Source organism: Bradyrhizobium sp. CCBAU 53421 (genome assembly GCF_015291625.1).
Classification (GTDB): Bacteria; Pseudomonadota; Alphaproteobacteria; order Rhizobiales; family Xanthobacteraceae; genus Bradyrhizobium.
Genome location: NZ_CP030047.1, coordinates 1,699,661 through 1,757,331 on the forward strand (window position 1 = coordinate 1,699,661; position 57,671 = coordinate 1,757,331).

47 protein-coding genes, 1 pseudogene and 1 riboswitch (2 of these 49 running past the window's edge) are annotated in these 57,671 nt (G+C 60.4%); of the genes and pseudogenes, 36 read left to right on the top strand and 12 right to left on the bottom strand.

Annotation, left to right across the window (positions count from 1 at the left end; translation table 11 throughout):
* From XH92_RS08015 to XH92_RS08105, 19 genes are all read left to right on the top strand, one after another.
* Positions 1 to 582 carry the 3' portion of a Xaa-Pro peptidase family protein gene (locus XH92_RS08015; protein ID WP_194458739.1) on the top strand. The gene continues 597 nt to the left of window position 1, outside the view, so the window shows 582 of its 1,179 coding nt (coding positions 598–1,179); its start codon lies beyond the left edge, outside the window; the stop codon is at positions 580 to 582.
* Positions 583 to 692: 110 nt separating this feature from the next.
* A complete protein-coding gene (locus XH92_RS08020) occupies positions 693 to 2,132 on the top strand; it encodes an amidohydrolase family protein (RefSeq protein WP_194458740.1) in 1,440 nt (479 codons plus the stop codon).
* A 46-nt stretch (positions 2,133 to 2,178) separates the two neighbouring features.
* Positions 2,179 to 2,281: riboswitch (glycine riboswitch) on the top strand.
* Between the two features lie 146 nt (positions 2,282 to 2,427).
* Entirely contained in the window at positions 2,428 to 3,705 is a 1,278-nt protein-coding gene (locus XH92_RS08025) for a D-amino acid dehydrogenase (RefSeq protein WP_194458741.1), read from the top strand.
* A 200-nt stretch (positions 3,706 to 3,905) separates the two neighbouring features.
* Complete coding sequence (locus tag XH92_RS08030; protein WP_194458742.1) at positions 3,906 to 4,994, top strand: NAD/NADP octopine/nopaline dehydrogenase family protein; 1,089 nt, start codon at positions 3,906 to 3,908, stop codon at positions 4,992 to 4,994.
* Positions 4,991 to 5,881 (top strand): dipicolinate synthase subunit DpsA, encoded by an 891-nt coding sequence (locus tag XH92_RS08035; protein WP_194458743.1) that lies wholly within the window; start codon positions 4,991 to 4,993, stop codon positions 5,879 to 5,881. Before XH92_RS08030 ends, XH92_RS08035 begins: the two co-directional genes overlap by 4 nt.
* Positions 5,878 to 7,224: a dihydroorotase family protein gene (locus XH92_RS08040; protein ID WP_194458744.1), complete on the top strand. Its 1,347-nt coding sequence runs from the start codon at positions 5,878 to 5,880 to the stop codon at positions 7,222 to 7,224. The genes XH92_RS08035 and XH92_RS08040 overlap by 4 nt, the downstream gene beginning before the upstream one ends.
* The gene (locus tag XH92_RS08045) at positions 7,203 to 7,904 is read left to right on the top strand and encodes a resolvase (protein WP_246788314.1); all 702 of its coding nucleotides are present in this window, start codon (positions 7,203 to 7,205) and stop codon (positions 7,902 to 7,904) included. The genes XH92_RS08040 and XH92_RS08045 overlap by 22 nt, the downstream gene beginning before the upstream one ends.
* Positions 7,904 to 8,104, top strand: coding sequence for a 2-hydroxymuconate tautomerase (locus tag XH92_RS08050; RefSeq protein ID WP_194458745.1), 201 nt, complete (start codon positions 7,904 to 7,906; stop codon positions 8,102 to 8,104). The genes XH92_RS08045 and XH92_RS08050 overlap by 1 nt, the downstream gene beginning before the upstream one ends.
* Positions 8,101 to 9,090, top strand: a complete 990-nt coding sequence (locus XH92_RS08055; RefSeq protein ID WP_194458746.1) for an isochorismatase family protein — start codon at positions 8,101 to 8,103, stop codon at positions 9,088 to 9,090. The genes XH92_RS08050 and XH92_RS08055 overlap by 4 nt, the downstream gene beginning before the upstream one ends.
* A 217-nt stretch (positions 9,091 to 9,307) precedes the next feature.
* Positions 9,308 to 10,048 carry a GntR family transcriptional regulator gene (locus XH92_RS08060; protein ID WP_194458747.1) on the top strand — a complete coding sequence of 247 codons (741 nt, stop codon included), beginning with the start codon at positions 9,308 to 9,310 and terminating at the stop codon, positions 10,046 to 10,048.
* Positions 10,049 to 10,074: 26 nt separating this feature from the next.
* Entirely contained in the window at positions 10,075 to 10,542 is a 468-nt protein-coding gene (locus XH92_RS08065) for a RidA family protein (protein ID WP_194458748.1), read from the top strand.
* A gap of 4 nt (positions 10,543 to 10,546) precedes the next feature.
* Positions 10,547 to 11,545 carry a GTP-binding protein gene (locus XH92_RS08070; RefSeq protein WP_194458749.1) on the top strand — a complete coding sequence of 333 codons (999 nt, stop codon included), beginning with the start codon at positions 10,547 to 10,549 and terminating at the stop codon, positions 11,543 to 11,545.
* A gap of 1,207 nt (positions 11,546 to 12,752) precedes the next feature.
* A complete protein-coding gene (locus XH92_RS08075; RefSeq protein WP_246788316.1) occupies positions 12,753 to 13,586 on the top strand; it encodes an ABC transporter permease in 834 nt (277 codons plus the stop codon).
* 49 nt (positions 13,587 to 13,635) lie between these two features.
* Positions 13,636 to 14,439, top strand: a complete 804-nt coding sequence (locus XH92_RS08080) for an ABC transporter ATP-binding protein (protein ID WP_194458750.1) — start codon at positions 13,636 to 13,638, stop codon at positions 14,437 to 14,439.
* 235 nt (positions 14,440 to 14,674) lie between these two features.
* On the top strand, positions 14,675 to 15,793 hold the full coding sequence (locus XH92_RS08085) for a hypothetical protein (RefSeq protein WP_194458751.1): 1,119 nt from the start codon (positions 14,675 to 14,677) through the stop codon (positions 15,791 to 15,793).
* A gap of 278 nt (positions 15,794 to 16,071) precedes the next feature.
* Positions 16,072 to 16,248: a hypothetical protein gene (locus tag XH92_RS08090; RefSeq protein ID WP_194458752.1), complete on the top strand. Its 177-nt coding sequence runs from the start codon at positions 16,072 to 16,074 to the stop codon at positions 16,246 to 16,248.
* Positions 16,249 to 16,367: 119 nt separating this feature from the next.
* The gene (locus XH92_RS08095) at positions 16,368 to 17,492 is read left to right on the top strand and encodes a Re/Si-specific NAD(P)(+) transhydrogenase subunit alpha (RefSeq protein ID WP_194458753.1); all 1,125 of its coding nucleotides are present in this window, start codon (positions 16,368 to 16,370) and stop codon (positions 17,490 to 17,492) included.
* 11 nt (positions 17,493 to 17,503) lie between these two features.
* Entirely contained in the window at positions 17,504 to 17,821 is a 318-nt protein-coding gene (locus XH92_RS08100) for a proton-translocating transhydrogenase family protein (RefSeq protein ID WP_050403072.1), read from the top strand.
* A 46-nt stretch (positions 17,822 to 17,867) separates the two neighbouring features.
* A complete protein-coding gene (locus XH92_RS08105) occupies positions 17,868 to 19,265 on the top strand; it encodes an NAD(P)(+) transhydrogenase (Re/Si-specific) subunit beta (protein WP_194456623.1) in 1,398 nt (465 codons plus the stop codon).
* Positions 19,266 to 19,651: 386 nt separating this feature from the next.
* Here the strand turns inward: XH92_RS08105 and XH92_RS08110 are convergent, their stop codons facing one another.
* From XH92_RS08110 to XH92_RS08125, 4 genes are all read right to left on the bottom strand, one after another.
* Complete coding sequence (locus tag XH92_RS08110) at positions 19,652 to 20,395, bottom strand: IS4 family transposase (RefSeq protein WP_246788317.1); 744 nt, start codon at positions 20,393 to 20,395, stop codon at positions 19,652 to 19,654.
* A gap of 40 nt (positions 20,396 to 20,435) precedes the next feature.
* Positions 20,436 to 21,800: a recombinase family protein gene (locus XH92_RS08115; protein WP_246788320.1), complete on the bottom strand. Its 1,365-nt coding sequence runs from the start codon at positions 21,798 to 21,800 to the stop codon at positions 20,436 to 20,438.
* Positions 21,801 to 22,641: 841 nt separating this feature from the next.
* On the bottom strand, positions 22,642 to 23,952 hold the full coding sequence (locus XH92_RS08120) for a type II toxin-antitoxin system HipA family toxin (RefSeq protein WP_194458754.1): 1,311 nt from the start codon (positions 23,950 to 23,952) through the stop codon (positions 22,642 to 22,644).
* Complete coding sequence (locus XH92_RS08125) at positions 23,952 to 24,206, bottom strand: helix-turn-helix domain-containing protein (protein ID WP_194458755.1); 255 nt, start codon at positions 24,204 to 24,206, stop codon at positions 23,952 to 23,954. Before XH92_RS08125 ends, XH92_RS08120 begins: the two co-directional genes overlap by 1 nt.
* A 274-nt stretch (positions 24,207 to 24,480) precedes the next feature.
* Here XH92_RS08125 and XH92_RS08130 point away from each other — a divergent pair, with 274 nt between their 5' ends.
* Positions 24,481 to 27,591, top strand: coding sequence for a class I SAM-dependent DNA methyltransferase (locus XH92_RS08130; protein WP_210345543.1), 3,111 nt, complete (start codon positions 24,481 to 24,483; stop codon positions 27,589 to 27,591).
* Between the two features lie 118 nt (positions 27,592 to 27,709).
* Positions 27,710 to 27,855: pseudogene (locus tag XH92_RS42920) on the top strand (transposase); the annotation flags it as partial.
* 501 nt (positions 27,856 to 28,356) lie between these two features.
* Here XH92_RS42920 and XH92_RS08140 read toward each other — a convergent pair.
* Positions 28,357 to 28,911, bottom strand: a complete 555-nt coding sequence (locus tag XH92_RS08140; RefSeq protein ID WP_194458756.1) for a hypothetical protein — start codon at positions 28,909 to 28,911, stop codon at positions 28,357 to 28,359.
* Between the two features lie 1,939 nt (positions 28,912 to 30,850).
* On the opposite strand from XH92_RS08140, the gene XH92_RS08145 reads away from it, so the two are divergent.
* From XH92_RS08145 to XH92_RS08160, 5 genes are all read left to right on the top strand, one after another.
* Positions 30,851 to 33,949, top strand: coding sequence for an efflux RND transporter permease subunit (locus XH92_RS08145; protein WP_194458757.1), 3,099 nt, complete (start codon positions 30,851 to 30,853; stop codon positions 33,947 to 33,949).
* A 45-nt stretch (positions 33,950 to 33,994) separates the two neighbouring features.
* On the top strand, positions 33,995 to 34,381 hold the full coding sequence (locus XH92_RS08150) for a hypothetical protein (protein ID WP_194458758.1): 387 nt from the start codon (positions 33,995 to 33,997) through the stop codon (positions 34,379 to 34,381).
* A gap of 348 nt (positions 34,382 to 34,729) precedes the next feature.
* Positions 34,730 to 35,200 carry a hypothetical protein gene (locus XH92_RS42925; RefSeq protein WP_246788322.1) on the top strand — a complete coding sequence of 157 codons (471 nt, stop codon included), beginning with the start codon at positions 34,730 to 34,732 and terminating at the stop codon, positions 35,198 to 35,200.
* A gap of 54 nt (positions 35,201 to 35,254) precedes the next feature.
* The gene (locus XH92_RS42930) at positions 35,255 to 35,758 is read left to right on the top strand and encodes a hypothetical protein (protein WP_246788325.1); all 504 of its coding nucleotides are present in this window, start codon (positions 35,255 to 35,257) and stop codon (positions 35,756 to 35,758) included.
* A 603-nt stretch (positions 35,759 to 36,361) separates the two neighbouring features.
* Complete coding sequence (locus tag XH92_RS08160) at positions 36,362 to 37,504, top strand: MFS transporter (RefSeq protein WP_210345544.1); 1,143 nt, start codon at positions 36,362 to 36,364, stop codon at positions 37,502 to 37,504.
* Positions 37,505 to 37,754: 250 nt separating this feature from the next.
* Here the strand turns inward: XH92_RS08160 and XH92_RS08165 are convergent, their stop codons facing one another.
* The gene (locus XH92_RS08165) at positions 37,755 to 38,798 is read right to left on the bottom strand and encodes a GDP-L-fucose synthase (protein ID WP_194458759.1); all 1,044 of its coding nucleotides are present in this window, start codon (positions 38,796 to 38,798) and stop codon (positions 37,755 to 37,757) included.
* A complete protein-coding gene (gene gmd / locus XH92_RS08170) occupies positions 38,779 to 39,864 on the bottom strand; it encodes a GDP-mannose 4,6-dehydratase (RefSeq protein ID WP_194458760.1) in 1,086 nt (361 codons plus the stop codon). The genes XH92_RS08165 and gmd overlap by 20 nt, the downstream gene beginning before the upstream one ends.
* A 1,457-nt stretch (positions 39,865 to 41,321) precedes the next feature.
* Here gmd and glmS point away from each other — a divergent pair.
* From glmS to XH92_RS08185, 3 genes are all read left to right on the top strand, one after another.
* Positions 41,322 to 43,148: a glutamine--fructose-6-phosphate transaminase (isomerizing) gene (gene glmS, locus XH92_RS08175; protein WP_194461170.1), complete on the top strand. Its 1,827-nt coding sequence runs from the start codon at positions 41,322 to 41,324 to the stop codon at positions 43,146 to 43,148.
* 585 nt (positions 43,149 to 43,733) lie between these two features.
* Entirely contained in the window at positions 43,734 to 44,159 is a 426-nt protein-coding gene (locus XH92_RS43800; protein WP_371817974.1) for a transposase, read from the top strand.
* Positions 44,160 to 44,209: 50 nt separating this feature from the next.
* Complete coding sequence (locus tag XH92_RS08185) at positions 44,210 to 44,374, top strand: hypothetical protein (protein WP_194458761.1); 165 nt, start codon at positions 44,210 to 44,212, stop codon at positions 44,372 to 44,374.
* 729 nt (positions 44,375 to 45,103) lie between these two features.
* Here the strand turns inward: XH92_RS08185 and XH92_RS08190 are convergent.
* Positions 45,104 to 46,120 carry a tetratricopeptide repeat protein gene (locus XH92_RS08190; protein WP_246788327.1) on the bottom strand — a complete coding sequence of 339 codons (1,017 nt, stop codon included), beginning with the start codon at positions 46,118 to 46,120 and terminating at the stop codon, positions 45,104 to 45,106.
* 215 nt (positions 46,121 to 46,335) lie between these two features.
* Between XH92_RS08190 and XH92_RS08195 the strand changes: the two genes are divergently transcribed.
* The 3 genes from XH92_RS08195 to XH92_RS08205 are packed head-to-tail and all read left to right on the top strand — an operon-like array spanning position 46,336 to position 49,162.
* Positions 46,336 to 47,436, top strand: a complete 1,101-nt coding sequence (locus XH92_RS08195) for an ABC transporter ATP-binding protein (RefSeq protein ID WP_246788533.1) — start codon at positions 46,336 to 46,338, stop codon at positions 47,434 to 47,436.
* Entirely contained in the window at positions 47,433 to 48,347 is a 915-nt protein-coding gene (locus XH92_RS08200) for an ABC transporter permease (RefSeq protein ID WP_194458762.1), read from the top strand. The genes XH92_RS08195 and XH92_RS08200 overlap by 4 nt, the downstream gene beginning before the upstream one ends.
* Positions 48,347 to 49,162: an ABC transporter permease gene (locus XH92_RS08205; protein WP_194458763.1), complete on the top strand. Its 816-nt coding sequence runs from the start codon at positions 48,347 to 48,349 to the stop codon at positions 49,160 to 49,162. Before XH92_RS08200 ends, XH92_RS08205 begins: the two co-directional genes overlap by 1 nt.
* A 457-nt stretch (positions 49,163 to 49,619) precedes the next feature.
* Here XH92_RS08205 and XH92_RS08210 read toward each other — a convergent pair whose 3' ends face one another.
* From XH92_RS08210 to XH92_RS08225, 4 genes are all read right to left on the bottom strand, one after another.
* Positions 49,620 to 50,471, bottom strand: a complete 852-nt coding sequence (locus XH92_RS08210) for a carbohydrate ABC transporter permease (protein ID WP_194458764.1) — start codon at positions 50,469 to 50,471, stop codon at positions 49,620 to 49,622.
* Positions 50,468 to 51,337, bottom strand: a complete 870-nt coding sequence (locus XH92_RS08215) for a carbohydrate ABC transporter permease (protein WP_194458765.1) — start codon at positions 51,335 to 51,337, stop codon at positions 50,468 to 50,470. The genes XH92_RS08210 and XH92_RS08215 overlap by 4 nt, the downstream gene beginning before the upstream one ends.
* 179 nt (positions 51,338 to 51,516) lie before the next feature.
* Entirely contained in the window at positions 51,517 to 52,902 is a 1,386-nt protein-coding gene (locus tag XH92_RS08220) for an ABC transporter substrate-binding protein (RefSeq protein WP_163151802.1), read from the bottom strand.
* Between the two features lie 175 nt (positions 52,903 to 53,077).
* Positions 53,078 to 55,042 carry an AsmA family protein gene (locus tag XH92_RS08225; protein WP_194458766.1) on the bottom strand — a complete coding sequence of 655 codons (1,965 nt, stop codon included), beginning with the start codon at positions 55,040 to 55,042 and terminating at the stop codon, positions 53,078 to 53,080.
* Positions 55,043 to 55,286: 244 nt separating this feature from the next.
* On the opposite strand from XH92_RS08225, the gene XH92_RS08230 reads away from it, so the two are divergent.
* From XH92_RS08230 to XH92_RS08245, 4 genes are all read left to right on the top strand, one after another.
* Positions 55,287 to 55,994 carry a CoA transferase subunit A gene (locus tag XH92_RS08230; protein ID WP_194458767.1) on the top strand — a complete coding sequence of 236 codons (708 nt, stop codon included), beginning with the start codon at positions 55,287 to 55,289 and terminating at the stop codon, positions 55,992 to 55,994.
* 24 nt (positions 55,995 to 56,018) lie between these two features.
* The gene (locus XH92_RS08235; protein WP_018268725.1) at positions 56,019 to 56,669 is read left to right on the top strand and encodes a 3-oxoacid CoA-transferase subunit B; all 651 of its coding nucleotides are present in this window, start codon (positions 56,019 to 56,021) and stop codon (positions 56,667 to 56,669) included.
* 1 nt (position 56,670) lies between these two features.
* A complete protein-coding gene (locus XH92_RS08240; RefSeq protein ID WP_194458768.1) occupies positions 56,671 to 57,312 on the top strand; it encodes a GNAT family N-acetyltransferase in 642 nt (213 codons plus the stop codon).
* Between the two features lie 176 nt (positions 57,313 to 57,488).
* Positions 57,489 to 57,671 carry the beginning of an IS5 family transposase gene (locus tag XH92_RS08245; RefSeq protein ID WP_194455643.1) on the top strand. Its footprint extends 825 nt past the window's final position, so the window shows 183 of its 1,008 coding nt (coding positions 1–183); it begins with the start codon at positions 57,489 to 57,491; the stop codon falls past the right edge of the window.

The following is a 57,671-nucleotide window of genomic DNA, read 5'->3' on the forward strand; positions in this document are numbered from 1 at the left end:
ATCGTCGCGACCGGCGAACGCAGCGTGTTGCCAAATGTCGGTCCATCGGAGCGCATCCTGAAGCGGGGGGACGTCTGCCGCGTCGAGATCTTCTCCGTCATCGACGGGTATCAGGCCGGCGTCTGCCGTACCGCGATTGTCGGCGAGGCGCCGCCCATGGCCGAGAAGATCTGGGCCCATCTGGTCGAATGCAAATACGAGATCATGCAGGAAGTGAAGCCGGGCGCGAGCTGCCGCAAGATCTACGACGCATTCATCGCCAAGCTCGCCAAGCTCAATCTGCCGCCGATCTCCTTCGTCGGCCACGGTATCGGCCTGCATCTGCACGAAGATCCCTACCTTGGACTGACGCCGGTGCTCGGCAAGCCCGGCACCGATGCGCTGCTGGAAGAGAACATGGTGCTCGGTTTCGAGCCGCTTTGCTATGACACCGGCCATGGCTTCGGAATGCAGAACAAGGATATGCTGCTGGTGACCGCCAACGGGTCGGAGTTGCTTTCTGACTATGCCGACACCGACCGGTTGATTCCAGTAGGTACGGCCAGGAAAGGCGGGACCGTGCGCAAGGCCGCCGTCGCCTGACGGCGGCTCCCGGCGCGGGACGATCTGTTCGGTGGGGCGAAGGCCGCTTGAAGTGGCCCGCGGCGGGCCGGGCAGGCCATTCGTGACGGCAAAATATTGGGTGAAGAGGCATGCGCACGCTCATCAAGAACTTGAACTTCGCTTTCACGGTCGACAAGAACGACACGGTCGTGCGCAACGCCAGTCTCGTGGTTGAAAACGACCGCATCTCGGATATCGGTCCGGCCGATGACGTGGCCACACGACAAAAGGGCGTCAGCTTCGACAAGGTGATCGATGGCGGCATGCTTGGCGTCTGCCCGGGGTTCGTCGACAGCCACGTTCACCTGTCGGAGACGCTGTCGCGCGCGGTATTTCCGGACAACCTCAATACCCGCGCCTGGGTGTTCCACTGGGCCAAGCCGTTTTACGCCCACATCACCGAGGAGGACGAATACTGGGGCGCGCTGCTGGGCATCACTGAGATGCTGCGTTGTGGCACGACCTGCTTTCTTGACATGGGCTCGCAATACGATCCAGGCATCGTTATTCGCGCGATGGAAAAAGTCGGCATTCGCGGCATCACCGGCCGGCATGCAGCGGACAATCCTCCGCCTGAGCTGCCCCGCGGCTGGACCAAGGAAATGGTGGAGCATCATTTCTTTCCGAATGCCGAAGCTGCGCTCAAGGTGCTGGAGGATTGCGTCGTCCGTTACAACGGCGCCCTCGACGGCCGTGCCCGTTGCTGGGTCAATATCGAAGGCAAGGAGCCATGTAGTCTCGAGCTCCACGTTGGAGCGGTGAAACTGGCCGAGAGGTTGGGTGTCGGTACTACCTATCATCTCGCCACCTCGATCGAGGAGGCGAAGGTCTGCGAGAAGAAATATGGCTGCTGGCCCATCACTCGCATCGACCGGGCCGGTGGCATCGGAAAGAACCTGGTCATCGCACATGGCGCGGCCGTATCCGATGAAGAGGTTCGCCTGCTTGCCGAACGTGGTGCCAGCGTCGCGTTCTGTCCGTGCTCCTCGTTCAAACTTGGCAAGGGCGCGACTGCCATTGGCAAGTATCCGGAGATGGTAAAGGCTGGCGTGAAGGTCGGCCTCGGCACTGACGGCGTATCGGCCGCTGGCAATATGAATCTGATGCGGCAGATGCTGATCGTCGCCGGGATGTTCAAGGACGCGCGCTTGCAGCCGGATATCTTCACCGCACGGCAAGCCCTGCGTGCGGCGACCATCGAGGGCGCAAGGGCGCTGATGTGGGACGACGAGATCGGCTCGCTGGAGGTCGGCAAGAAAGCTGATTTCATTCTTTTCGACCTGGACCACGTCGAATGGACTCCGTTCTACGATCCGCTGCAAGCGTTGGTATTCTCCGCGTCAACCGCTTCGATCACGCAGACCTGGGTAGATGGCAAGGTGTCATTTGCCGACGGCAAGGTGCTGGGCGTCGACGAGTCGGAGATTCGGCGCAAGGCTCGACAACTTGCTGCTACTGCGGTCGAACGCGCTGGTTTGCATGACGAGGCGGTCGAGACGACCACGACCCTTTACGACGTCGGTAATTGACGTGCCTGGACTGGTTGCGGAGGCGTAAGAAGAACTATCGCGTTCAACAGGCTGCATGGGAGAGATCGGCCGCCGTCGCGACGGTGTTGGCCGGCGCCGAAGGAGCAACCCCCAGGAAACTCTCGGGCAAAAGTGACCATGCAGCTGAACGATCTGGAGAGCGGCACTCCGAGTGCCCACCGAAGGGGACCGCCGTACCGGCCGAGCCGTCGCGGTTAATCTCTCAGGTACAGTGACAGATTGGGGACAACCCGCGGGCCGCGGCCCGCTCCCAACTTTGATCGCGGAGAGTGAAATGCCACATGTTGTCGTCATCGGCGCCGGTATCACCGGCGTCACCACCGCCTATGCCCTTCTCAATCGCGGCTATTCCGTCACGGTGATCGAGCGTCAGCGTTACGCGGGCATGGAGACATCGTTCGCCAATGGGGGCCAACTTTCCGCGAGCAATGCGGAGGTCTGGAACTCCTGGTCGACGATTCTCAAGGGCATGAAGTGGATGTTGAAGCGTGATGCACCGCTCCTCATGAGCCCAACTCCGACCTGGCACAAGTGCCTCTGGCTTGGCGAATTCATCTTCAACATCAAGAACTACCGTGACAACACGCTGGAGATCACACGGCTCGCTATCGCCGCGCGCAAGCATCTCTTCGCCATCGCCGAACGCGAGAGCATTGAATTTGACCACGAGCGTCGTGGCATTCTCCACATCTATCGAGACAAGCAGAGTTTCGAACACGCGCTGAAGGTCAATGCCATTCTGGTGGAGGGAGGACTGGACCGTCGTCCAGTGACGGCCGCAGAGGTGAAGTCGATCGAGCCGACGCTGCATGGTGACTTCTTCGGAGGCTTCTTCACCCCGTCGGATTCCACCGGTGACATCCACAAGTTCGTTTCCGGTCTCGCCAGGGCGTGCGAGAGGCGAGGCGCGCGCTTCGTTCTTGACGCCACGGTGAGGCGGATCGCTCGGGATGGAGCCTGCCGCATCCAATATTCGCGTGAGACGCCTTCAGGGGTAACTCATGTCGATGAGATCGATGCCGACAGCGTCGTTGTATGCGCCGGCTCCGCGAGCCGCGACCTCGCGGCGATGCTCGGCGACCGCCTCAACGTCTATCCCGTAAAGGGCTATTCGATCACCGTGCACCTCGACGACGAGCGGAGTCAGAAAGCGGCGCCTTGGGTCAGTCTGCTCGATGACGCCGCCAAGATCGTCACCAGCCGATTGGGCGCCGGGCGCTTTCGCGTCGCGGGAACGGCAGAGTTCAACGGCATGAACCGCGACATACGCCAGGATCGCATTCGGCCGTTGGTCGACTGGACGCGAACGCTGTTTCCCTCCGTCGACACCAGCCGGGTCGTGCCTTGGGCCGGGTTGCGTCCGATGATGCCGAACATGATGCCGCGGGTTGGTAGGGGCAGGATGCCGGGCGTCTTCTACAACACCGGCCACGGCCACCTGGGCTGGACACTTTCGGCGGCAACCGCGGAGATGGTTGCCGAGTGCCTTGCCAGTGAATTCGGGACCGGCAGCAATGAAAGGCTCCGGCTGGAAACGAAGCGAGCGACCTAACACGGATCTCGGTTTTGTCGTGCAAAATGGCCGACCCCTTCGTGGATCGGTCGTAACCGATGCATAGCTCAATCTGACCGTGAAGTGGCCGCATACGGGGTGACCAATTCTCACGCTTGACAATCGCAATTGTGATCATAAGCTGTGATCAAAATAGCCTTCGACGGATGCGGGTCGCGCTCCGATTTGCGGAGAACAGAATGAAGGTCGCAGTACTTGGAGGAGGAGCGGGGGGCGCTGCTTCGGTCGCAGAATTGGTTCTTGCCGGCCATTCCGTTCATTTCTGGGCGCGTTCGGCCGAAACGCTCGAGCCGCACATCAAGCTCGGCGGCGTAGCCTTCGACGGCAAGCTTGGCGAGGGAGTCGCGAAGCCCGCTCTTATGACGACAGATCTCAAGTCGGCGATCTCCGGCGTCGACGTGGCGGCCGTCGCGCTGCCGACCTTCTCGCACGCGTCCATAGCCAAGGCGCTCGCCGCGGCCGGCTGGTCGTCGGACAAGCCGGTCGTGCTTAATCCCGGCCACACCGGAGGGGCGCTGGAATTCGCCGAGGCCTATTCGCGCACCGGCCGGGCGGTGCCTCCGGTCGTCGAGTTCTCGACCCTTACATACGTCGCGCGCAAATATCGCCCTGACGGCGTCACCATCAGCGGTCGGGCAAAGCGACTGAAAGCCGCCGCCCTCAACGGGGGAGCGGAGGCGCTGGAGGTCGCGGCCAGATTGTATCCGGGCGTCACGCCCGTTCGAGACGTTATCGCCTCCGACCTCTCCAACGTGAACATGGTCCTGCATCCACCAGGCGCGGTGCTGGGAGCCGCCTGGGTTGAAGCGACTGGCGGAAACTTCACGTTCTATGTCGATGCCATGACGCCCGGCGTCGCCCGCGTCATGCGGCAATTGGACGACGAGCGCTTGGCAGTCGCTCGGGCATTCGGGCACGACTTGCCGAACTTGATTGAAGAGATGAAGCTGCTCGGCACGGTGGAGGCCGATGTGGTTGACGTTACCGATTACCGCGCGGCAATCGCGGGCGGCGAAGCCAACCGCCGCATCAAGGGACCCGACTCGCTCGAATATCGCTACTACAAAGAGGATTTCGGTCACGGCCTGCTGCCCTTCCTTGAGTTTGCACAGATCGCGGACGTCAACGTTCCCGTCGCGACGTCACTCTATCGTCTTGCGCAGGCCGCGGTCGGAACCGACTATAGGATCGGTGGACGGAGCGCAGAAGCAATGGGGATTGCCGGCATGTCCAAACATCAGCTCATTGAGAAAGTAAGGGCATCATGAGTTGGCAGAACACAGTCATCGCAATCGTGGCTGGCGACGCACGCGAACAGGAGATCGCTCGCTGTGCAGTGAGAGCCGGAGCCGCGGTTCGAGCCTACGGCTTTCCCTGGCCCGACGAGGGTATCGAGGGCGTCTATCATGCCGCGGACGCAGCTGACGCATTGAAGGGGGCGGACATCGCGCTGTTTCCGATTCCGGGCATCAGCGCAGAAGGCGCACTTTTCGCACCAAAATGTCCGCAGAAGATCATCCCGACGAGCGAGATGTTGGCAGGCATGAGACGGCCCGGCCACATCATCCTCGGTTGGGCGGACGATAATCTAAAAGCGCACTGCAAGGCGCTCGAGATCGCACTGCACGAGTACGAATGGGACGTCGACCTCATGCTGCTGCGGGGGCCGGCGATCGTCGAGGGCGTACTGAAGGTGATCATCGAGAACACGCAGATCACGATCCACAAGTCCAACGTCTGCCTGGTCGGCCAGGGCACCATCGGCTCGCTTCTGACGAAGACGCTGGTCGGCCTGGGGGCTCATGTCCAGGTCGCAGCGCGCAACCCGGTTCAGCGCGCAGCCGCCTACGCGACGGGCGCCGAAGCGCTGACGCTCGAACAATTGCCCACGGTTCTGCCTCGCATGGACATCGTTATCGGCAGTGTTCCAAAGCGGCTGCTCGAGCGCACCCAGCTGGCTCTGCTGCCGAAACATGCGTTGCTGATCGACGTCGCGGCGCCTCCCGGAACCATCGATCGGGACGCTGCCGCCGAACTTGGGCTGAAGGCCGTCTGGGCGCGTGGCATGGGCGCGCGTGCACCGATCACCGTCGGCCGCAGCCAGTGGACTGGTATCAGCCGGCGTATTGAGGGACTACTGGAGCAAAAACAATGAAAGCGGATCTGGTCATAAAGAACGCGCGAGTGGTTCGCCACGACGGCGAATTCCACGGCGGTGTTGCGGTGAAGGACGGCAAGATCGTCCTGACTGGGGCCGACGAAGTCCTCCCGGACGCCAAGCGCACGATCGACGCCGAGGGGCGCGTGTTGATGCCGGGCCTGATCGACCCGCACTGCCATCTGGGCGTGAAGTTTCCCTTCGCTGAAGATATGCGCACCGAGACGGCGGCTGCGGCCTCCGGCGGTGTGACGACGGCGCTTCTCTATATCCGCAATCTGAAGGAGTCGTATCTCCCGTTCTACGAGGAACGCAAAGCAATCGGCGAAGAGAACTCGCTCATCGACTTCGGCTTTCATTTTGGCATCCAGCGTGAGGAGCATATCGCCGAGATACCCGAGGTCATTGCCAAGACCGGCGTCAAATCCTTCAAATGCTATTTCGGCTACGAGCCGGACAACCCGATCGGCATCGTTCCGGCAACGGATGGTTGGGTCTATGCCGCAATGCGCATCCTGGCGAAGGTTCCTGGCGGGGTGATCAACGTTCACTGCGAGAACACCCAGATCGCCTCCTGGATCAAGAAAGAGATCGCGGCCACCGGGCGTCACGATCTCGGTGCATACACGGAATCCCGCCCCGCATTCTGCGAAGTGGAGACCATCCGTCGCATGATCTTCCTTGCCGAGAAGACCGGCTGTTCGCTGCATCTGGTCCACACCTCCGTCGGCATGGGCCCCGTGCTCGCCGCTGAGGCGCAGGCACGTGGTGTCCGCGTGACGGTTGAGACCTGCCCACACTATCTCACCCGTACGTGCTACGACGAAGATCTCGACATGCGTGCGAAGATATCGCCACCGTTGCGCGACCGGAACGAACTCGAGGGTCTTTGGCAAGGCATGTTGAACGGCTCGGTCTACAGCCTTGGGACAGACCACGTGCCGTTCCTGCCCAAGAAGCTGGAGAATCTCTGGACCGAATTCCCGGGTGTGGTGAGCTTTCCCTGGGAGCTGTCGCTGATGCTTCATTTCGGCGTCCATCAGCGCGGTTTGCCGTTGACCCGGCTTGTCGAGCTCAATTCCTTCAACCCTGCTAGGCGTTTCGGGCTCTGGCCGCGCAAGGGCCATATCGATGTCGGCTTCGACGCCGACCTTGTACTGGTCGACCTGGACGAGCAGCGTACGGTCAAGCACACCGGGAAGGGCACGTGCATCTATGAAGGCTGGACGCTGAAGGGGTGGCCGGTGATGACCGTTGCTCGCGGTGACGTCATCTATGAAAACGGTGCCGTCACCGACAAGCACTTTGGTCGCGGTCGATGCGTGACCTTGCCGTCATGAGTGGTGGAGGCCTCGATCAGCTGGAACTGGCGGGCCGGGATTCGCTCATGCCGCGCCCGATGTCGGTAAGCGACGCGGTCGCCAATATCGTGGCGAGAAAGGACACGCTGCGCCAGGAGAGGTTGTCGGGAATCCACAATCCATGGGGGCATGCGATCGGCGTGACCGATCCATGGGTTTTTCTCGGCCTGTGCGAGAGCCAAGCTGTCGTCGATGCAGCGCGCGACGTCCTGGGGCCGGACATCATCCTGTGGGACAGCGAGCTGTTTGCGGAAATGCGCAGCTATGCCGAATTTCTGCGCGAAGGGCGGGAGGGGCGGTATTGGCCGGTGACGCCACTTGAGGGGGTCATCGTCCTGCTGCCCGTCGGCCAAGCCGACCTGCGACCAAGGGCAATCGGCCTGAACGAGATCGGCACGAATGTGCTCGAAATGCTCGATCCGTCGCAGCCGCTTTATGTAATCCGGCTGATGTCGGCCAGCAGTCACTTCGATCGGGACTCGCAGCATTCCGCCCATCGTGCATGCATGGAGGAGCAGGTCTTGATCAACTATGCCAATCGCCCGCTGTGGCTGCTCAGCGGTGTCGATCGGGCAGGGAACGATCTGGTTACGGGTTTCGCGGCCGCCGCGCCCACTTGGGCATCCGGCGCTCTGCCCATCAAAAAGGGAGGTCTCTAATGCCGTTTGTCGTCGTCGAAATGTGGGAGGGCCGTACGGTCGAGCAGAAGCGCCGACTCGTAAAGGCCATCACCAATGCAATGGTCGAAGAGGCCGCCTGCAAGCCGGATCACCTGCATGTGGTGATCCATGAAACGCCCAAAGACAGCTGGGGCCGCGGCGGCGTACTCGGCATCGACATGGTGGAGGACAAGAAATGAGCCTTGAAGCCCTCGACTATCGCAAGTCGGCCCTGCTGGTCATCGATCTGCAGAATGCCTTCATCCACGAGAAGGGAACGCTGGGTATTTCCGGTGTCGATACCAAGCGCCTGTCCTCGATCGTTCCGCCGCTGGCAAGGCTCATCAAGCGCTGCCAAGCCGTCGACATCCCCGTGATTTGGACAATGCAGGAGCATTTTGCCGTCGACCGGAATCGCGCAAAGAAGAAACTGCTCGGCCATACCGCCCGGCGCAAGCAGGTATCCGCACTCGCCGGCAGCTGGGACGAGGAGATCATTGACGAGCTCAAGCCGCTGGCCGAGTTCAATCCGTCCTTCGTGATCCGCAAGCATCGCTTCGGCGCGTTCTACGAGACCCGGCTTGAGATGATGTTGAAGATGCTGGGGACGCAGCACCTGTTCATTACCGGAGCGACCACCAATGCTTGCGTCGAGACAAGCATCCGCGAAGCCTATCTCCGCGATCTCGACGTGATCGCCGTCGAGGACTGCGTGTCGGGCGTCAATGAAGCCTGGGAAGCCACCGCCAAGCAGGTGTGGAAGCAGTACTTCTGCGAGCTCGCGCCTTCATCCGACGTTCTCGACTGGATCGCCGAGCAGGTGAAGCCAAGGGTTACCAACTACGGTCATCAGTTGATCATGGTCAATGACATCGACAAGTCGGTCGACTTCTACACCAAACAGCTGGGATTCACCGTCCGGCCGGCCAAGCCGCTCGCCGACGGACGGCCCTTCGTTGCTTTCCATCAGGGCATAGCCTTGATCAACGGCAAGGCTGCAGATCATCGTCAGCTTGATCATATTGCTTTTGAGGTCAACGACGTGCGAGCGCTCGATGCGAAGCTGAAAAAGGCCGGCGTGCACTACTACAATGAACTGCACGACGGCCCTTATGGTCTCACGATCTACATCGCCGATCCGGATGGAACCAAGGTCGAGCTTTACCAAGTTGGAGCCACCGCTTGACCCCGCTAGGCCACTCGGCATGTCCAACCAACCTGGACGTGCCGTTTCGTGGTATCGCTGCTGCACGGTGCGGTTGCCGCCTGCGTTCAAATCCGCTACTGATCACGATATGAGATCACAGGCGTGCGCCGGCCGTCTAGGTCCTCGAAAGATGGTCTCGACGTCCGCAGGCATACGGGGTCGCGTGAAGCGGCCTCCTGAAAAAGAGGGACGGGAAATGCGGGTCGAGAAAGCGGAAGTTGCCGGCAACGGCAACGAAGAAGGCAAGCGGCAGCGGGGGCACATCTACGAGCGGGTGCTGAACTACATGCGCAGGGGCTTGATGGTCGGGGCCTTCGTTCCAGGCCAGGTCATGAGCTTGCGCAAGCTGGCGGTGGGGCTTGGCACCAGCCCAATGCCGGTTCGCGAAGTGCTGAGCCAGCTCGTCGCAGCGAACGCCTTGGAGGAGACAAAGGGGGGCTCGGTGCGCGTGCCGAGGCTGAGTCCCGAGAAGCTGAGTGATATCTTTTCAGTGCGCGAACTGCTCGAAGGTACGGCAGCCGAGCTCGCCGCCAAGAAGGCTTCACCTGCGCTGCTTGGTGAGCTGACTTCCATCAACAAGCAGCTGCTTCATGCGATCGCCAAGCGGGACATCCTGAACTGCCTCTCCTTCAATCAGAAGTTTCATTTCACGCTCTACCAGGCCAGCGAATCGGAGACGCTTACCCTACTGATCGAGTCGCTTTGGCTGCAGTTCGGGCCGACGATGTACATGTCGTTGCTGATCCCCTCGAAGCCTTGGAGCGCGTCTCATCACGAGACCATTCTGGCGGGGCTTAAGGATGACAACGCAACCGCGGTCAAACGCGGGACGATCCAGGACATCCGTACCACCCGCCGGGCTTTGCTCAGCATCTCCGGCCCGCAGGGTGCTGAGCTGCCGTTCGCTCAAGGAATGGAACTGCAGTTCGACGACTGACGACAAGTGATCCGGAGTACCGCACCATGACTGAAAAAATTGAGCAAAGGCTGTCCGAACTGGGCATTAGCCTGCCGGCAACAACATCTCCAAGCGCCAACTACGTTTCCGCCCGCAGACTGGGCAACCAGATCTACATATCCGGGCAGGTACCCAGCGCGGGCGGCAAAGATACCTACACAGGCAAGCTCGGCTCGGACTTCTCCGTGGAGGAGGGGCAAATGGCTGCGCGTCTATGCGCAATCAACATCCTCGCCCAGCTCAAGCAGGCACTGGACGGCAATCTCGACCGGGTGGTGGGGGTCATTCGGCTGGGCGGGTTTGTCAATGCTGAGCCGGATTTCAGAGATCATCCCAAGGTGATCAATGGGGCGTCTGATCTGATGGTGGAAGTGTTCGGCGAGGCGGGGCGCCACGCCCGCGCGGCCGTCGGCTGCAGTTCGTTGCCACGCAACGTTCCGGTCGAGGTCGATGCCATATTCGAGGTGAACTAGGCTCATGCAGCCTGCCGGTTCCTCCCTCGATGCGCGGATCCCGGTTCATGTGCTGACCGGGTTCCTCGGAAGCGGCAAGACGACCTTTCTGCGCCACCTGCTCGAAGAACCGAACCTCGCGGACACCGCGGTGATCATCAATGAATTCGGTGAAATCGGACTGGACCACCTTCTGGTGCTGGAGGTCTCCGAAGATGTCGTGCTGCTGTCGTCGGGATGTCTGTGCTGCGCCGTGCGCGACGACCTTGTGTCGACCTTGGCCGATCTTTCGGCGATGGTCAGCTCCGGCGCGGTGACGCCGTTTCGCCGGGTTGTGGTCGAAACCACCGGTCTCGCCGATCCGGTGCCGATCGTACATGCAGTGATGGGGGCGCCCGAACTGCAGCATCGTTATCGGGCCGGCAGCATCATCACCACCGTCGACGGCATCAATGGGCTCGACAGCATCCGGAATTTCTCAGAAGCGAGCCAGCAGGTAGCGCTGGCGGATTGTGTCGTCATCACCAAGTCGGATCTCGTCGAGAGTTGGCAATTGGATGCGCTCAAACTCGATGTAGCCAGGATCAATCCCTCGGTGCGTTCGCTGACCTCGAGCAAGCACGCGATGCCTTCGGCAGCCGATGTCCTGGATCATGGGGATGACTGGAAGCCCCACTATCTCAGGGCGCCTGGCAGGCTCGGGCGAGGCGTGCACAGCTACGGCATAGAGACCTTTACAGTCGACGTGACGAGCGAAGTCGAGTGGCCGGCCTTTGTCGATTGGCTCGAGCTGTTGCTCGCCGCGCGAGGTCAATCCATTCTTCGTGTTAAGGGCTTGTTGCCGGTCAGAGGAGAAGAGCGGCCGGTTGTGATCCACGGTGTGCAACACGTCGTCTATCCGCCGGAATACCTGCCGCGGTGGTCCGAAGGTTCGCCACGCGGTTGGCTTGTGTTCATCGCGCGCAACCTGACGAGCAGTGCGATCGAGAATTCCCTGCCGAGCATCTTTGCCGCCAGGCACTAGCGCGCTTCGCGCGACGGCCGGTGGGCCATGGTCCGTCCACCTGCAATCGCTTCAATCGCAGGAGCGGTCAGGGGGTAGCCCAACATCTTCCATGCCCTGACAGCGTTCCGAAGCTCGTGCGGAGCAGCCGCCGTCGATTCCGCCGGCGTCAACGCCTAGCGCGGGGCAGCCGTCTCGAGAGGTGGCTCCCAACTATGCGCAGCGGCCGCCCGCGCAGGCGAGGGACCAAAATTCTCGCGCCAAGCGATCGCGCGATCATGCCCCGCTGAGCACGGCCGGCAACGTCTACGATTTCCCGGTGCCCAAGGCCTGCTGCCGCGGACGTTCGACTTAAGAGCATCATCGACAAGTGAGCCTATGATGCCAAGAAGCTTGCGCGAGCGACTCGCGCGGCGGTGAGCCAAAGCGGTCATCCCGCCGAATCCGACCTCAAGTATCGGGGCCAGCGTGATCAGCACATGTCCGGCTGCCCTCAAAGACTTCAGCGCACCGCGCCCCACCACGAAACGCGAACAGAAAACGTCTTGTCCACAATCCTTTTGGCAGCAGCGCGCTCCTGGTGGATCAATTGAGTCCAGGGCCCAGCTCGTCTCATCGTGATCTTATCAGAGAACCTGTTTCCACTTTACAGAATTGTGCGTAGCGACGCGAAAGCGCCACTGCGCCGACCAATGGCGATTGCAATCCGCTCAATTGATATGCTCTCCGAGGTTGCCGCGTTGTTCAATCGCAATTCGTGAGCGCTTGGATTTGGCGGCGCGAAAGCCGGCAGGTTGCATGGAAAATGGTCGCACAAAGCTCACATAACGCGCTTGACAAGGATCAACTGTGATCACATCATGAGATCAAATATAAGATGGTTTCGGGAAGTGGACGCTATTGGCACCGCAGGGGAAGGGCCACCAGAGCCGTGCTCGAGTGATTCAGCTCCAGATTGACAGGGTTGAATGGGATGCCTCGGATGAATCTTACAGCAGCAGTGCCGGCGCCGAGGGTGCGCCGGCGAACCGGGGCCTTTCGACGAAGCCGTCAGATGGTCGCCACGTCCATGCGACCAGTCCTTGAATGGTTCATTGGGGAAGTCCGGCTGTCTCTCGCGAGTGCGCTTGTCGGCGAAGTCTTCGTCGACGCTGTCGTGCCGACGAGGGCCCCAACGGCTGATTCTGTTCAGAAGGCATCGGCAATCTACTAACGCGGTGAGGCTACGGTGGCGAGTGCGGATATTGTAAGTGCCGGCGAGGCGCGGCGGAAGCAAGGCAAGAGCATGAGCGGCAAGAAACGGGCTCGCGGAAGCTGGCTGGATCGCTATTCGGCGCTCATCGTCGCCGTGGTGCTGATTGGTGCTTGGCAAATTCTCGTCCCCTTGTCCGGAATCTCGGCATTCGTCCTGCCGACACCACTCGCCATCGCAGAGCGCATCGTTAAAGACTTGCCGCTCCTCTCGACGCACATCTATGTGACGCTGTTCGAGGTGATCTTCGGCTTCACGTTCGGGGTTTTGATCGGGGTTCCGCTGGCCCTGGCGATCTTCTATTCCAAGGCCTTCGAACGAGCAATTTATCCAATCCTCGTCGGCTTGCAGACCGTCCCTAAAGTGTCACTGGCGCCGATCTTGGTGCTTTATCTCGGTTACGGATGGGCGCCGAAGATTGTCCTTGCCTTCCTGATCTCGTTTTTCCCGATCGTTATCTCGACGGTCGTTGGCCTGCAGTCGCTTGACAAGAATCTCGTCAATCTCGTCCGATCCATGGGCGCAAACGAATGGCAGACCTTCTTCAAGCTGCGCCTGCCGGCCGCGCTACCCAACATTTTCGGTGGCTTCAAGGTGGCGATCTCTCTCGCAGTCATCGGCGCAGTCATCGGCGAGTATGTCGCTGCCGAGCGTGGCCTCGGATATCTGCAGCTCCAGGCAAATTCGATGTTCGATACCACGCTCAATTTCGCCACCGTGGTGACGATCTCGGCACTCGGCGTGATGCTCTACTTCATCATCGATGTGATCGAATCGCGCGTTTCCCACAAGCGGGACGTCGCCAAATGAATAGCAGGAAGCAAGTACTCACGAGACATACCCATAGCGAGGCAGCGCAATGAGCACCCTTGTCCAGCCCACCGGCGCGGCCATAGAGATTTCCCGACTTTCGAAAGTCTACGAGACGCACGACGACGAAGACGTCGTCGCGCTCGAAAAGATCGATCTCCGGTTTGAGCCAGGTAGTTTCGTTGCCGTTGTAGGGCCGAGTGGATGCGGCAAGAGCACCTTGCTTTCGCTGCTCGCGGGTCTCACCTCCGCCTCGACTGGCAGGATCGCAATTGACGGTCAGGAAATCAGTAGGCCGCATCCGAAGATCGGCGTCGTCTTTCAATCGGATCTGCTACTCTATTGGCGCACTGTGCTCGACAACATCTTGCTGCCGATCGAGATCAAGAAGCTCGATCTGTCGAGATTTCGCGGGCGCGCCGAGGAGCTGCTCGCGCAGGTCGGGCTCGAGGGTTTCGGCAGCAAGTATCCATCGGAGCTCTCGGGCGGCATGCGGCAGCGCGTCGCAATCTGCCGTGCACTGATCCAGGAGCCGGGTCTGCTGCTGATGGACGAGCCTTTCGGTGCGCTTGATGCGCTGACTCGCGAGCAGATGATCATGGACCTGCAGTCGATGTGGCTGAGGGTGCGAAACACCGTGCTGTTTATCACGCATGGTATCGATGAAGCGGTCTTCCTTGCCGACCGCGTGCTTGTGATGTCGCCGCGGCCTGGCCGCATCGACCTCGACCTCAAGATCGACATGCCGCGTCCGCGTCAGTGGAGCAAGGTCCACGAAGACAAGGCATACCACGGTCACGTTCGTCAGATCCGCGATATCTTTGAGGCGAAAGGTATTCTCGTCGCGCACTGATCAGAAGCAGGCGGCGTCCGTTTAATAGAACCGGGCATGAGTGCCGAAGGGATGATTTCCCTGCGGGGGGATCACTTGTGTCCGAAATCAGGCGTGCGATGGCCCGCCGATGGACTTGGAGCGGGTCTGGATTCGATCCGCATGGATGCGGTCGCCACTGCCAGAGGCCGCGTCTTTTCAAGCGCGTTGAGTATGCCCCGACGGGCAGCTCGTTTCTAGAAGAGGGGGACTAAAAATGCATTTTGCCAAACTTGTAAGTCGAACAGTGCTTGCGATCGGCTTGATCGCTCTTTCATGTGCCGCCAAGGCGGCAGATGAACCGGCTCCGGCGCCGGTCAAGGTAAAGGCGCCACCGGTCGCGGACGCTCCATTTTTCATCGTGAATGATAACCGGCTGACCTACTCCTACCAATTTACGGCCACGGACCCCGGTGCCTTCAGCACCCGGCCGGATGGGACCATCAATGGCACCACGGCCAAACAGGTGTACTCGTTCACGCATTTCGACATATGGGCTTACGGCACGAACTTCTTCAACGTCGACATGTTGAAATCGGGTCATAACGATCCCGCGTCACCATGCTCGCCGGCTGGTGTTCTGCCATTTGGCCCGCAAGGCACTTGCGCAGGCCAGACAGAGTTCTACGCAATCGAGCGCAGTACGCTCGGCTGGAACGAGCTATTCAACACGACGGCTTTCAAGGCCGGGCCGCTGCGGAATATTTCGTTCGAGGCTGGCGTCGATCTCGGTGCTGGTAACAGCTATTACGCGCCCACGACGAACAACGTCGTTGCCGGTCTGCAATTCGCGTTCGATCTTCCCTACAAGGGCTATTTCAACGTAGCGCCCCTGGCTGTCTTCGGCCTCGCAAGCCACAAATCGTTTCTCCAGTGCGGTCTCTTCAGCCCCGGTACCCCAGGAGTAACCTGCATCGCGGACGGAAACAGGGTGTTTCCGGCCACCTGGAGGATTGAGACCAACTACTACATGGATCTCGGCTTCCTGCCTGAAAGCGTAAGATACTTTGCGATCAGCGGCCGCGTTTCCCTGACGGGAGAAAAGGGAGATATCAACACGCTCCCGGCGCTGTCCGGCGTTGGACGTTTCAGCAATGCCAGCAAGATGGAATTGAACAGCGAGCCGATCCGCTTGACGTTTGATGCCGGCAAGGCATTCATGGGTGCGAAGTACAGCCACTTCGTGGACGTCTGGGTTGCCTATCGCTATTGGCACAACAAGTATGGCCTCGATAGCAACGCCACTCCCGGCACTTGCACCGTCGCTGCAACGGGCGTCAGCACGAACAGCTGCACGGAGAAATCAGCCAGTGCGGGCATCTCGGTGAAATTTTAGCACCTGGCCAGGCGAGACAAATGATGGTGCCGCGATCAAACTCAGCGGCACCATTAATACGATTCCGACGCTGCTAACCATCCGGCTCGGAAGAAGGGCCCGCCTCCAAAGCCGCTGACCATCCGGCTGGAGGCGGGCCTGGCATCGGTCTGCTTCAGTGGAACCAACCCTGATTGTAACATCTGGGGCTCCGATAGACTTTCGGTGCACACGTGAGGAGCCGGAACGAGAGTGCCACAAGCCGATCAAATAGTCCCGAATCGCCGATGAGATAGATGATGGGTAAGCTCGAGCAGCGAGATGATGTCTACACAGATGAGTGCCTCCTCCTTCTGGCGACCTTCATCAAGGTAAAGGATCGCAAGTCACGTGCCGAGATCATCAGATTTGCCGAGCGCTTTGCTTTCTTTGATCACGGCATCGTCGCATTCGATGTGAACTCTCATGGCCGTTAGTTGGGCTTCGAGAACGTCGTTGCTCACTCGGTCCGTCTCTGCAAGCTCGATAAAGCCGGTCATCAGGCGAGGTGCTTGTGACCGTGACTTTGACCAAACCTCAATAATGGTGCTGAGAAGTGAAGATTGCCGTTGCCAAGGAAATTGATCCGTCCGAGCCGCGGGTTGCGGCCTCGCCCGATACCGTGAAGAAGTTCAAGGCACTCGGCGCTGAGGTCGCGGTCGAGCCGGGCGCGGGCATCAAGTCGGGCCTTCCCGATTCGGAGTTCACCGCGGTGGGCGCCACCGTCAGCGCGGACGCGCTCAAGGACGCCGACATCATCATCAAGGTGAAGCGGCCGGAAGCCTCCGAACTCTCCAAATACAAGCGCGGCGCGCTGGTCATCGCGATCATGGATCCCTACGGCAACGAGGCCGCCCTGAAGGCGATAGCCGATGCCGGCGTGTCCGCCTTCGCGATGGAGTTGATGCCGCGCATCACCCGCGCGCAGATGATGGACGTCTTGTCCTCGCAGGCCAATCTGGCCGGCTACCGCGCCGTGATCGAGGGCGCCGAGGCCTTTGGCCGCGCCTTCCCGATGATGATGACCGCCGCCGGCACCGTTCCGGCCGCGAAGGTGTTCGTGATGGGCGTCGGCGTCGCCGGCTTGCAGGCGATCGCGACCGCGCGGCGGCTCGGGGCTGTCGTCACCGCGACCGACGTGCGCCCGGCCACCAAGGAACAGGTCGAATCGCTCGGCGCGAAATTCCTCGCCGTCGAGGACGAGGAATTCAAGAACGCGCAGACCGCCGGCGGCTACGCCAAGGAAATGTCCAAGGAGTACCAGGCCAAGCAGGCCCAGCTGACCGCCGAGCACATCAAGAAGCAGGACATCGTGATCACCACCGCGCTGATCCCGGGCCGTCCGGCGCCGAAGCTGGTGTCGGGCGAGATGGTGAAATCGATGAAGCCCGGCTCGGTGCTGGTCGATCTCGCGGTCGAGCGCGGCGGCAATGTCGAGGGCGCCCGGCCCGGCGAGGTGGTCGAGGCCGACGGCATCAAGATCGTCGGCTACACCAATGTCGCCGGCCGCGTCGCGGCATCGGCCTCGGGGCTCTACGCGCGCAATTTGTTCTCGTTCATCGAGACGATGATCGACAAGGCCAACAAGGCGCTCGCGGTCAATTGGGACGACGAGCTGGTGAAGGCCACCGCGCTGACCAAGGACGGCGCCGTCATCCATCCCAACTTCCAGCCGAAGTAAGGAGAGAAGCCATGGAGCATCTCGCGCAGGCCGTCGATCCGTTCGTGTTCCGGCTGTCGATCTTCGTTCTCGCCGTGTTCGTCGGCTACTTCGTGGTGTGGTCGGTGACCCCCGCGCTGCACACGCCGCTGATGAGCGTGACCAACGCGATCTCCTCGGTGATCGTGGTCGGCGCACTGCTCGCGGTCGGCGTCGGCATGGTGTCGAGCGGCTCGGGCTGGGCCCGCGGCTTCGGCTTCATCGCGCTGATCTTCGCCTGCGTGAACATCTTCGGCGGCTTCCTGGTCACCCAGCGCATGCTGGCGATGTACAAGAAGAAAGCCAAGTAAAACGGCAACCACCTCGGGGTGAGTCAAGAATTTGGGGGGACCTGAGATGAGCGCCAATCTCTCTGCACTGTTGTATCTCGTGGCGGGGGTGCTGTTCATCCTGTCGCTGCGCGGCCTGTCGAGCCCGGCATCGTCGCGCCAGGGCAACATGTTCGGCATGATCGGCATGGCGATCGCGGTCGGCACCACGCTGGCGAGCCATCCGCCGGCCGACGGCGTCGCCTGGCTCTTGGTGATCCTCGCGGTCGCGATCGGCGGCGGCATCGGCGCCGTGATCGCGCGCCGGGTGCCGATGACCTCGATGCCGGAACTGGTCGCCGCGTTCCATTCGCTGGTCGGCATGGCCGCGGTGCTGGTCGCCGCCGGCGCGTTCTATGCGCCGGAAGCCTTCGACATCGGCACGCCGGGCAACATCCATCCGCAGAGCCTGGTCGAGATGTCGCTCGGCGTTGCGATCGGCGCCTTGACCTTCACCGGCTCGGTGATCGCGTTCCTGAAGCTGTCGGCGCGGATGAGCGGCGCGCCGATCATCCTGCCGTTCCGCCACGTCATCAACATCGTGCTGGCGCTGGCGCTGGTGTTCTTCATCGTCGGGCTCGTGCTGAGTGGCAGCGCGTTCGACTTCTGGATGATCACGATCCTGGCGCTGGCGCTCGGCGTCTTGATGATCATCCCGATCGGCGGCGCCGACATGCCGGTCGTGATCTCGATGCTGAACTCGTATTCGGGCTGGGCCGCGGCCGGCATCGGCTTCACGCTCGGCAACTCGGCGCTGATCATCACCGGCGCGCTGGTCGGCTCGTCGGGTGCGATCCTGTCCTACATCATGTGCCACGCGATGAACCGCTCGTTCATCTCGGTGATCCTCGGCGGGTTCGGCGGCGAGACCGCGGCGGCCGGCGGCGGCTCGGGCGAGCAGAAACCGGCAAAACTCGGCTCGGCGGACGATGCCGCCTTCATCATGAAGAACGCCTCCAAGGTCATCATCGTGCCCGGCTACGGCATGGCGGTGGCGCAGGCCCAGCACGCGCTGCGCGAGATGGCCGACCTCCTCAAGAAGGAAGGCGTCGAGGTGAAGTACGCCATTCATCCGGTGGCCGGCCGCATGCCCGGCCACATGAACGTGCTGCTGGCCGAGGCCAACGTGCCCTATGACGAGGTGTTCGAGCTCGAGGACATCAACTCGGAGTTCGCCCAGGCCGACATCGCCTTCGTGATCGGCGCCAACGACGTCACCAACCCGGCGGCGGAAGAGGACAAGACCTCGCCGATCTACGGCATGCCGGTGCTGCAGGTCTGGAAGGCCGGCACCGTGATGTTCATCAAGCGCTCGCTGGCGTCGGGCTATGCCGGCATCGACAATCCGCTGTTCTACCGGGACAACACCATGATGCTGCTCGGCGACGCCAAGAAGGTCACCGAGAACATCGTCAAGGCGATGTAAGGCTAGGGTGGCCCTGAACCTAGTTCTCGCGACGATCGGCGCCAATTTTAGTGCCGGTGTAGTGGAGTTGGCAAAAGTGGCGCACCTGACACGATTCGAACGTGTGGCCTTTGCCTTCGGAAGGCAAAGGTCGGTTTACGCAGCCAGGCAAGGGACGACCCTCTCGATCAATCGCAACAATCGGGTGTTGCGTGTCCGGGCTTTGAACCTATTCGAGCACCATTGTGGGTAGCGAGGATGCGCGCTCAAGCGGCGGCTTTTGACGGGCTATCGGGAGGTCAGCTTGGGAGTTAGGCTGCTCGCCGATAAGAAAACAGGGCTTCAAAAAGAGTGGGTTAGCGATGTAGCGGTCTCCCGCTACCACGTGTAACCCACTATTATGGCTTTCAATTACCCATAATTGTTGCCTCGATTGCGGCTCCAAGTTCGATGTCGTTCAGCCGCGATAGTCCGCGCCAGATCACGGTGTTTCCTGGAGGTGGATCGTTGGCTCGGGCCAAGTATCCTCCGAGCCGCGCGATCCTGACGACATAGTGCGAGAGCGTGCTTCGTCGAGAGCAATCACCACGCCTGTCTTTCACCAAATGATCAAGAACCCTGATTTCGGGATCTGTCAGAGCCATTTGCGGTACGGCATTCGGCGAGCAGCGATTGAGCATCGTCATCCAGAAGACGCGCCAACTCACAATGCAGAAGACCGCGATCAGATTGACCAGACGCTCAGCCGTTCGCAATTTTGAGTCCTCTGCTTTGCAGCCCGATTTGAGGATCTTATGGAAGACTTCGATCTTCCACCTCAAGGCGTACCATTCGATCTTATTGATGGCGTCCTTGCGCGATTGGACCGGGAGATCGGTGAGGAGCTTCCACTCGATTTTCTTTCGCCGTTTCGGCCTTCCCCGCTCTTGAGCATGGATCACGGTCAGAGTGAGTGCGGGATATTTCGTCTGTTTGCCAATCGGCGGCAGGACTCGTATCTTGCGGTACCTGATCTCAAGAACGGCGTCGTCGGGATCGCCTTTGTCGTCCTTGACCTTGATCCGATGTAGACCCTTGATCGTAACCTCGTCCATTTCGTCGGCAATTGTATGATTGCCGTCCCCGGCAAGCCGATCAACACAGGTTCGCACCAGGAAATGCGTTCCAGCCTCCTCGGCCAGGCAAAACAGCTCATAGATGCCGCTCTCGCGATTCCGCCTCGACGCGCAGCCGCTCTTGCTTCAGCTCCGCGATCCGTTGCTTGGCATCTTCCTCCGAGATCACGTACCTGATCACAAGATCAATGTTGCGCTGACGCTCGCCTTCGATCCGGTCACGTTTGGCCTCTAGCCGCAGGCGCTCCGCGGAAGCGTTCCCCGCAAGCCGCTCTCGCTCACTGTTGTAGTTGCGGACGTAGGTCTCGATCAACCGTGGGTCCTTCAACTCCTCAACCATCCCGCTGAGCACAAGTCTTTCGATGTCGCGCAGGTAGATGATCCTGCGATTCGAGCAACTGCCACTCTCGCGCACAGCTGAGCAACGAATCCTGGTCTTTCCGGTCTTATCACGGTCGTGAACTGACATGCCAGATCCGCAACAACTGCACCGAAGCAGACCCGACAGGAGATGCGGCGCCCGTCGCTTCATGTGGCTGGCCAAATGCCCCTTCTCAGTCTTCAAAGCCTGCGCCTGCTCCCAAACGGACTGTTCGACGATCCTCAGTTGGGGCACATCAATGCTCTGCCACTCCTCACGAGGGTTTGGGCGAGACAATCGTTTGCCTGTATCGGGATCCTTCACCATCCGGACCTTGTTCCAGACAATACGGCCAGCATAGAGCTCATTGAAGATGAGTCCCGTCCCGCGCTTTGCGTTGCCGTTGATTGTCGACGCATTCCATCGCCGACCTCGCGGTGGATGGATATTTTCCCGATTGAGATCCTGCGCGATCTCTCGCGGCCCCCGTCCCGCTGCGTATCCTGCAAAAATCCGCCGGATGATTGTAGCTTCGTCTTCGACGATTTCGAGCTCGCCGGGTTTGCCGGGTACTGCTCGATATCCGTAAGCACGCCCTCCCGCATGTCGGCCATCGCGTACCACGCCGGCCATGCCGCGGCGAACCTTCTTCGCGCCGTCCTCGCGCTGCATCTGTCCGACGAGGCCGCGGATCCCAATCAAGATTGAGTCCGCAGTGCCATCATGAACTGCCTGGATCTCGATCCCCTGGAAAGACAACCTTTTGTGGATGCCGGCCAGATCCTCCATGTCACGTGAAAGCCGGTCCAATGCCTCGACGATCACAACTGTGAAACGATGCTGACGCGCAGCGTCCATAAGCTGCACCAAACCATCGCGGCCGAATACCGAGGCTCCAGAACGCGCCTTGTCTTCAAAGGTAGCAACGACATCGAGCTGATGACGAGCCGCATAAGCGCGGCATAGGGCAATCTGATCTTCAGTCGATTTTTCGTTTTGAAGCTCGGTCGAGAACCGGGCATAGATCGCTGCGGGTTTCATCTCGAATACCAGTGATGATGCGCTTGCCGCCAGCGGCATCAAAATGATTCTTCATCAGGTGCTCGCTATCGAAGAGATGATCGCGTCTTGCGTCGGCAATTGCAAGTGCTTCAACAAACTTGATCAGAGCAGGATCAATTTGCGCTGAGGCCGCGGACTGTGGTCCACGACTGTGCTCCTCTCTCGTCCTCGTGCGCTTCATCTTGGCAAGATGCTGCGCGCTAGTGAGAGAAAGCAGGGCGCTTATGCGCCGATCGTGGAATTGGATATGATAGGTAATAGAACGGACAAACTCTCAGCAGATGATATTCGGTGTAGAGAGTGTTGTTCTATTGCAGGACCCTCCTCACGATGATCATCAAGCGGATTAACTTTACCCTCTCAAGCTGAAACAGGGGTTCGATTCCCCGAGCGCCATAAAATTCAACAACTTAGAGCGACGATGGAGAAGTCGTCGACTATCCGTTGAATAAGCGTCGGCGGACGTTGGCGAACCCTGACACTGTTTCAGTGATCGGACACCCAGGTTCGCGCGCATCGATCCGACAGCTCCGTGGCAATTCGAGCAGCAGTGATAGCCACAACGATATGCAATCAGCTCGAAGCACGCGAAGTGCTCGCATCTGTCTGGGCGCGCTCCATGCGTTGAGTGAGCGATGTTTCGCCTCACCGTTTATGTCGGTGTCGAAATTCACTTCCGAACGGGGAACAAGAACTCTGCCGCATTGCAGCTCGATGGGGCCGTCTTCGATGACCCTGCCTGGGTAGAGCATTCCAATTCGTATTGGGATACTCGGAAGTCCTCTGACCTCGAGTGGCTGAACCTGACAAAGCAGCTCATGAGTCGCACGTGATTTGCGTCGCATGATCCGATGGCGGCCTAGTTTGTCTCGCTGATGAGCTTTATGCGGTGCAAAGCTGCGACTCGGATCGACTCCATTAGGTTTTTCGGGAAGCCTTTGGGCAAGGCTTTTGTCACACTTTCAAAATTTGTCTCAAAAGTCTTGGTTAGCTCATTAAAGATCGCGCGCACGACAGGGACGCCGACGCCCGACATTTCGGCCGTCTGGATGAAATGCCGCGGCAGGATCTCGTTCATTGTGTAGTGGCGGCTCTTGCCGACGGACATTGCGAGCTTGAATGCTTTGGGCTGAATTTGCTTTGCGTCCAGACTGGGTTGCGCGCTTAGCACGTCGTAGAGGGGCGTTAGGCGGAAACGTCCCCCAGGGCTGAGAAAGATGCTGAAGTTCTTGGCATGGCCGTCCGTCGCACCAATCAGCCAAAACACGATACCCGCACGCATGAAGATCGCGGTATCTTCAGCGGGAGCGTCGCTGCCCTTGAGCAACTCCAGAATTTCCTTCATGCCGGGACCGCCATCGGACTGATACTTTCGCGTCGGCGGAATCGATAGGGCTTGGCAGCAATCCTCCTGGGGCAACCTTAGGAGACGCTTGTCTTGCGTCCAGCGCCGGTCAAAACGCTCAACAACGAGCGTCCGTCGCCCACCGAAATCAGCGATCACGGCATTGGCGGCCGGTACGCCAAGAGCCGCCACCAGCTTCAGGCAGAAATACTCATTCTCGACACTGTCTGAGAGGTCGACCCCATTGGGTAAGCGTCCGATTTGTGGTTTCAGAATATGGGTGGTTGCCGTTGTGCCCGACGGTTTGTACCATTTGCTGTCTCGGCACAGGAGAGCCGTCTTTTCCTGAGCGCCGGCAAGTGAGATGCGAAAATCATCGTCTTCACCGAGGCCAAGTGGCGCAGCGGCGAGGTTTTGGATGATGTCTGTAATCTGCTTGTCGCTGACCAATTTCCCGTCGATTTTTCCTGTCGGCCCTGGATCGACGCCTTCCGGTAAGAATTGAAGCGCGCCGACGCAATCGTGGCCGACAGCCGAAAGCATGCTGTAGGCGTCGGTGCCGTTGGCTCCAACGCGCTCGGCGACGCGCCTGCGTATCGGCTCACTGTCGGGCAGAAGATTATCGAAGACATTGATCACCGGCGCGCCAATGTACCGGTCCTCCCGTAGCGGCAAGGAAAGCGAGATCGGGAATGTGGATTCCCAGGCAAGCCAGTCGGCATCGTAACGGAAATCGATCGCACCGCTGGACTCGCGCTTGAGCACCCCTGCGTGACGGCCATTCACGAACACGTTCAGCGGTGCGTTGGCTCGCGGGCGGCCCATCAGAAGATATCCTCAATATCGGCCGCGTTTGCTTTGCTCCGTGGACGAACAACGAGCTCGAGATCAAGCGCAGCCAAGGCCTCCATCACAGTGTGAAGCTGCATGGCTGGTGCGCCCCCCTCCAGCCGTGATATCGTCCCTTGCCGAAGGCGGATGTTCTTCCCGAGATCGGATTGCGTCAGTCCTGCCTTCTTGCGGGCTCGGCGCAGGATGGCACCGAGCTGTTTTTCTGTTCGCGCGATTTGCTGGGTCATGGCCCACCTCCGAAACTGAATATACGTGACCGCGTATAAAAGATCAATATCCGCGATCGCGTCTAAATCCTAAGTATACGGAATCGCGTATAAATCAACCGCATACGCGATCGCGGATAAGACTTTGGGGCCGCGTGCAAACTGCAAAAACAGCCTCGTTAAGTATTTCGAAAGGTCTCATCCCGCGGCGACCTACTTCTGGTTGACTGCGAGCCAGGCAAAAGGAAGGGTTGAAACCGGCAGACCTGAACACAGGCGGCTGGGGAGTTGCGTCATGAGTATCAGTGCTGGCGCCACCGCGCCGATAACGCCTGCTGCGTTCATAAAGAAATGGAAGAAGGCGTCTTTAACCGAGCGGCAAACCGCTCACGAGCATTTCCTCGACCTTTGTGCGCTCTTCGGACATCCAACGCCAACCGAAGACGATCCGACCGGTGAGCGTTTCGCCTTCGAGAAAGGCGCCACAAAAGTTGGCGGAGGCCGCGGCTTTGCCGATGTGTGGAAGAGAGACCACTTTGCCTGGGAATACAAACGTAAGAACGGAAACTTGGACGCGGCTCTTCTTCAACTCATTCGCTATGCACCCGCTCTTGAAAGCCCCCCGCTTCAGGTCGTTTGTGACGTCGACCGCTTTCGCATTCACACTGCCTGGACAAATACAGTCCCAACGACCTACGAAATCGTGCTCGAGGATCTGGCCGAGCCCGCCAAACGCGAAATCCTCCGCAACGTCTTCCATGCGCCCGAGAAGCTGAAGCCGACCAAGACGCGGGCTGCTGTGACGGCCGAAGCCGCCGACAAATTCTCCAGGATCGCCTCACGCTTGCGCGGCAAAGGCACAGCAGACCAGATCGCGCATTTCGTCAATCAGCTCGTGTTTTGTTTTTTTGCTCAAAGCGTAAAGCTTCTGCCCGATGGATTGTTCCCGAAGCTCCTCCAGCGGTCTTTGCAGAATCCCGACCGCGCCAAGAACTATCTCAACAAGCTCTTCGAGGCCATGGAAAGCGGTGGCGAGTTCGATCTCAACGACATTGCATGGTTCAATGGCGGTCTATTCGATGGCAGGCGCGCGCTACCGTTGGATGCCAGCGACATCGGCCTTCTCGTCGCCGCGGGAAGCCTAGACTGGAGCCTGATTGATCCGACTATATTTGGCACATTGTTCGAGCGCTTTCTTGATCCGGATAAGAGAGCGCAGATCGGCGCTCACTACACGGATCAGGACAAGATCGCCAAGATCATTGATCCCGTCATTCTTCGTCCGCTAAGGGCGGAGTGGGAACTTGCCAAGCAAGAGATCACAGCGTTCCTACGCGGTGAGCGTACGCCGCCCATGCGCAAAAAGCCTCAGAGACGTATGACGAAGCAAGAGGCAGCCGAGGAGTCACGGTCGCGATACCTCGAGCGCCTTCGCAACCTCCGCATCTTGGACCCCGCTTGCGGCTCTGGCAATTTTCTTTACCTGGCCCTCCAAGGCGTGAAAGACCTCGAGAACAAGGCAAACCTCGAGTGCGAGATACTCGGGCTCGAGCCGCGCTTGCCGGTTGTGGGGCCTGAGATCGTGCGCGGGATCGAAATCAACCCACTGGCCGCGGAGCTCGCTCGCACAACGATTTGGATCGGCGATATTCAGTGGCGCCTCAGAAACGGAATCCATGCCAAGCCCAAGCCGATCCTGCGAAAGCTTGACGCCATTGAAGGCCGGAACGCTCTGGTCGCGGCGACCTCGACTCTCCTGAGTCACGGTAAGAGGGGAGGCGCCAAAGACCGGTCAGACGCGCAATACGTGGAAGCAGACTGGCCTGAAGCCGAATTTATCGTCGGCAACCCGCCGTTCCTCGGCGTACGGCTCATGCGCCAGGCACTCGGCGATGATACGGTGCAACGCCTGTTTGAAGTCTATGATGGGCGCGTTTCGCGCGAGGCTGATCTCGTTTGCTATTGGTTTGAAAAAGCCCGCAAAGCTCTGCTGTCCGGTCAGACGTCACGGGTCGGTTTGGTCGCAACAAATTCCATACGCGGCGGAGCCAACCGTAAGGTCCTAGAGCAGATCGGGGCCGAGAGCCGCGTATTCGAAGCTTGGAGCGATGAACCATGGGTCGTTGACGGCGCTGCCGTCCGCGTTTCTCTCGTTTGCTTTGGGAAGGGCGACGACGCCTTGAGGCTTGACGGCGAACCAGTGGCCTCGATCAACCCGGACCTCAGCAGTACAATCGATCTCACTAAGGCGCGCCGTCTCGCCGACAATGCCGGCGTGGCTTTCATGGGAGACACTAAGGGAGGTGCCTTCGACATACCGGGAGAGCTTGCGCGAAAGTGGCTCAAGTTACCTCTGAACCCCAACGGCAGGCCAAACTCGGACGTGTTGCGACCCTGGCGCAACGGAATGGACATGACGCGTCGCTCCCGCGACATGTGGATCATCGATTTCGGTTGGGAAATGTCGGAGCGCGAGGCCTCACTCTATGAAGCTCCATTTCAATATGTGAAAGAGCACGTCCTTCCAGAGAGGTCCAAAAACAGGCGCGACGCTTATCGCGAACGTTGGTGGCGCCATGTGGAGCCGCGCCCCGGTATGTGGAACGCGCTCGAGGGTAAAGATCGCGTCATCGTAACTCCCGAAGTTTCGCGTCACCGAGTTTTCACATGGTTATCGACCCAGATTGTGCCTGATCACAAGCTGCAAGTTATCGCCCGTGATGATGACACGACTCTCGGTATTTTGCTTTCAAAATGGCATCTGATGTGGTCGCTTGGCGTTGGTTCGTGGCACGGCGTCGGAAATGATCCGCGATACACAATCAGCTCATCCTTTGAGACATTTCCGTTCCCCACGGGGCTTACGCCGAACCTTCCCGCCGCACGCTTTGCGCGTGAAGCGCGTGCAACAGCCATATCGAAGGCAGCGCGACGTCTTGAGGAGCTCCGCCAAGCTTGGCTAAACCCGGCCGGCCTGGTTCGAGCTGAAGCCGAGGTGGTGCCGGGCTATCCGATGCGCGTTGTAGCTTCAGATGCGGCAGCAGAGAAATTGCTTCGCGAGAGGACGTTGACCGATCTTTACAATCAACGTCCACATTGGTTGATCGAAGTTCACAGGGCTCTCGATGGCGCAGTCGCCGCGGCCTACGGTTGGCCGTCGGACATATCGGACGAAGACGCCTTGGCAAATTTGCTGGCATTGAACCTTTCGCGAGACCAAATGGACCAGCTCTCGAAGAAAAGCCGAGCCGTCAGCCCGCCTGAAGATCGGCGCGCACCGCAATTCAAACTGCCCATCTCCGGTGGCAAGCAGGTTAAGGTAGACGCGACGAGAACCCAAACGCCTGCAAAAAATCATTCGGCGACAACTAGCTTACGATCAGGGCCCCGCCGAAAATCCGCATAAACAGGTGTAATGCGAATTCTAGAGTCAGCCTATTGTGGGTGATCTGAGGCCGGTAAACTGGACCGTTTTTGGCTAGAGTTTTCCGCACCGATTCCTTGGCTGGGAGGAGCGAAGGACGATGAAGGCCTCGAGATTCTCGGACGTTCAGAAGACGTCCATTCTCAAGCAGGGCAGTGACGGGTTGCGGTGGCGGAGATCTGCCGCAAGGCCGGGATCAGCCAGGCGACCTATTTCAACTGGAAGAGGAAGTGCGACGGGCTGCTGTGATGAACACGGAACCACACGCGAACCCAGTAAGGTCGACTTGGTTTGGGCTGCTCTCCTTATCACTTATCTTTTCCGGCTATTGCTCTGGTATAGGTGTTTAGCGAAGGTCGCCGCTGTTCCGCGGACCTGCTTACCGCGCAGCCGCGCGGCGATGCTGTACATGGAGATCATCACGGCACACATCGGATTTGTGGAAACGTCTCATTCCGAGCCCCAGCGGGTGCTAATGGGCTCTGCTCCGAACAAGGGCTGATGACGGTAACTGTCCCTCATAGACGATGAGACAAAGGCACGACTTGAGTCGGCTCCAAACACCCGGACTTCGATGCTCAAAGGACCTTCTGGCTAAGATGCAGGTCGGTCCAACAATGCGGAGATCACCCGGAATTCAACTGGATGACTGCCCAGGAGCACTTCACTCAGGCAAATTCAACCGCACGCAAGGTTAAGGCTGGCACGTATGACGTCGTTGGATAGACTGAGGACGATAAGGATCGTTCAATTATTCGTGCAGTCCGTCTGCTCTAAATAGAACGGCCCGCGGACACCCGCGCTGAACGTCTCGGCGGCGCCTAAAGCTTCAATGAGGCGTGCTTTGGGGTCGTTCCAGTCGCGTGTTGATCTCAGCGAGCCGAGCGCTATCGCATTACCGCATCCGCAGGCGTCGAACCCATGGACCGATTCTCCAACCTGGTAGTCGTCCGAGATATGGAACAGCCGGGCGGCGTAGCCGACAAGGAACGTCCCGCCGTATTCAGCAGAATCCCTCGTCCTAGCAAAGCCGCCATGCTTCATTCGAGCTCTCACGGCGTCGATGAAGTCGGTGACCATGTAAGTCATCACATCGACACCCACGCGCGGCCTGTTAGGATGGAAGCCAAACGCCAAAAGCTGTCCCATCCGGAATGAGCTGGTAAAGCCCATGACGAAATCACCGCTCCGGAATACCTTCCTGTCGTTGCGGACGACGAGAGAATAGTTCGAGTCCAAACCAGCGCTATCGCCACCGATGTAAACAGTGCCCTTATTAACCAGTCCAACAATACACGTCATTGCGCCCCCAATCTCCTCAGCTACGGTCCGGAAGCAAACTACGGTTCATCGTGAGAACGAATTAGGTCCCTTCTGACGGATTAAAGAACGACCTGATTTCATTTCAGTGGATGCTCGACCACCGTGCGCCACGCCTTTGCATGTCCTACCTGATCATTCTAGAACAAAAATCAGACGTGAAGCTTATTGAGGTCGAGCGGGTGAAATGATTGGATCAATGGCGCTATCGTGTAAAACGATGGACTTACCAGAAGTCACGACGGCCTTTGCAACTGCTCCCCTCGACTGGCCAGTTCAGCATCTCCACCTTTGCGCTGCAGTCTGCAATTTTAGACCGATACTCCCGGTCTACACCGGCTCCATAGTTTCGCCGCACGGCGATCTCCGGGCGGAGTTTGCATTTGCAGCGACGCAGGTCCGCTCAGAAGATAATCGTGGGTGATGAGATCCTGAACGAAGCAAGCAAAGTACCAATCTGAATACGCATGATTAAAGAAATATCGTAGGAGTCCGTCGCGTCAACAATCAAAAATAGCTCGCGATGTCGCCTAATCGCCCAGCACCGACATGCCGTGGTCGCCCGGCGATGACTGGTTTTAGGGGTAAAGCCGACACGGCGAATTACGAGTAGGCGCCCTGGCGCCGATACAGATCCGTCTTCAATTCTTGCGGCGAGGACGGGACAAAGTCGTGATCGTCGGGTTTGCAACAGACCGGACGCGGCATCCTGACAATGCGCCGCGCATGCAGGCGTGTGGTCTTTGTGTGGCTGAACCGGAGTTGCCTCCCAGAGCCAGCCGGTATCATTGCAAAGGCTGCAGCGCGGTGAGGCAATGATGAATCCTCCCCGACACCATGAAGGAGCGAATGCCGCACCTTACCTTCGGCAGTTGGCAAGATTACTCAATTTCGACGATCGCATCTGCGCAACCCAGATCGCCTTTTGCTCAATGCGTTTGGTGTGGGCTCGATGCGTTTTGTGTGGGGGGCTGCATCTTACGGATCAGCGGCGTCAGGCGTTGTGGAGATCGGCGGCCGAGCCCTTTTCGAAGCCGTGGTCGACCTTGCCGACTTAAATCATCTCGTCACCCCCACGCCGGCCAGCATAGATGTCGTCCTATTCATTGCCGTCCAGCGCAAAGCCTTCAATGACGCGAGAGCATATTTCTTCTGCACGCGGACTCTCTGAGTCAATCCTGTGCATGTCGGCTTTTCCAGACCCATCGTGTGGACGGACGAGATACTTCGAGATGAGATTTGCATCGTGCCTCGTGGAAAACGAGTGTCGCAAGCGACTGATTCCGAGTCGACCTAGGGATGATGACAATGAAGAAGAAGCTTGAGTGGCACACGGCCGCGTACGAGACTGGCCCGTCGCCCGACTCGTCTGGGGGAATACCGTGGAAGTTTGAGTCGGACCGAGAACAAACCTTGGTATAGGCTTTGCAGCCCATGCGATATCACCCGCTTACCTTTGTAGAGTTGAGCATCCGTCAGGTTGTCCATACTTTCGATTTCAAAGCTGAATCATTCGATCGAACGGGTCGAAGCCTTGAACCGACGCGATTCAATTCACCTAGACGGTTTTGCGCTCCATTCAGACTTGAGCACGAGAGTAAATGGAAACACGTGAGCCCACCTCCACATCCTGAGGCGGACCTCAGGCTGATTACGCGCAAAGAAAGACTTGGGTCTTTATCTTGCGAAGGCGCTCCCTATTCGAGATCGCGCTCAGCCAAGCGGGGTCGGCGTCCGTTATAAGCAGCGAGGATGGAAGAAGCGGAAGGCTGAGCCTCTGCTTGGGAACATACGAGCCTTTAGAGCGGCCGCTTTAGTTTCCCTCATAGCAGGGGTCTGGCCGCAGTTGCCGCTTTAATGACGATGGCCGCCGCGCGACTTGCTAGCGAGTTTGCGTCACCCTCTTTGAATGCGAGTCGAGATGACATTTACAGAGCTTTTCATCAAGCGTCCGGTTTTATCTATCGTCGTCAGTTTCCTAATCTTGCTGATCGGCCTTCGCGCGGCCGCTGTTCTGCCAATCCGGCAGTATCCCAAACTGTCTAATACGGTCGTCAATATCACGACCTCCTATCCTGGCGCCTCCGCCGACATGATCCAGGGGTTCATCACCACTCCTCTGGAGCAGGCGGTCGCTTCCGCAGAGGGCGTCGACTATGTCACTTCCTTATCTGTGCTCGGTGCCTCGACGATCCAAGTCTACATCAAGCTCAATTTCGATCCCAACGAGGCACTCACCGAGGTGCTGTCCAAGGTCAATTCAGTCAAATCTCTAATCCCGAAGGAATCGAACGATCCGGTCGTCACTAAGTCAACCGGTCAGGCTACCGCTGTCATGTACGTCGCCTTCTCCAGCGAGGAACTGACGGCCAGCGCGATCTCAGACTATCTCTCGCGCGTCGTGCAACCGGTTATGTCGACCGTCGACGGCGTCGCGGCGGCAGACATCCTGGGCAGCCAGAGTTTTGCGATGCGGCTATGGCTCGATGCTGCGAAAATGGCGGGACACGGCGTGTCGCCGGCAGATGTTTCGGCTGCAATCGCCGCCAACAACTTCCAGGCCGCGGCCGGCCAGACCAAGGGCTATTTCACTATCTCCGACGTCACGACAAACACCGACCTGCGGAGTGTCGATGACTTCAAGCGCATGGTCGTCAAAGCCAATGACGGCGGCTTTGTACGCATGGAGGACATTGCGGCAGTCGAGCTTGCCGCGCAGACCACAGACGTCAGCGTCTCCATGAACGGCGAGCACGCCGTCTTCGTCGGCGTCCAGGCGAGCCCCCAGGGCAATCCGCTAAACATAGTGCGAGGTATTCGGGCGCTGTTTCCAGAAATGGAGCGTAACCTGCCGCCGGCACTGAAGATGAAAGTAGCCTACGATTCCACCAAATTCATTCAATCGTCGATCGATGAAGTGGAGAAGACGCTCATTGAGGCTGTCGTGATAGTGGTGGTGGTCATCTTCCTATTCCTGGCCTCGCTGCGGTCGGTCGTCATTCCTGTCGTTACCATTCCGTTGTCGCTCGTCGGTGTCTGCAGCATGATGCTGGCGCTGGGGTTTTCATTCAATCTCCTTACCCTCCTTGCGATGGTGCTCGCGATCGGTCTCGTAGTCGACGATGCGATCGTCGTGGTGGAGAACGTTCATCGCCATCTGGAAGAAGGTGCGCCGCCCCTCCAGGCTGCTACCAGAGGCGCACGCGAGATAGTGGGCCCCATTGTCTCCATGACGATTACGTTGGCCGCCGTATACGCGCCCATCGGTTTTCTCGGGGGGCTCACCGGTGCGCTGTTCCGCGAGTTCGCGTTTACGCTGGCGGGTGCGGTGATCGTGTCGGGCGTGATCGCTTTGACGCTGTCGCCGATGATGTGCTCGGTCTGCCTGAAGAGCGCTGAGGAGGGGCGGTTTGCAGGAGTTGTGAACCGCGTGTTCGGCGCCACGACACGCTGGTACGGACGCAAGCTCGACCGCTCGCTCGATTATCGCCCGATTACCGGGCTGTTCGCACTGACCATGCTGGGTCTCGTCGGTTTTCTCTATATGCACACTTCCAAGGAACTCGCGCCGGAGGAGGATCAAGGGATCGTATTTGCGCTAACCAAGGCGCCGAAATACGCCAATATCGACTACCTCGACTATTACGGCGCCAAGCTCGAAAAGGCGTTTCAGAAGTTTCCCGAGACCGATTTGAGCTTCGTGCTCAACGGCACTAGCGGCTCGCGGGGAGGGATGGCCGGCATGTTGCTCAAGCCTTGGGATGAGCGCAAGCGATCATCGATCGCGCTAAAGTCCTTTGTCCAGGTCGAGCTGTCCAAAATCGAAGGTATTAACGCATTTGCTTTTAGCCTGCCGCCGCTTCCGGGAGGCACGGACGGGCTACCAGTGCAGATGGTGATCAATTCGACGCTAGGTTTCCAATCCGTCTATGAGCAGATGTCGAACCTGAAGGATGCCGCGCGCAAGAGCGGTCTGTTCATGGTCAGCGATTCTGACCTCGAGTTCAATCAGCCCGTGGTACGAATCAAGGTCGATCGATCGAAGGCCAACGATCTTGGCATCACCATGCAGAATATCGGTAACGCGCTCGCCACCCTACTTGGCGGAAACTACGTCAATCACTTCAATCTGCAAGGCCGTTCGTACCAAGTGATTCCGCAGGTGCCCCGCGAGAAACGCCTGGCCCCGGAAGCGATCGGAAACTATTATGTGAAGACTGCAAAAGGTTCGATGCTTCCGCTATCTACCGTAGTCTCGGTGGAGACTGCGACAGATCCAAACGCACTAACGCACTACAACCAGCTCAACTGCGCGACTTTTCAAGCCGTGCCGATGCCCGGCGTCACGATCGGTCAGGCCGTGGACTTCCTGGAAGCGCAGGCAAAGAAACTGCCCGCCGGCTTCAGCCACGACTTCCTTGCCGACGCCCGGCAATATGTGCACGAGGGTAACCAATTGGCCATCACCTTCGCGTTTGCCCTGATCGTCATATTCTTGGTGCTTGCGGCGCAGTTTGAAAGTCTGCGCGATCCCCTCGTTATTATGGTCAGCGTGCCGATGGCAATCGTCGGCGCCTTGATACCGCTATTTTTGGGCTGGGCGACGATCAACATCTACACCCAGGTCGGACTGCTGACGCTGGTCGGGTTGATTTCCAAGCATGGCATCCTGATGGTTGAGTTCGCCAATGAACTGCAGTTCAAGGAGCGACTTGACCGTCGCTCGGCTATAGAGATGGCGGCGCGCGTCCGCTTGCGTCCAATCTTGATGACGACGGCGGCGATGGTCACGGGCCTCATACCCTTGTTGACCGCAACGGGAGCTGGCGCCGCGAGTCGCTTTTCGATCGGTCTGGTGCTCGTCGCTGGCATGTCTATCGGCACGCTCTTCACTCTCTTCGTGCTGCCGGCGGTCTATGTCGCGATCGCGTCCGATCACCGAGCTGACGCGAGCGCCGGTCACGCGAAGAACGGAACCGAGGTTGAACTCACCGGCGCTGCCCAGCTGGCCAAACAATAACGATTAATCAATCCGCGTTCGCTCGATTGCGCTCCGGATAGGGCATTGTTCGCCGATCGCGGTGATTTCATCGGCTCGAAATTCACGAGGGTAGCGAAGGATGATGTCCGCCTGCTGCGCCTGTGTCGACCCATCTTCGCCCGAGGTGAAGGACTGCACTGCCAAAGATACGGCCGCTTCATGATGCCGGTGTGGTCCGCGATGGAACCTGGGACGGCTCATGTTTCTCGTGTAACGAGATCTTCGCCACATGCTGCCCAGCTTGGCGAGCGTCAGGCGCCCGGCGAAGAGCTTGTCGACGCTGAAAAGGTGATGTTGCTATTATCCCAACGGTTCTGGAGCGAAATTGCTTTACCCCCGTCTGAGCGCGTCGCATTGCTAGTTGAAAACGACGACCTCTGGCTTGCAATGGCCTTAGGGCTTAGTTGCTGACAGTTCAAGTCTACTGGGACCGTTCGGAATTGGTCGTCAGGAGCCTTGCATCTACGACCGCCGCAGTCATGGCTTCGATACGAAAACCAGCGACCGACAAGCCGAAAAATAGACTGACACGTATTAGCTGAGTGATCGCGGTCGGGTAGGGGAAGTCCAACGCAGCTTCATACAACCGAAGTCGATAATAAGAGAAACTAGCGCGCTTGGCCACGGCCAAAAGCCAATGTGAAGGCCGCCGGAGCTGTGAAGCGAGGACGGAATCTGCCGCAATCCTGATGACCAATGTCCACGTCTGATTCGCTGAGGTGTGATCGGACGCCCTCCGGACTGGGAAAGTTAAGGAAAATGCCTGCGTTTGATGGTGCTATGTTGTTTTTGGGGGCAACAACTTGTTTTGCGGCCTTTGTAAATGGAGCTATTGGCTACGGATTTTCGTCGCTCACTGTACCCCTTGCGCTGGTGTTCTACACCAATCGCATTCTCGATCCGGCCATTGTTATCATCGAAGTCTTCGTCAACGTTTACGTCCTCGTCATCAATCTGAAGGGTGCCGGCGGTTTGGAGACGAGTGTTTCCCATCTTGCTTGGGCTCTTGCCAGGCATTGCGCTCGGGGGCTATGCGTTGGCCCCACTGCAGCCGGGGTGGATCAAATTCGCCACGTACACGATCATTTTGCCCCTGATCCTGTTGCAAGCCGCGGGTTGGCGCCGCCCTATCGAAGCAAGCTGGCTGATCGGTCTGCCATTCGGGTCGATGCTGGGCATCCTCTATTCGGTGACAACTATCTCCGGCCCGCCTTTGGCCATGCTGTTTAACAACCAGGGCCTGGTCAAAAACGAATTTCGCGCCGGCCTGGCCTGGTTCGCGGAGTGGAATCGAGCGCGACTGCCTTTGTCTATTACAAGCTCGGCCATTTCATTTCCGAAAGCGGCAGCTTACTTTATGCCTTTATACCCAGTGTTTTACCCGGCATCCCGCTGGGATCCTACGTCATTCGGCGGCTTGATCCGGAGATGTTTCGACGCGTTTGCATGAGCTTTGATGCTTGGATCGTGGGATTCGGTCTGTCACGGGTGTTGATCGAGCTCGATCTTGTGCAGAACGCCTGGGCTTACAGCGTGATGACGGCGACAATACTGATCGATTTTTGCTTGCTATTACTCATTCTTTACCACGCACAGTCCGGCCTGGTCAGAGCGACAGTCGCGGCGCTCCGCGGATATAAGCGCTTGAGGGCTGCCGGCGACCGGCTCACTATCGAACGGGCGCGCTTCCTGGATCTTAACCAGATAGCCAAGGTAATTGATGACAGCACGCGACGCCGATGCTGCCCTTTTTGGCGCCAACATGAATGGCAGGGAAGATTTGGTTGATTGCTCCATGACAACCCAGCGCTCCGACGCTGGGAATTTGAAATCGCAGCTCTGATTTTCCGTCACGTTCGGATGATCTGCCGCGATCCGATGCCCCGATGTAGTAGAAGCTCCCCGCGGTCAGGTCCGGTCCTCCATGAATGTTCGTTGTATTGAGCTCAGGCGTAGCGCAGCGCCTTTGCTTTTACGAGAGCTTCCAGACTGACAGCAAATGCTGCCGGGGAGCTGACGGCCGTGTTCGCGCGAGCTGTGGTATTCTTCTCGAAGTACACGCAAGGTCCGGGTGGTGTCGGCTTTGTGTGCTTTGCGACAAAGCCAACTCGAGCTGTTGCGCCTCTGACCGTCGGAACAAGCAAAGACTAGCCTCCTTCGTACGGCTAGCCTATCCGAGAAAGATAGGCCAAACCGGTGTCCGGGGCTTGACGATCATTCCGCATTGACGCTTGCCCTCTGGGGTGACTCGAGTTTTTGCGATGGCATCGCATTTGCAGGGATAAAAAATGTCAACGTGAGGCCATCATCGTCGAGCTGCGGACCGCTTGCAGGCGGCGCACACAGGATGAGGGGCGCGGCGCTCACCAGCCCATTCTCTCAGGAGAGCCTGTGATATCATTTGCCAATTGGGCTGCCGGCCTGCTTGGGACGCGGCTTGCGTTTTTTGTTGCCGGATTTGGCCTCGCGGCGTGGGCGCCTTTGGTGCCGCTCGCCAAGGAGCGGCTCGCGGTAGATGACCGCATGCTTGGTCTTCTGCTGCTCTGCCTCGGAATGGGATCCGTTCTCGCTATGCTTTTGACCAGCGTGTCGAATGCGCGATACGGCAGCAAGCCCATTATCTTCGTGGGTGGACTCGGCCTCACGCTTATCCTGCCGTGGCTTGCTATCGCCGGAACACCTCTTGCGCTCGGCGCCACGCTGTTTGCGTTCGGCGTTTCACTGGGTGCGATCGATGTAGCCATGAACATCTATGCGATTGAACTGGAGCGCGCCACCGGCCGCCCATTGATGTCCGGCTTCCATGCCCATTACAGCATCGGCGAATTCACCGGCTCTGCTGCCGTGACTGTGTTCCTTTCGCTTCAGCTTGGTCCGCTTTCTTCGACGTTAGTCTGTTCGACGTTTATGATGATCGCGATTGTGTCGGCCTGGCCGCGGTTGACCGCGACTAGTGTAAGGCAGCGGGGGCCTGTGTTTGTCTTGCCCCATCGCAGTGTGGTGCTAATAGCTGCGCTGGCGGCTATTACGTTTCTTGTCGAAGGTGCAATGCTTGATTGGAGCGCTTTGCTTCTCGTTGGGCAAGATCTTCTCGTTGAGGCGCATGGAGGTCTTGGCTGTATGCTCTTCGCCATCGCGATGACTGCGGGACGTCTCGGCGGAGATGCCGTGGTGGAGCGAATCGGCGACCGTGCCACATTGATGCTCGGAACTCTACCAATCATGATAGGCTTCCTGGCTGTGGTCGCCGCGCCGGTTGCGGTGATTGCCATGGCGGGTTTCCTTCTTATTGGATTGGGTATTTCAAATGTTGTACCTGTACTGTGTCGCCGCGCCGGCAAACAGAAGGTGATGCCGGTAGGCGTTGCGATCGCGGTCATCACGACAGCTGGCTACGCGGGTATACTGATGGGTCCCGCCAGCATCGGGCTCGTCGCACACATGACCGGCTTGCCTTTTGCGTTCGGCATGTTAGGCGCGCTCATGTGCATCGTCACGCTGTCGGCGCGGATGGTTATGGCCGACCCTCGCTAGGCCGCCGATCGAGAGGAAAGGCACACCGGCACGTTTCGAGCCAATGATCGGCTGCGGCGCCGGCGTTCAAGGCTGAGAGTCGATCAGCTCTCAACCTGATAGCAGTAAAACGGTACGTCTCGATCACAACCGTTCCTCTGTTCCTGCGAGTTGGCTCGCTGAACCGTAGCTAGGATGTGCGTGTCACTTGGATGATCGAGCGTCCAACCGAGCGCTGCTGACGAAGAGCGTTGGGCAACGCGCGGCAAAGTTAATCGTCACGCGAGCGACGGGGCCAGCTAGGGGATACCCGCGCACGGATCCTCGGATGGGCCTGCTTACGCCACTTGTCGGGGATAAGCAGTGCCGTCCATTTGCTGTCGGCGAGATATGCCCGATACGCTAGCTGAATGCCATCTTCCAGCGAGGTCTGGGCACGCCAGCCGAGCCCGGCCAGACGACTGATGTCGAGCAGCTTGCGCGGCGTGCCGTCCGGGCGCGACGTGTCGAAGCTGATCTCACCGCGAAAACCGACGGCGGCCGCGACCATGAGTGCGGACTCGGCGATGGTGATGTCCTCGCCGGTGCCGATATTGACCAGTTCGGGCGAGGAATAGGTCTTCATCAGGTGGATGCAGGCGTCGGCGAGATCGTCGACATAGAGGAATTCGCGGCGCGGCGTGCCGGTGCCCCACACCACGACATTGCCGGCGCCGAAGACCTTGGCCTCGTGGAAACGGCGGATCAGCGCGGCGACGACGTGGCTGTATTCGGGATGATAATTGTCGCCGGGACCGTAGAGATTGGTCGGCATCACGCTGATGAAATCGGCGCCATACTGGCTGCGATAGGCCTCGGCCATCTTGATGCCGGCGATCTTGGCGATCGCATAGGGCTCGTTGGTCGGCTCCAGCGGGCCGGTCAGCATCGAATCCTCGCGCAGCGGCTGCGGCGCCAGCCGCGGATAGATGCAGGAGGAGCCGAAGAACATCAGCTTCTCGCATCCATTGGCATGCGCCGCCTGGATCACGTTGCTCGAGATCGCCAGATTGTCGTAGAGGAATTCCGCCCGCAGCGTGTTGTTGGCGACGATGCCGCCGACCTTGGCGGCGGCAAGGAACACGGCCTGCGGCCGCTTCGCGGCAAACCAGGCATTCACCGCGGCCTGGTCGCGCAGGTCGACCTCGCTGCGCGACACCGTCAGCAACTCGGCCCCTTCGCGCGCCAGCCGGCGCATCAGCGCCGAGCCGACCATGCCGCGATGGCCGGCAACGAAGACCGTCTTGCCCTTCAGTTCAAACGCCGTGCTTGCCATTGGCCGCATCCTGCCTGGCTTCGACGAGATCGCTGGCGACCATTTCCTTCACCAGTTGCGCGAACGGCGTCTTCGGCGCCCAGCCGAGCTTGGCGCGCGCCTTGCTGGCGTCGCCAATCAGAAGATCGACCTCGGTCGGGCGGAAATAGGCCGGGTCGATCTGCACCAGCGTATTGCCGGACGCCTTGTCGACGCCGACCTCCTCGACGCCCTTGCCGCGCCATTCGATGCTGCGGCCGACTTCCGCAAATGCCAGCTCGACGAACTCACGGACCGAGCGCGTCTCGCCGGTCGCGAGCACGAAGTCGCCGGGCTCGTCCACCTGCAGGATCTTGTGCATACCCTCAACATAGTCGCGGGCGTGACCCCAGTCGCGCTTGGCATCGAGATTGCCGAGAAAGAGCTTGTTCTCCAGGCCGACCTCGATGCGGGCGACGGCGCGGGTGATCTTGCGCGTCACGAAGGTCTCGCCGCGGATCGGGCTCTCGTGGTTGAACAGGATGCCGTTGCTCGCGAACATGCCATAGGCCTCGCGGTAGTTCACCGTGATCCAGTAGCCGTAGAGTTTGGCGACGCCATAGGGCGAGCGCGGGTAGAATGGCGTGGTCTCCTTCTGCGGCACCTCTTGCACGAGCCCGTAAAGCTCCGAGGTCGAGGCCTGGTAGAACCGCGTCTCCTTTTCCATGCCGAGGATGCGGATCGCCTCCAGCAGCCGCAGCACGCCGATCGCGTCGGCGTTGGCGGTGTATTCCGGGCTCTCGAAACTGACCTGGACGTGGCTCTGGGCGGCGAGGTTATAGATCTCGGTCGGCCGGATCTGCTGCACCAGGCGGATCAGATTGGTCGAATCCGTCATGTCGCCGTAGTGCATCAGGAACGGCACGTTGCCGGCATGCGGATCCTGGTAGAGATGGTCGACGCGCGCGGTGTTGAACGAGGACGACCGGCGCTTGATCCCGTGCACGGTGTAGCCGAGACCGAGCAGATATTCGGCGAGATACGCGCCGTCCTGCCCGGTAGCGCCGGTGATCAGCGCAACGCGCCGCTTTGAATCCTGAGCCGCCATGGTTTCTCTTAGTTCTGCCGGAACGAGGGCGCCCTTTCGAAACGCGATTTGCGAAGCGCTTTCTCGATCTAGATGCGCAAGCGCGCACCATCCGCAATAAGGGAAAAGCGATCGTTACTCTAGTCATACACTTCACATGGAAATGCGCACTATATACATTGATTTATTCTCGACTGTACCATTCAGATTCAAGAAAAGAACGTCAGCTAACACACGCGACCCGCCTGACACCCCGCGATGATCCTAAGCAAACGAGCTGAACGAAAACGCCGCACACGCAGCCCAGTTAGACGCGCTGCTCCAGCGATGTTTCCTGTGAGATAGATGCCGACGGTCTGTGTTCCCTATCCATCTCCAGGTACATGCTGTATCCATTTTGCGTGGTGCGCCACGGTCGAATAGAGCGATGTGCTGAGGTGCGGTTGTCGTCGCATTTATTGGGAATGACGGCATGCAAGCCAGCGCGCAGTGAAGCTGCACACCAATCTCGTGTTCTACAAAGCGCCGAACCTAAGAGTCCGAATAGAGCACGTAATCTGGTCAATAGGGGCATCGACCTCTGCGCTTCTGCCAATAGTGCAGCTCGCGTAGGAAGTGGACGGTAGACGCAAGACGAAATGATGAAGAATAGCAAACGTCGGTATAGTTCTTCGAACGTTTCGATATCGAAAGCTTACGTTCGTACAATAGGGTGTTCGATGCCAATCGTATAGCTTACATCCGAGTATGATGAGCGTCTTAAGCCGGCACGAACACAGGACAATACATACTAGAGCGGCTGCGTAAACACACCGACACCCAGCCATGTGGAGAGTGCCGTGAGGCTGCATCCTTCTGTCCAATGGGGCGCGGTCGGTGCAAGCCTCTCGTGGAGACCCTCGGTGAGGTGCGGGGACTCAGTGCTCCCACACTAGCTGCTAACCGGATCGGCCGTATCGCCGCTCGTTTCTCGGAAGTTTGAGCTGAAGAGCCATGAATGGCTCATCAGCGACGATGAGCCAAATAAGACATGACGTTTTACTGTGAGACAACTGGTCTGTCGATCTGGTTCAAATGTCCTCAATCTATGAAGCCTGCCGCCCTGCGCGATATATCCTCGCACCAGGCTTATTGCGACGCCGGTCGTTATCGTCGCCATCGAGCAACAGATCTGTTTGTGCCAGGGTTAGATGCCGCACCAAGCCGCGCAAGCGTGCCTGCATATAGAGCCCACCTCGAAGCAGTCACGCCATTCGCAGCCGCATCGCAGTTTGTACTCGATAGCGGACAACCAAAGGCGGAGCGTGGCTGGGCGAGGCGATGGTTGAAAAAACCGAACTCACGCCTGTGAATGCGACGGTGACAGGCAACTGCATCAAATTCAAAACTCGATACCCATTCCCAATTGGGCGCGAATTTCGTGAAAATGCTCCTTTAGGGGACGTTTGGCTTCTCGAACTTGGGCTGCACTGATCGATATGTGTGGAATAGTAGGCATCTTGGGACGTGGTCCGGTCGCTGGGCAATTGGTCGCTTCGCTCAGACGATTGGAATATCGGGGCTATGACTCCGCGGGCGTCGCGACGCTCGAAGGTCTCCGTATCGAGCGCCGGCGCGCTGAAGGTAAGCTGAGAAACCTTGAGGAGCGGCTGCGCGATTATCCGCCGTCGGGTCATAGCGGTATTGGTCACACTCGCTGGGCGACGCATGGAAAACCGACCGAGAGCAATGCTCACCCGCACGCAACGGAAAATGTGGCGGTCGTTCATAACGGGATCATCGAGAATTTCCGCGAACTGCGGGACGAACTGGAGCGAAATGGAGCTCATTTCAGCTCAGAGACTGACACCGAGGTGGTGGCGCATCTCGTCGAATCGTACCTCAAGAATGGCTACTCGCCGCAGGATGCGGTACAAGCCTCGCTGCCACGACTACGCGGAGCTTTCGCTCTGGCACTCCTGTTCAAAGGCCATGAGGATCTTTTGATCGGCGCGCGCAAGGGGTCGCCCCTTGCGATCGGGCATGGTACCGGCGAGGTTTATCTGGGATCTGACGCGATCGCACTCGCACCCTTGACCGATGCCATCACCTATCTTGAAGACGGCGACTGGGCCGTGCTTACCCGCACGATCTGCATGATCTATGGCGCAGACGGGACTGTCGTCCATCGGGAAACATCAAAGTCTGGCGTGTCGTCACTCCTGGTGGACAAGGCGAACTACCGTCACTTCATGGCCAAGGAAATCCACGAGCAGCCGACAGCGGTCGGGCAGACATTGGCGCATTATCTCGATATGGCGGCCGAGCGCATAGCCCTGCCGCTCACACTACCGTTCGACTTTAACTTCATTCAGCGCATCTCAATTACGGCGTGCGGCACGGCAAGCTATGCCGGTTATATCGCCAAATACTGGTTCGAGCGGCTGGCGCGCCTGCCTGTCGAAATCGATGTTGCGTCCGAGTTCCGCTACAGGGAGGCGCCTCTGCGCCACGGTGATCTCGCGATCGTCATCTCGCAGTCGGGGGAAACTGCCGACACGCTGGCTGCGTTGCGCTATGCCAAGAGCCAGGGCCTGCACACGATATCCGTGGTCAACGTCCCGACGTCGACGATCGCGCGCGAGAGCGAATCCGTGCTGCCGACACTGGCCGGTCCAGAAATCGGCGTCGCCTCCACCAAGGCATTCGTCTGCCAGCTGGCGGTGATGGCGGCGGTTGCCGTCGCAGCAGGCAGGGAGCGCGGCATACTGTCCGAGATCGATGAATCGAAGCTCGTACGCGAGCTCATCGAAGTGCCTCGGCTGATTGCTGCGGCGCTGTTGGTCGAACCACAGATCGAGAAGCTCGCGCGTGATATCGCAAAGTCGAGCGACGTGCTCTATCTCGGCCGAGGCACATCGGCGCCCCTGGCGTTAGAAGGCGCGCTCAAGTTGAAGGAAATCTCCTATATCCACTCGGAAGGTTATGCCGCCGGCGAGCTCAAGCACGGACCAATCGCATTAATCGATGAGACCGTGCCCGTGGTGGTGATAGCGCCTTACGACGACGTCTTCGAGAAAACAGTCTCGAACATGCAAGAAGTCGCCGCTCGAGGCGGCAACATTATTTTGATCACCGATGCGAAGGGCGCTTCGGACGCGACGGTGGATACGCTCATGACCATTGTGTTGCCAAACATGGCTGCAAGCTTTACGCCCATGGTTTATGCCATCGCGGTGCAACTGCTAGCCTATCATACCGCCGTGGTTATGGGGACGGACGTGGATCAACCGCGTAATCTTGCAAAATCGGTCACTGTTGAATAGACGCCGCAGGAACGTCGACGTGCTCTCCCGCGGCAGTTCTGCGATACAAGAACATGACAGATTATAGTCTGGCTCGCCGCCGCGTCCTGGCGGAGATTATGGAGACTACGATCTGGGTAGGCTCTGTCCGGCGCCAACTGACCCTCGGAAGGAGGGCGATGGCCCGAAAAGGCGAGCTTTCGGGCGCCTTCATTCGTGATGGACGCCTAGCATCACAGTTGCAGTTTTCGTTTGAGGTGAGCGGGCCGTGCGTCGGCCTGGTGAGCTCGCCGCCAGAGCGACCATGCGAGAACACGGTCGATCGAGATGCGCCGCTGAGCGAGCTTGATAGCGATGCGACGGATTTCCTGGATCGGCCAGCGACGCCGCGCGCGATCGAAGATGCCCGGATCGAGGCAGTGATCGTCCGCACCCTTGAGACGAACCGCCCAACGCCACTCACTGGAGCTCGCGCAGCATGGCGAGGGCCAGTGGACTGTCGGTCTCGACGGTGCAGCGGATATGGCGCACCTTCGGCCTGCAACCGCATCGGCCCCGCCCGAGCGAGCCATCGTGCTGTGTGTCAACGAAAAGCCGCAGACCTAGGTGCTGGATCGGAGCCAACCCTCGTTCCGCAGGCGCACCACGCGCCACAAAATTCCGCAAGTTTCTGATGAGATCGAAGTCGCCGTGCCGGACGATCTGGACGTTCTTCTCGTCATGGACAATTGCGCAACCCTTAAGACGCCGCTGATCCGTAACTGGCTGGCCAAGAGACCGCGCTGGCACGTCCATCTGACGCCAACCAGCTCATCCTGGCTCAATCAGGTCGAACGTTTCGTTGCCCGCATCACCGAGCGCAAAATCAGGCGCGGCATCTACCGCACCGTGTTGGAGCTACGTGCTGAGATCACGTCCTTCATCGAACAGCACAACGCCGACCCCAGCCCATTCCGATGGACCAAATCAGCCGACGACATTCTCAGCTCCATCGAACGCTTCTGCGCTTACAATGTGTCAGCCAAGGCCTGAAACGAGATGAACTTCTGGTTTAGGACACTAGATTATGCGCGATGTTCCGCATGCGGATTTTCGCCCGAAACGTCCGCGCGCCCATTGCTGTGCCGATCGCGGGCAATTTCCAGTGGAAAATGAACTCCCAATGCAAGGCTATCGAGTGGCGGGTGCTGCCCCAGCGCGCTCGCGAAAATTTCGCGCTTCAGGCTGCGGTCATGGGCTGCAGGTGATGATCCCGCAGCTGAGGCGGTCATCCCGGCATCGCTGTCTTCAGCAGCACAGCAGCTGCGATGGAAGTGGATCCGAGGCGACATGGGCTTGTGCATCGGGGCGGTCTAGCCAGGAAGGCTGCGCATTCTCGACTCTTCTATCGGAGATAAAATATGACGGGCATTGGCCGAGCTGGCAAACCGCACGTTGGAGCAGGAGCCGACAGCACTGGGGTATCGAGCAGTTCGAGCCTAGAGTTCGGCCCCGTCCCTGGGGAACGCAGTCAATCTTTCGACGCCGTCGTGGAGCGGATGCGCTCCGGGCCTCAAGATAGAACCGCGCCGCTCGTGAACCGGCAACCAACTTCGGATGTGGCGGCGCCAGGACGAGACGAGATTAAGGCAGCGAAGCGAACGGTGGGCAGCCTGCTTGAGGACCTTAATACTTGTCGTAGGGCAGCCACGCGCGGCCGGACCTCGTCCGAGAGGCAAGAGCTGATCGATCAAGTCGTCAAGGCGGGCTTAGCAGTTCTGGACTACTACGCTGCTCTTCCCCCAGGTTTGGGGGGGCGCATTCTGCCCGACGATCGGGCTCGCCAGCTCCGCGATGAGACGCTGGGCGCGGCTGACGAATGTAACGCCGTGGCCGCTACGATTTTCGATGGCCTCGAGAAGGGCAGACAGAGAGCAGCAGCCCTGCTCGGCAGGATCATCCGCACCGCTTCGCCTGATCAGCTGAACCGCGTGCTTTCAGGCGTGGAGCCCTACTATGAGCACTGCATGCGCATCGTTGTTCGTCGTGGCCGCGACCAGCGCGTGGTGCACGTCGGCGAAATGCGCGCCGGCCTTCGGGAAATAGCCGTCGCCATAGGCGGCGACATCCTTCCAGTGCGCTTCGAGACCGGTCTTGCCGGCGACCGACAGCCGCCACAGCAGCGAAGCCGTGTCGGTGTAGATATTGAGCGGCGGGTAGGGCCGGTTCGCCGGCTTGATGTGCTGCTCGTAAATGCCGAGCGCGCCGTCGGCGTCGCCTTCCTCGATCGCGATCAAGGCCAGGTGCCAGGCGAGATGGCCCTGCAGGAAGCTGGTGCGATCATTCGCCGGCAGCCAGGCGGAAAGGAAGCTGCGGCCTTCCGCCGCGTCGCCCTGCTCGAACAGCGCATGCGCCACGGCGTGTGCGGCGCCGGCGTTCTCCGGCTTCAGCGCATAGCCGCGCTCGGTGATGGCGCGGCCCGAGACCAGGTCGCCGGCTTCGGTCTTGGACCAGCCGAGATAGGTGAGGAACCACCAATCGTCACCATAGTCGCCGGCATAACGTTCGGAGATTGCGAGCCGCGCGGCGTCGTGGTCGGACCGGCCCGAGAAGGCATAGAGGCCGAAGGCGCCGAGCAACAGCGAGAGTATCTGCGCATCGCGCGGATATTCGGCGAGATGCTGCTCGGCTGCGGCCATCGCCTTCTTGCCCTGGCCCTCGATCACGGACGCGATGATCTCGATGTGCTGGCGCTCGCGCGGGGTCGCGGCCGGCGCGAGCTGGCGCGCATCGGTCGCCTTGGCGCGGGCCTTGGCACCTTCCATGTTGAGCTGGTGGACGCGGGCGCGGCCGAGATGGGCCAGCGCGAAATCGGGGTCCTCGGCGATCGCCGCCTCGAACGCTGAGTCGGCGCCGTGCAGCGCCGCCAGCATGCGATCGACGCCGTCGACATAATAGGCAGCGGCGCGGTCCGAATTGGTGGTCAGCGGCAGGCCGTAGCGGTCGTGAATCATCGGTTGTCCTCCCGAGCTTGGCTGCGAAGTCTAGCAGAGGCGCGGAAGCCGACAATATTGCGGGAGATGTCCGTGAGGCGGTTGAGCCGATGGCGATCCGCCGCTAGTTTGCCGCCATCATCGGACCTGAAGGGGAAGCGGGGCTTGCGGACGTGACATCGGGCGAAGCGAGTGCGGAGGCGGCAAAGCCGTTGCCTGAACCGGCCGTCTCGGACATGCCGCTGCTGCGGATCGAGGGCGTCGCCAAGTCGTTCGGCAATTTCCGCGCGGTCGACCAGCTCTCGCTCGACATCCGCGCCGGCGAATTCTTCGCGCTGCTCGGGCCGAGCGGTTGCGGCAAGACCACGCTGCTGCGCATGCTGGCCGGCTTCGAGACGCCGGACGAGGGCCGCATCCTGCTCGGCGGCAGCGACATCGCCCAGGTGCTGCCGCATGAGCGCCCCGTCAACATGATGTTCCAGAATTATGCGCTGTTTCCGCATCTGTCGGTGCGCGACAACATCGCCTTCGGCCTGAAGCGCGCCGGCATGGCGCGCAAGGATATCGCGACCCGCGTCGCGGAGATGGTGGCGCTGGTCAAGCTCGAAGGCCTCGAGAAGCGCAAGCCCGACCAGCTCTCCGGCGGACAGCGGCAGCGCGTCGCGCTGGCGCGCTCGCTGGCGCGCCGCCCGCAGGTGCTGTTGCTCGACGAGCCGCTCGCCGCGCTCGACAAGAAGCTGCGCGAGAGCACGCAAGGCGAGCTGATGGAGCTGCAGCGCCGGCTCGGCATGACCTTCATCATCGTCACCCACGATCAGGAAGAGGCGATGACGATGGCCGGCCGGATCGGCGTGATGGATGCCGGCCGGCTGGTCCAGGTCGCCACCCCGCGCAATCTCTACGAGGCGCCGGCCTCGCGTTGGATCGCCGAGTTCGTCGGCGACATCAATCTGTTCAACGGCCAGGTCGCCGCCCGCGAGAATGGACGGTTGACGGTCGCGACCACGGAAGCAGGCCCGCTCGCGGTCAGCGAGCTGTGGCCGCCGGTGACCAGGGAGGTGGTCAGCGTCGCGATCCGGCCCGAGAAGGTGAAGCTGTCGCGTCGCGCGCCGGCGTCGGACGCGGGCGCGCCGCAGGCGATCAACCGGCTCGAAGGCGTCGTCACCGACGTCAACTATCTCGGCGGCGTCACGAGTTACCGCGTGAAGCTGGAGTCCGGCGCGGTGGTGCGCTCGTCGATGGCCAACACCGCGCGGCTCGATGTCGACGCCTATCTCGCCGGCCAGCGCGTGGTGGCGTGGTTCACCGCCGACGATTGCCTGGTGCTGGAGCAATGAGCGCGCGCCGCATCTTCGCCCGGCCGGCACGGCTCGCCGCGATCGCGCCCTATCTCTGGATGGTGCTGTTCTTCCTGGTGCCGTTCGGCTTCGTGCTCAAGATCAGTCTGTCGCAGACCGCGATCGCGCAGCCGCCCTACACGCCGGTGTTCGATTTCACGGAAGGGCGAGCGGCGCTGACGGCCGCGTTCGCGCAACTGTCGTTCGACAATTTCCGCCTGCTGATATCGGACAATCTCTACATCCTGTCCTATCTGCGCAGCCTCGTCGTCGCCGTGACCTCGACGCTGATCCTGCTCCTGATCGGCTACCCGATCGCCTACGGCATGGCGCGGCTGCCGCAGCGCTGGCAGGGCGTGGCGATGATGCTGGTCATCGTGCCGTTCTGGACCTCGTTCCTGATCCGCATCTATGCCTGGATCAACATCCTGCAGCATGACGGCCTGCTCAACCAGATCCTGCTGGCGCTGCACATCGTCTCGACGCCGGTGGTCTGGCTGTCGACCGACAGCGCGATGTATCTCGGCATCGTCTATTCCTATCTGCCGTTCATGATCCTGCCGCTCTATGCGACGCTCTCGAAGATGGATGCGTCACTGCTGGAAGCCGCGGGCGATCTCGGTGCCTCGCCGCGACAGGCGTTCTGGCTGGTGACGTTTCCGTTGTCGCTGCCGGGCGTCGGCGCCGGTGCATTGCTGTGCTTCATCCCGATCATCGGGGAGTTCGTGATCCCCGATCTGCTCGCCGGCTCCAATTCGCTGATGATCGGGCAGACGCTGTGGCTCGAGTTCTTCACCAACAAGGACTGGCCGGTGGCGTCAGCCGCGGCGGTCGCATTGTTGCTGCTGCTGGTGCCGCCGCTCGTGCTCTACGACCGCCTGCAACGCCGCCAGCTCGAGAGTAACCGCTGATGGCGCGCACCGCGACCCGCCTTACGCGCTTCAACATGACCTCGCTGGCGCTCGGGCTCGCGTTCCTCTATCTGCCGATCGTCATCCTCGTGATCTATTCCTTCAACGCTTCGCGGCTGGTCACGGTGTGGGGCGGCTGGTCGCTGCGCTGGTACCACGAATTCTTCAATGACCGCGCCATGCTGGAGGCGGCCTGGATGAGCCTGTCGGTCGCCGCGGTGTCGGCGACCTTGGCGACCTTGCTCGGCACGCTGGCGGCGGTCGGGCTGGCGCGCGGCGAGCGGTTCCGCGGGCGGGCGCTGTTCTCCGGCATGCTGTATTCGCCGCTGGTCATGCCCGAGGTGATCTCCGGCCTGTCGCTGCTGCTGCTGTTCGTGGCGTTGAATGCCGAGCGCGGCTTCTGGACGGTGACGATCGCCCACACCACGTTGACGATGTGCTTCGTCACCGTCGTGGTGCAGTCGCGCCTTGCCACGCTCGACCGCGGCCTGGAGGAAGCCGCGATGGACCTCGGCTGCGATCCGGTGCGCGCCTTCCTGATGGTGACGCTGCCGCTGATCGTGCCGGCGATCGTGGCGGGGTGGATGCTCGCCTTCACGCTGTCGCTCGACGACGTGGTGATCGCGAGCTTCACCACCGGTCCCGGCTCGGCGACGCTGCCGATCCGGATCTATTCCGAGGTCCGGCTCGGCGTGAAGCCCGAGATCAACGCGATCTGCACGCTGGTGATCGCGCTGATCGCCGTGATCATCGTGGTCGCCTCTTTCGCCTCGAAACTGTCGAGCGCGCGCGGCGAGAGCGCCGCGCCGCTGTAGATTCTTGTTTTGACGTTTTTTCCTTACGCGAAATATCTCCGTGCAAGGGAGCCACCGGCGGAAGGGCTCCCTCCCCCGCAAGGAGGCGGAAGCCCTCTCGCCGCTGTGCGCGGCACGGGGAAATGGTGGCGGGGAGGGCACAGCAAAGCGCGATCGACCACCGATGCGGTGATCGAGTGAGGTGAGCACGTCTTTCAGGCTCCCTCCCCCCTTGCGGGGGAGGGTGGGGAGAGGGGTGGCCCCGGGTGCTGACGTCGGACGTTTGCGAGAGCTGCTTCAATACGTACGCGTAACCAGCGGCAGTGGCGTCGTCGGAAACCAACAAGCATCTGCGCAAGTGGCACCCCTCTCCCCAACCCTCCCCTGCAAGGGCGGAGGGAGCCTGGGCAGCGTGCTCACCTCACGTCAGTTGCCGCGCACCGCCGGACGTCCACTTCGCTCGAAAGCGCTCCGGCTTTCACGACTTGACGGCGCCTGCGGTCAGCCCGCCGACCATGTAGCGCTTGAAGGCGTAATACACCGCGGCCGGCGGCAGCGCGTAGATGAAGCCGGTGGTCATCAAGAGCTCCCACGGCGAATCGTCGGCGGCGAGGAAGTTGCCGAGCGCCACCGGCAGCGTGATGTCGGTGTCCTTGGACAGCAGCAGGAACGCGTAGAGATATTCGTTCCAGGCGAGCAGGATCGCATAGGTGCCGACCGCGACCAGCGAGGGCATCATCAGCGGCACATAGACCAGGCGGAACAGCTGCAGCGTGGTGGCGCCGTCCATCGTCGCGGCTTCATCGAGCTCGACCGGCAGCTTGTCGGAGGCCTGTTTCAGCACCCAGATCGCGTAGGGCGCGGCGATCGTCACCATGGCCAGGATCAGCGACCAGTGATTGTTGAGCAAGCCGTAGGTGCCCATGGTGCGGTACATCGGCACGGCGAGGAACGCCGCCGGAATGAAGTAGGTGAACAGCGCCATGTTCATCACGGCGCGGCCGCCCGGCACGCGCAGCCGCGAGATCGAGAACGCGGCGGCAGTGGCGACGAACAGCGTCAGCGCGCCGACCGCGAGCGCGATCACGGTCGAATTCCAGAACTGGATCCAGAAGTCGCGCAGGAAGTAGTGCTGCTGGTTGAACACGATCGAGAAATTATGCAGCGTCGGATGCGTCGGCCACAGCTTGCCGGTGAACGCGTCTTCCTTCGGCGAGATCGCGAACACGAACATGTGGTAGATCGGGATCATGGTCCAGATGAAGACCGGGATGCCGATCAGCAGCAGCTTGGCTTCGGTGCCGACTTCGCGGAGGGTGGGCAGCTTCATCGCGACAACCGTTTCATCATGAAATAGACCAGCGGCAGCACGAACGGCATCGCGCAGACGATCGAGGCCATCGCCAGCGAGAGCTGGTCGAGCCTGAGATAGCGGATGCCGAGCGTCGACAGCACGTGGGTGAGGTCGGCCGGCCCGCCGCCGGTGAGCAGATAGACGCTGTTGAAGTCGCCGAGCGTCCAGATCATCGAGAGCAGCGTGCAGGTGATGTAGAGCGTCTGCATCGACGGCCAGGTGATGTAGCGGAATTTCTGCCACCAATTGGCGCCGTCGACGTCGGATGCCTCGTACAGGTCGTGCGAGATCGCGAGCCGTCCGGTCAGCAGGATCAGCGTCCAGAACGGCAGCGACTTCCAGATGTGCACGCCGATCGCCATGGCGAGCGCGACGGCCGGATCGTTCAGCCAGTTCGGGCCGTCATCGCCGGTGAACTTGAAGATCAGCTGGTTGACCACGCCCCATTCCGGATTGAGCATGAAGCGCACGGAGAGAATGGTCGGGATCGACGGCACCGCCCAGGGCAGGATGAAGATCACGGACAGCCACCTGATCCAGGGCCGCTGCTGGGCGAAGAAGCCGGACAGGAACAGCGCGATCAGCATCTTGATGTTGATGCCGATCACCAGGAAGATCAGCGTGTTGATCGCCGCGCGCGCGAAGATCGGGTCGTTGTAGAGCGCGACATAGCTCGACGGCTGGCGCGCCAGCCACAGGCCGTAGCCGACCGGATAGACCACGAAGGCGAGGAAGACGAGCAGATAGGGCGCGAGCAGCGCGATGCCCCAGACCTGCGGCGGCGACAGCCGCGCCGACAGCGGCGGCGAGGGGGTATCGGATGCGGAGAGCGTGATCGCCATATTCGTTACCATACACCCCGCTGTCGTCCCTGCGAAAGCAGGGACCCATAACCACCGGCTTCCATTGTTGTGCGAAAGCCGTCGACCAGTATTCTCGAAAACAACCGCCGCGGCGTATGGGTCCCTGCTTTCGCAGGGACGACAAATACATATGTCCGCGGCGGTCGTCGTCGCTTACGTTACCCCGCGACCTGCTTGATGCGGGCGATCAGTTCGTCGACGGCCTTGTCCACCGGCACCTTCTCGCTGACGACGCGGTTCATGGCCTTGGCCCAGACGTTCTCGTTGTTCAGGATGGTGAACTTCCAGTTCTTGGTGAAGTCGAACGGCGCGGTGCCGCCGGTGAACTGATTCCAGACCGCCTTGCGATGCCGGTCGGCCTGCCAGAACGGGCTCGCCTGGCTGGCCTTGGTCACCGGGAACCAGCGGCCAAGCGCACCTTCGATATAGGGCCGGACGTTGTCTTCCTGCATCAGGAAGCTGATGAACTGCTTGCCTTCGGCCTTGTTCTTGGCGTTTGCGAAGATCAGCCCGGTCTTGACGTCGGAGCGGTAGCGGATCGTCGAGCCGTCCGGCGCCTTCGGGAACGACGCCGTGATGATGTCCTGCTCATAGGCCTGCTTGCCGGCGGCACGCTGCGCGTCGGTCAGCGCCGGGTTGGTCGAATCCTCGAACCACTTCGCCGCGATCGAGATCGTGAAGTTGTGGGTCATCACGATCGTCTTGTTGTGGAACGCGACGTTGTTGTCCGGGTCCTTCCAGGTCGTCGAGGACGGCGGCGTGCAGCCCTTGATGTAGGTGTCGGTATAGTCCTTCAGGGCATGGATCAGGCCGTCGCGCACCTTGGGATCGTCGACCAAAAGCTTGCCGTCGTCGTCGACCAGCTTGACGTGGTAGGCGTCCATGAAGGTGTAGAACGACTGGAACGAGTCGGTGGATTCCACGCCCATCGGCTGGCCGACGCCGTAGATGCGCTGGCCGGTCGCCTTGCGGATCGCCGGCTGCACCTTGTCGCACCAGAACGTCCAGTAGTCCTCCCACTTGGTCGGGATGTCGGCGGCCTTGAAGCCGGCCTTCTCAAGCATGTCGCCCCAGATCTGGACGTGCATGCTCTGCTGCTTGAGCGGGAAGCCGTAATACGATTTCTTCTTGGTGACGTCATTGTAGAGCAGGGCCGCTTCCAGCGTGTTGGGCGCGAAGGCGTCCTTCATCGGCAGCATGATGTCGGACAGGTCCTCGAGCTTGCCTTCATATGCCCACTTGCCCTGGGCCTGCACATCGTAGGTGTCGGAATAGGCGACGTCGGGCACGGTGCCGGAGTCCAGCGCGGCGACCGTCTTCGGAATCATGTCCTGGATCGCATATTGCGACAATTCGACCTTGATGCCGGTCTTGGCTTCGAATTTCTTGATCGTCTCGAGCAGCGCGTCATCTTCGGATTTGTAAAATCCCTTGCCCCACCAGACGGTGATCGTCTTGCCCTGGGCCAGAGCGGGTGCAGTTGCGGCGAACAGGCCGACCGCAGCGACCGCAATTGATAGCGCACCGATAACCTTGGATCTCACGTTCTTCTCCCCTCATGAGGCCGGCTTTTTAACCGGTTGGAGAAAACACTAGCCCATGCCCGTGACCCGATAAAGATGCCGCATCGACGACTTCTGTAGGGGTGCACAGCGAGAGCGTGGATCAGTCCCGCGGCATTGATGCGCAAAGTGAATGGATCGATCAACTCGACCTTGATCAGTTCGATTTGGCATTCTCGGCCGCTGTCGCCGGTGCGCTGCCGGGCGTGCCGGCTGCGGCATCGGGCGCGGCCGCGGGCCGTGCGGGCCCGCCTGTGAAGCGCTCGATCACCGAGCGCACCGCGTCACGGGTCTTGCGATCCTTCACCGCGTCGAGCAGCGGGGCGGATGCCGGCGAGCGGCGGATCAGGCTCTCAGGGTCGGGGAAGATCAGGGGATCATCCCACGGGCCCTGAATGACGAAGGGCAGATCGAAGCCGTTGCCGCCGCCCGATGCCGAGGTCAGGCTGGCGACGCCCTTGAGATCGTACTCGCGCGACGGCACCGAGGCGGTGCCGGTCAGCGTGATCTTCGCCGCAGGGCTCTCGACATGGATGTCGTCGGCGGTCGCGACGCCGTCGGCGAATTTCACCGAGATGTTGAGATTGTCATAGGGCGTCGAGCCGGAGCGGAAATTGCCGCCGCCGGACAGCGGCCGCTTCTCCAGCCGCCGCAGCAATTGCTCGACATTGAAGCCGGCGATCGCGCCGTCATGGCCGTTCAGCGTCGCGGTGCCGTCGAGCGACGACGCGAGGCCGAACGGGCTCGAGCCGGACGCCGTCAGCGAGACGTTGAGGTTGCCGCGGCCGGACAGCTTGTTGATGCCGAACAATTCGCTGGCGCAGGCCTGCAGATCGACATCGGTGAACTGGAATTGCGCCCTGACGTCGGCGACCGCATCCGAGCGCGCGATGGCGAACGAACCCTTGGCGATGCCGCCATACATCTGCGCCTCGCCGACGCTGAGCGCGAGCGCGCCGCCGCGCAGATTGGCGCCGAATGCGGTGCGGCCGAGCTTGGACGGGCCGACCGTCACCTTGGCGGCCGACAGGCGCATGTCGAGATCGGTCGACGACAGCGAGGAGAGGTCGAACAGCTGCCTGTTCCAGTCGCGCTGGCCGCTGGCCAAGAGGCGGAACGTCGAGATGTAGGGCGTGAAATCCAGATTGCCGGCGGCCAGCGTCGCCTGCAGCGTCTGCCGGCCGTTATTGGCGTAGGTCATCACGCCCTCGGCGACATTGCCGTCGAGCTCGACATTGACATTGGTGAGCGCGACCGAGCCGCCGACCACATTGGCGCGCGCCTTCAGCGCGAAGCGGCCGAAGCCGCCACCGCCGCCGGGCGGCGCCTGTCCCATCCAGCGCAACGCATTGCGTAGCGACGGCGAGTCCATGGTGGCGGTGCCTTCCATCATCAGGCTGGTGCGGTTGGCGACGGTTCCGTCGAACGCAACCTTCAGCGGCGCGCTGGCCAGCCGCGCCTTGAGGCCGGAGCGGTCGCCCGACAGCAGCGCGACGAAGTCGCTGGCGCTGATCGAGCCGTCGACGCGCTCGCCGCGCCAGTCGAACTGGCCGGTTGCGGCAAAGGAACGCGAGATCGAGGGCCAAGCCAGCGACAGGTCGATATCGCCGAGCTGTTCGGAGATATTGTTGGTGCCATCCTGGTAATTCAGCTCGCCGTCCTGGATCCGTATCTCGGAGAACGACACTTGATTCTCGGCGCCGGGCGTCATCGTCCTGGCGATGGTCTCGACGAACGGGGTCCAGTTGCTCTCGCCGGCGCTGTCGCGGACCACACGGATATGCGGACGGAGCATCATGACGTCGGCAATCTCGAACCGCCGTAGCAACAGCGGCAGCAGACGCAGATTGGCGGTCAGCACATCGACCTGCAGGGCAGGACCGATGGTATCGGCGCCCTTCAGCCCGACATTGTGGAAGGAGACATAGCTGCCGGGAAACACCGAAACGTCGATCGGCCCGTTGACGACGAGCTCGAGCCCGGTCACGGCGCGGATTTGCGCTTCCACCGCGCGCTGCAGCGCGTCCCGGTTGAGGAACCACGACGTTCCGACCAGCCCGACCAGCGCCAGGCCGAGAAGCGCCGCGATCGGCATCCCCAGGCGCTTAATTCCTTGGGCCATCGTCAATGACATATCCGGGTCGGTTGAGGTTTTGTCGGGTCGTCGTCGAGCACAGCGGGCGCTCGCCGGAGGCCCCTGCCAACCCCCGCAACTTGAAGGGTTTTCTTGACGCTTTCAAGGCCATGTTGCCGCCCGAGGCCGCCGCCCGTCGCCGCACCGGGCCGTGATTGACGCATTGCGAAGATTTCGCCTAATAATCCGCTTTGACACAGCCGTTCCGCGCCCTCCATCAGGTATTCGCTGCATGAACAAAGTTTATCCCGACGCCAAATCGGCACTCGATGGTCTCCTCAAGGACAACATCATGATCATGTCGGGCGGCTTCGGCCTCTGCGGCATCGCCGAGACCCTGTCGGACGCGATCCGCGACTCCGGCGTCAAGGGCCTGACGGTCGTCTCCAACAATGCCGGCGTCGACGGCATCGGCCTCAGCCGCCTCCTGGAGACCCGCCAGATCAAGAAGATGATCTCGTCCTATGTCGGCGAGAACAAGCTGTTCGCCCAGCAATATCTCGCCGGCGAGCTCGAGCTCGAGTTCAACCCGCAGGGCACGCTGGCCGAGCGCATCCGCGCCGGCGGCGCCGGCATCCCGGCCTTCTACACCAAGACCGGCGTCGGCACGCTGATCGCGGAAGGCAAGGAAGTGAAGGAGTTCGACGGCGAGAAGTACATCATGGAGCGCGGCCTGTTCGCCGACGTCGCCATCGTGCATGCCTGGAAGGGCGACACCGCCGGCAATCTCGTTTACCGCAAGACCGCGCGCAACTTTAACCCGATGATGGCGACCGCCGCGAAGGTCACCGTCGCCGAGGTCGAGCATCTGGTGCCGGCCGGCGAGATCGATCCGGACCACATCCACACCCCCGGTATTTTCGTCAAACGCATCATCGAGGTCGGGACCGGCAAGAAGCGGATCGAGTTCCGCAACACCCGTCCGCGGCCCGCCGCCTAAATCACACCTTTTCAGGAGAGCCTCATGGCCTGGACCCGTGAACAGATGGCTGCCCGCGCCGCCAAGGAATTGCGCGACGGCTATTACGTCAATCTCGGCATCGGCATCCCGACGCTGGTCTCGAACTACATCCCCGACGGCATCGACGTCAGCCTGCAGAGCGAGAACGGCATGCTCGGCATGGGCCCGTTCCCCTATGAGGACGAGGTCGACGCCGATCTCATCAACGCCGGCAAGCAAACCGTCAGCGAGCTGCCCTCGACCAGCTATTTCTCCTCGGCCGATTCCTTCGGCATGGTGCGGGGCGGCCATATCGATCTGTCGATCCTCGGCGCCATGCAGGTCGCGCAGAACGGCGACCTCGCCAACTGGATGATCCCCGGCAAGATGGTGAAGGGCATGGGCGGCGCCATGGATCTCGTCGCCGGCGTCAAGCGCGTCGTGGTCGTGATGGAGCATTCCGCCAAGGATGGCCCGAAGCTGCTCAAGCAGTGCAACCTGCCGCTGACCGGCGAGCGCGTGGTCGACATGGTCGTCACGGATCTGGCGGTGTTCACCATCGACAAGCACGGCAAGGACGGCATGGCGCTGATCGAGCTCGCCGATGGCGTGACGCTCGACGAGGTCAAGGCCAAGACCGAGGCGGAATTCCGCGTCGCGCTGAAGAACACCTGAGATGTGTGATGCGGGACGATCCACGATCCGTCCCGCACGATCCGACGACGCCGGCTTCATCGCCCGCATCGTGCTGGCCGCACAGCGCGGCCCGCTGCCGCGCGGCTGGTTCGACATCGCGCTCGACTGGCCGGAGGAGGAATGCCTCGCATTCATCACGCGGCTCGCCGTGGCGCGGGTGCGGTCATGGTACCATGTCGCCCATTTCCTGATCGCTGAAGTCGACGGCGTGCCGGCTGCCGCGCTGTGCGCCATGCCGGCATCCGGGACTGTCGTCGCCGCACGCGCAGCGATCGAGGAGGTCGCCGCCGAGACCGGTGTGGATGCCGACGGCATCGTCGCGCGCGGCGCCTATGCCCGCAATTGCTGGGTTCAGGGCGGCGAGGGCGATTGGCTGATCGAGCACGTCGCAAAAGCGTCGCATCGCGGCCGTGGCGTGGTGCAGGCTCTGATCGCCCGTGCGCTCGCCGACGGCAAGGCTGCCGGCTATTCGCGGGCCTCGATCTCGTTCCTGATCGGCAACGACGCCGCCGAGCGCTGCTACAGCAAAGCCGGCTTCGCCTTCGCCGAGGAGAAGCGCGACGCCGCCTTCGAGGCGCTGACCGGCGCGCCGGGCTTTCGCCGCTTTGCGCGGGGGATGTGAGCAGGGCACATGGCGACCACATGCACCATCGTCGTCCCGGTGAAGGCCGGGACGACGATGAGGGTGGGGCGCGTTCAAGACATCACACAGTGCGGTGTCATCACCCGCGAAAGCGAGGGCTTTGCAGAAGTCTGCCGGGATGATTCTCTTTGGTGAAGGATTCGCCGGAGGAACGGATGGCGGAGCGGCAGATTGGTCAATTGAGCTTTACCGACGGGCTGGTGAATGACGCGGCTCGAGCCAACGCGCCTTTGCAGCGAGTATCGGAACTGGTCGACTGGAGCGCGATTGAAGCGCTGCTGAGCGGCTTGCGTAGCGGGTCGATGGGAGCGCCCGCTTACCCGTCGCTGGCGCTGTTT

Excerpts from the sequence above, each read along its gene's own strand:
- XH92_RS08235 (WP_018268725.1), top strand. The coding sequence starts at position 56,019 with ATGGCCTGGACCCGTGAACAGATGGCTGCCCGCGCCGCCAAGGAATTG.
- XH92_RS08225 (WP_194458766.1), bottom strand. The coding sequence starts at position 55,042 with ATGGCCCAAGGAATTAAGCGCCTGGGGATGCCGATCGCGGCGCTTCTC.
- XH92_RS08045 (WP_246788314.1), top strand. The coding sequence starts at position 7,203 with ATGCGTGACCTTGCCGTCATGAGTGGTGGAGGCCTCGATCAGCTGGAA.
- gmd (WP_194458760.1), bottom strand. The coding sequence starts at position 39,864 with ATGGCGGCTCAGGATTCAAAGCGGCGCGTTGCGCTGATCACCGGCGCT.
- XH92_RS08040 (WP_194458744.1), top strand. The coding sequence starts at position 5,878 with ATGAAAGCGGATCTGGTCATAAAGAACGCGCGAGTGGTTCGCCACGAC.
- XH92_RS08065 (WP_194458748.1), top strand. The coding sequence starts at position 10,075 with ATGACTGAAAAAATTGAGCAAAGGCTGTCCGAACTGGGCATTAGCCTG.
- XH92_RS08125 (WP_194458755.1), bottom strand. The coding sequence starts at position 24,206 with ATGACCCAGCAAATCGCGCGAACAGAAAAACAGCTCGGTGCCATCCTG.
- XH92_RS08025 (WP_194458741.1), top strand. The coding sequence starts at position 2,428 with ATGCCACATGTTGTCGTCATCGGCGCCGGTATCACCGGCGTCACCACC.
- XH92_RS08145 (WP_194458757.1), top strand. The coding sequence starts at position 30,851 with ATGACATTTACAGAGCTTTTCATCAAGCGTCCGGTTTTATCTATCGTC.
- XH92_RS08100 (WP_050403072.1), top strand. The coding sequence starts at position 17,504 with ATGGAGCATCTCGCGCAGGCCGTCGATCCGTTCGTGTTCCGGCTGTCG.
- XH92_RS08190 (WP_246788327.1), bottom strand. The coding sequence starts at position 46,120 with ATGATTCACGACCGCTACGGCCTGCCGCTGACCACCAATTCGGACCGC.
- XH92_RS08240 (WP_194458768.1), top strand. The coding sequence starts at position 56,671 with ATGTGTGATGCGGGACGATCCACGATCCGTCCCGCACGATCCGACGAC.
- glmS (WP_194461170.1), top strand. The coding sequence starts at position 41,322 with ATGTGTGGAATAGTAGGCATCTTGGGACGTGGTCCGGTCGCTGGGCAA.
- XH92_RS08165 (WP_194458759.1), bottom strand. The coding sequence starts at position 38,798 with ATGGCAAGCACGGCGTTTGAACTGAAGGGCAAGACGGTCTTCGTTGCC.
- XH92_RS08120 (WP_194458754.1), bottom strand. The coding sequence starts at position 23,952 with ATGGGCCGCCCGCGAGCCAACGCACCGCTGAACGTGTTCGTGAATGGC.
- XH92_RS08105 (WP_194456623.1), top strand. The coding sequence starts at position 17,868 with ATGAGCGCCAATCTCTCTGCACTGTTGTATCTCGTGGCGGGGGTGCTG.
- XH92_RS08185 (WP_194458761.1), top strand. The coding sequence starts at position 44,210 with ATGCGGATTTTCGCCCGAAACGTCCGCGCGCCCATTGCTGTGCCGATC.
- XH92_RS08070 (WP_194458749.1), top strand. The coding sequence starts at position 10,547 with ATGCAGCCTGCCGGTTCCTCCCTCGATGCGCGGATCCCGGTTCATGTG.
- XH92_RS08140 (WP_194458756.1), bottom strand. The coding sequence starts at position 28,911 with ATGACGTGTATTGTTGGACTGGTTAATAAGGGCACTGTTTACATCGGT.
- XH92_RS08050 (WP_194458745.1), top strand. The coding sequence starts at position 7,904 with ATGCCGTTTGTCGTCGTCGAAATGTGGGAGGGCCGTACGGTCGAGCAG.
- XH92_RS08230 (WP_194458767.1), top strand. The coding sequence starts at position 55,287 with ATGAACAAAGTTTATCCCGACGCCAAATCGGCACTCGATGGTCTCCTC.
- XH92_RS42925 (WP_246788322.1), top strand. The coding sequence starts at position 34,730 with ATGCCTGCGTTTGATGGTGCTATGTTGTTTTTGGGGGCAACAACTTGT.
- XH92_RS08215 (WP_194458765.1), bottom strand. The coding sequence starts at position 51,337 with ATGGCGATCACGCTCTCCGCATCCGATACCCCCTCGCCGCCGCTGTCG.
- XH92_RS08020 (WP_194458740.1), top strand. The coding sequence starts at position 693 with ATGCGCACGCTCATCAAGAACTTGAACTTCGCTTTCACGGTCGACAAG.
- XH92_RS08030 (WP_194458742.1), top strand. The coding sequence starts at position 3,906 with ATGAAGGTCGCAGTACTTGGAGGAGGAGCGGGGGGCGCTGCTTCGGTC.
- XH92_RS08055 (WP_194458746.1), top strand. The coding sequence starts at position 8,101 with ATGAGCCTTGAAGCCCTCGACTATCGCAAGTCGGCCCTGCTGGTCATC.
- XH92_RS08115 (WP_246788320.1), bottom strand. The coding sequence starts at position 21,800 with ATGCCGCTGGCGGCAAGCGCATCATCACTGGTATTCGAGATGAAACCC.
- XH92_RS08035 (WP_194458743.1), top strand. The coding sequence starts at position 4,991 with ATGAGTTGGCAGAACACAGTCATCGCAATCGTGGCTGGCGACGCACGC.
- XH92_RS08060 (WP_194458747.1), top strand. The coding sequence starts at position 9,308 with ATGCGGGTCGAGAAAGCGGAAGTTGCCGGCAACGGCAACGAAGAAGGC.
- XH92_RS08210 (WP_194458764.1), bottom strand. The coding sequence starts at position 50,471 with ATGAAGCTGCCCACCCTCCGCGAAGTCGGCACCGAAGCCAAGCTGCTG.
- XH92_RS08205 (WP_194458763.1), top strand. The coding sequence starts at position 48,347 with ATGGCGCGCACCGCGACCCGCCTTACGCGCTTCAACATGACCTCGCTG.
- XH92_RS08130 (WP_210345543.1), top strand. The coding sequence starts at position 24,481 with ATGAGTATCAGTGCTGGCGCCACCGCGCCGATAACGCCTGCTGCGTTC.
- XH92_RS08090 (WP_194458752.1), top strand. The coding sequence starts at position 16,072 with ATGGGTAAGCTCGAGCAGCGAGATGATGTCTACACAGATGAGTGCCTC.
- XH92_RS08200 (WP_194458762.1), top strand. The coding sequence starts at position 47,433 with ATGAGCGCGCGCCGCATCTTCGCCCGGCCGGCACGGCTCGCCGCGATC.
- XH92_RS08195 (WP_246788533.1), top strand. The coding sequence starts at position 46,336 with ATGCCGCTGCTGCGGATCGAGGGCGTCGCCAAGTCGTTCGGCAATTTC.
- XH92_RS08080 (WP_194458750.1), top strand. The coding sequence starts at position 13,636 with ATGAGCACCCTTGTCCAGCCCACCGGCGCGGCCATAGAGATTTCCCGA.
- XH92_RS08085 (WP_194458751.1), top strand. The coding sequence starts at position 14,675 with ATGCATTTTGCCAAACTTGTAAGTCGAACAGTGCTTGCGATCGGCTTG.